The organism is Halorubrum sp. SD626R, from assembly GCF_001261915.1.
GTDB lineage: Archaea > Halobacteriota > Halobacteria > Halobacteriales > Haloferacaceae > Halorubrum.
The window spans coordinates 1-54,108 of record NZ_CVRT01000117.1; the positions used below are offsets into that span (position 1 = coordinate 1).

55 protein-coding genes, 1 tRNA gene and 1 pseudogene (1 of these 57 only partly in view) are annotated in these 54,108 nt (G+C 69.3%); 27 read left to right on the top strand and 30 right to left on the bottom strand.

The features are described from left to right. Positions 1-607, top strand: a pseudogene (locus SD626R_RS11935) (50S ribosomal protein L10); the annotation flags it as partial. 18 nt (positions 608-625) lie between these two features. Next, entirely contained in the window at positions 626-970 is a 345-nt protein-coding gene (gene rpl12p / locus SD626R_RS11940) for a 50S ribosomal protein P1 (RefSeq protein WP_092566577.1), read from the top strand. A gap of 128 nt (positions 971-1,098) precedes the next feature. Here rpl12p and SD626R_RS11945 read toward each other — a convergent pair whose 3' ends face one another. Together SD626R_RS11945 and SD626R_RS11950 are read right to left on the bottom strand one after the other, a co-directional pair. After that, complete coding sequence (locus SD626R_RS11945) at positions 1,099-1,368, bottom strand: hypothetical protein (protein ID WP_092566578.1); 270 nt, start codon at positions 1,366-1,368, stop codon at positions 1,099-1,101. 70 nt (positions 1,369-1,438) lie between these two features. Then, positions 1,439-1,909, bottom strand: coding sequence for a hypothetical protein (locus SD626R_RS11950; protein WP_137782531.1), 471 nt, complete (start codon positions 1,907-1,909; stop codon positions 1,439-1,441). A gap of 395 nt (positions 1,910-2,304) precedes the next feature. On the opposite strand from SD626R_RS11950, the gene SD626R_RS11955 reads away from it, so the two are divergent. Next, complete coding sequence (locus SD626R_RS11955) at positions 2,305-3,996, top strand: sensor histidine kinase (RefSeq protein WP_092566580.1); 1,692 nt, start codon at positions 2,305-2,307, stop codon at positions 3,994-3,996. Between the two features lie 92 nt (positions 3,997-4,088). Next, entirely contained in the window at positions 4,089-4,583 is a 495-nt protein-coding gene (locus tag SD626R_RS11960; protein ID WP_092566581.1) for a hypothetical protein, read from the top strand. Between the two features lie 75 nt (positions 4,584-4,658). Here SD626R_RS11960 and SD626R_RS11965 read toward each other — a convergent pair whose 3' ends face one another. Together SD626R_RS11965 and SD626R_RS11970 are read right to left on the bottom strand one after the other, a co-directional pair. After that, entirely contained in the window at positions 4,659-5,228 is a 570-nt protein-coding gene (locus SD626R_RS11965) for a hypothetical protein (RefSeq protein WP_092566582.1), read from the bottom strand. A 431-nt stretch (positions 5,229-5,659) separates the two neighbouring features. After that, on the bottom strand, positions 5,660-6,802 hold the full coding sequence (locus SD626R_RS11970; protein WP_092566583.1) for a hypothetical protein: 1,143 nt from the start codon (positions 6,800-6,802) through the stop codon (positions 5,660-5,662). A 219-nt stretch (positions 6,803-7,021) separates the two neighbouring features. On the opposite strand from SD626R_RS11970, the gene SD626R_RS11975 reads away from it, so the two are divergent. The 4 genes from SD626R_RS11975 to SD626R_RS11990 all read left to right on the top strand — a co-directional run bounded on the left by SD626R_RS11975 (position 7,022) and on the right by SD626R_RS11990 (position 10,524). Next, on the top strand, positions 7,022-8,560 hold the full coding sequence (locus SD626R_RS11975) for a bacterio-opsin activator domain-containing protein (protein ID WP_092566584.1): 1,539 nt from the start codon (positions 7,022-7,024) through the stop codon (positions 8,558-8,560). 158 nt (positions 8,561-8,718) lie between these two features. Then, entirely contained in the window at positions 8,719-9,063 is a 345-nt protein-coding gene (locus tag SD626R_RS11980) for a winged helix-turn-helix domain-containing protein (protein ID WP_092566585.1), read from the top strand. A gap of 123 nt (positions 9,064-9,186) precedes the next feature. After that, positions 9,187-9,381, top strand: a complete 195-nt coding sequence (locus tag SD626R_RS11985) for a hypothetical protein (RefSeq protein WP_092566586.1) — start codon at positions 9,187-9,189, stop codon at positions 9,379-9,381. Positions 9,382-9,555: 174 nt separating this feature from the next. After that, positions 9,556-10,524 carry a PAS domain-containing sensor histidine kinase gene (locus SD626R_RS11990; protein WP_092566587.1) on the top strand — a complete coding sequence of 323 codons (969 nt, stop codon included), beginning with the start codon at positions 9,556-9,558 and terminating at the stop codon, positions 10,522-10,524. Between the two features lie 36 nt (positions 10,525-10,560). Here the strand turns inward: SD626R_RS11990 and SD626R_RS11995 are convergent, their stop codons facing one another. Then, positions 10,561-11,133, bottom strand: a complete 573-nt coding sequence (locus tag SD626R_RS11995; RefSeq protein WP_092566685.1) for a response regulator — start codon at positions 11,131-11,133, stop codon at positions 10,561-10,563. A gap of 156 nt (positions 11,134-11,289) precedes the next feature. On the opposite strand from SD626R_RS11995, the gene SD626R_RS12000 reads away from it, so the two are divergent. Then, a complete protein-coding gene (locus tag SD626R_RS12000; protein ID WP_092566588.1) occupies positions 11,290-11,481 on the top strand; it encodes a hypothetical protein in 192 nt (63 codons plus the stop codon). Here the strand turns inward: SD626R_RS12000 and SD626R_RS12005 are convergent. Beyond that, positions 11,462-12,130, bottom strand: a complete 669-nt coding sequence (locus tag SD626R_RS12005) for an SWIM zinc finger family protein (protein WP_241996641.1) — start codon at positions 12,128-12,130, stop codon at positions 11,462-11,464. The genes SD626R_RS12000 and SD626R_RS12005 overlap by 20 nt on opposite strands. 170 nt (positions 12,131-12,300) lie before the next feature. Between SD626R_RS12005 and SD626R_RS12010 the strand changes: the two genes are divergently transcribed. Further along, positions 12,301-12,516 carry a DUF7472 family protein gene (locus SD626R_RS12010; protein ID WP_092566589.1) on the top strand — a complete coding sequence of 72 codons (216 nt, stop codon included), beginning with the start codon at positions 12,301-12,303 and terminating at the stop codon, positions 12,514-12,516. A gap of 12 nt (positions 12,517-12,528) precedes the next feature. Here the strand turns inward: SD626R_RS12010 and SD626R_RS12015 are convergent, their stop codons facing one another. From SD626R_RS12015 to SD626R_RS12025, 3 genes are read right to left on the bottom strand one after another with little or no spacing between them, the layout of a single operon-like run. Then, positions 12,529-13,728, bottom strand: coding sequence for a DNA primase (locus SD626R_RS12015; protein WP_092566590.1), 1,200 nt, complete (start codon positions 13,726-13,728; stop codon positions 12,529-12,531). Between the two features lie 54 nt (positions 13,729-13,782). Then, positions 13,783-14,280, bottom strand: coding sequence for a DUF5518 domain-containing protein (locus tag SD626R_RS12020; protein WP_158298339.1), 498 nt, complete (start codon positions 14,278-14,280; stop codon positions 13,783-13,785). A 7-nt stretch (positions 14,281-14,287) separates the two neighbouring features. Further along, entirely contained in the window at positions 14,288-14,965 is a 678-nt protein-coding gene (locus SD626R_RS12025) for an HVO_2922 family protein (protein WP_092566591.1), read from the bottom strand. A gap of 127 nt (positions 14,966-15,092) precedes the next feature. On the opposite strand from SD626R_RS12025, the gene SD626R_RS12030 reads away from it, so the two are divergent. Then, entirely contained in the window at positions 15,093-16,070 is a 978-nt protein-coding gene (locus SD626R_RS12030; protein WP_092566592.1) for an ArsR/SmtB family transcription factor, read from the top strand. Positions 16,071-16,180: 110 nt separating this feature from the next. On the opposite strand, the gene sod is transcribed toward SD626R_RS12030, so the two are convergent. After that, entirely contained in the window at positions 16,181-16,780 is a 600-nt protein-coding gene (sod, locus tag SD626R_RS12035) for a superoxide dismutase (RefSeq protein ID WP_092566687.1), read from the bottom strand. A 202-nt stretch (positions 16,781-16,982) separates the two neighbouring features. Between sod and SD626R_RS12040 the strand changes: the two genes are divergently transcribed. Continuing rightward, entirely contained in the window at positions 16,983-17,732 is a 750-nt protein-coding gene (locus tag SD626R_RS12040) for a pirin family protein (RefSeq protein WP_092566593.1), read from the top strand. Between the two features lie 25 nt (positions 17,733-17,757). Here the strand turns inward: SD626R_RS12040 and SD626R_RS12045 are convergent, their stop codons facing one another. Both SD626R_RS12045 and SD626R_RS12050 read right to left on the bottom strand, forming a co-directional pair. Beyond that, positions 17,758-18,390 carry a protein sorting system archaetidylserine decarboxylase gene (locus tag SD626R_RS12045; RefSeq protein WP_092566594.1) on the bottom strand — a complete coding sequence of 211 codons (633 nt, stop codon included), beginning with the start codon at positions 18,388-18,390 and terminating at the stop codon, positions 17,758-17,760. A 2-nt stretch (positions 18,391-18,392) separates the two neighbouring features. After that, entirely contained in the window at positions 18,393-19,442 is a 1,050-nt protein-coding gene (locus SD626R_RS12050) for an AAA family ATPase (protein ID WP_092566595.1), read from the bottom strand. Positions 19,443-20,230: 788 nt separating this feature from the next. On the opposite strand from SD626R_RS12050, the gene SD626R_RS12055 reads away from it, so the two are divergent. Next, positions 20,231-20,992, top strand: coding sequence for an HpcH/HpaI aldolase family protein (locus SD626R_RS12055; RefSeq protein WP_092566596.1), 762 nt, complete (start codon positions 20,231-20,233; stop codon positions 20,990-20,992). A 45-nt stretch (positions 20,993-21,037) separates the two neighbouring features. Here SD626R_RS12055 and gfo6 read toward each other — a convergent pair whose 3' ends face one another. Beyond that, entirely contained in the window at positions 21,038-22,111 is a 1,074-nt protein-coding gene (gene gfo6 / locus SD626R_RS12060; RefSeq protein WP_092566597.1) for a D-xylose 1-dehydrogenase Gfo6, read from the bottom strand. Positions 22,112-22,323: 212 nt separating this feature from the next. On the opposite strand from gfo6, the gene SD626R_RS12065 reads away from it, so the two are divergent. Further along, a complete protein-coding gene (locus SD626R_RS12065; protein ID WP_092566598.1) occupies positions 22,324-23,559 on the top strand; it encodes a mandelate racemase/muconate lactonizing enzyme family protein in 1,236 nt (411 codons plus the stop codon). Between the two features lie 70 nt (positions 23,560-23,629). On the opposite strand, the gene SD626R_RS12070 is transcribed toward SD626R_RS12065, so the two are convergent. After that, on the bottom strand, positions 23,630-24,094 hold the full coding sequence (locus SD626R_RS12070; protein WP_092566599.1) for a universal stress protein: 465 nt from the start codon (positions 24,092-24,094) through the stop codon (positions 23,630-23,632). A gap of 105 nt (positions 24,095-24,199) precedes the next feature. On the opposite strand from SD626R_RS12070, the gene SD626R_RS12075 reads away from it, so the two are divergent. Continuing rightward, positions 24,200-25,072 (top strand): DMT family transporter, encoded by an 873-nt coding sequence (locus tag SD626R_RS12075; RefSeq protein ID WP_092566600.1) that lies wholly within the window; start codon positions 24,200-24,202, stop codon positions 25,070-25,072. 20 nt (positions 25,073-25,092) lie between these two features. On the opposite strand, the gene SD626R_RS12080 is transcribed toward SD626R_RS12075, so the two are convergent. The 6 genes from SD626R_RS12080 to SD626R_RS12105 all read right to left on the bottom strand — a co-directional run bounded on the left by SD626R_RS12080 (position 25,093) and on the right by SD626R_RS12105 (position 31,302). Continuing rightward, positions 25,093-25,959 (bottom strand): fumarylacetoacetate hydrolase family protein, encoded by an 867-nt coding sequence (locus SD626R_RS12080; protein WP_092566601.1) that lies wholly within the window; start codon positions 25,957-25,959, stop codon positions 25,093-25,095. A gap of 222 nt (positions 25,960-26,181) precedes the next feature. Then, on the bottom strand, positions 26,182-26,592 hold the full coding sequence (locus tag SD626R_RS12085; protein ID WP_092566602.1) for a hypothetical protein: 411 nt from the start codon (positions 26,590-26,592) through the stop codon (positions 26,182-26,184). Between the two features lie 142 nt (positions 26,593-26,734). Further along, positions 26,735-27,667 carry a carbohydrate ABC transporter permease gene (locus tag SD626R_RS12090; RefSeq protein WP_092566603.1) on the bottom strand — a complete coding sequence of 311 codons (933 nt, stop codon included), beginning with the start codon at positions 27,665-27,667 and terminating at the stop codon, positions 26,735-26,737. Between the two features lies 1 nt (position 27,668). Continuing rightward, positions 27,669-28,634 carry a carbohydrate ABC transporter permease gene (locus SD626R_RS12095; RefSeq protein ID WP_092566604.1) on the bottom strand — a complete coding sequence of 322 codons (966 nt, stop codon included), beginning with the start codon at positions 28,632-28,634 and terminating at the stop codon, positions 27,669-27,671. A gap of 30 nt (positions 28,635-28,664) precedes the next feature. Continuing rightward, positions 28,665-30,026: an ABC transporter substrate-binding protein gene (locus tag SD626R_RS12100; protein ID WP_092566605.1), complete on the bottom strand. Its 1,362-nt coding sequence runs from the start codon at positions 30,024-30,026 to the stop codon at positions 28,665-28,667. Between the two features lie 127 nt (positions 30,027-30,153). Further along, positions 30,154-31,302 (bottom strand): ABC transporter ATP-binding protein, encoded by a 1,149-nt coding sequence (locus SD626R_RS12105; RefSeq protein WP_092566606.1) that lies wholly within the window; start codon positions 31,300-31,302, stop codon positions 30,154-30,156. 115 nt (positions 31,303-31,417) lie between these two features. Between SD626R_RS12105 and SD626R_RS12110 the strand changes: the two genes are divergently transcribed. Beyond that, positions 31,418-32,593 carry a mandelate racemase/muconate lactonizing enzyme family protein gene (locus SD626R_RS12110; protein ID WP_092566607.1) on the top strand — a complete coding sequence of 392 codons (1,176 nt, stop codon included), beginning with the start codon at positions 31,418-31,420 and terminating at the stop codon, positions 32,591-32,593. Positions 32,594-33,089: 496 nt separating this feature from the next. Here SD626R_RS12110 and xacR read toward each other — a convergent pair whose 3' ends face one another. Further along, positions 33,090-33,845 carry an HTH-type transcriptional regulator XacR gene (xacR, locus tag SD626R_RS12115; RefSeq protein WP_092566608.1) on the bottom strand — a complete coding sequence of 252 codons (756 nt, stop codon included), beginning with the start codon at positions 33,843-33,845 and terminating at the stop codon, positions 33,090-33,092. Between the two features lie 231 nt (positions 33,846-34,076). Between xacR and SD626R_RS12120 the strand changes: the two genes are divergently transcribed. Beyond that, on the top strand, positions 34,077-34,886 hold the full coding sequence (locus tag SD626R_RS12120; protein ID WP_092566609.1) for an aldo/keto reductase: 810 nt from the start codon (positions 34,077-34,079) through the stop codon (positions 34,884-34,886). 105 nt (positions 34,887-34,991) lie between these two features. Beyond that, entirely contained in the window at positions 34,992-35,972 is a 981-nt protein-coding gene (locus SD626R_RS12125) for a Gfo/Idh/MocA family protein (protein ID WP_092566610.1), read from the top strand. Between the two features lie 39 nt (positions 35,973-36,011). Here the strand turns inward: SD626R_RS12125 and SD626R_RS12130 are convergent, their stop codons facing one another. Beyond that, the gene (locus SD626R_RS12130; RefSeq protein ID WP_092566611.1) at positions 36,012-36,773 is read right to left on the bottom strand and encodes an SDR family oxidoreductase; all 762 of its coding nucleotides are present in this window, start codon (positions 36,771-36,773) and stop codon (positions 36,012-36,014) included. A gap of 191 nt (positions 36,774-36,964) precedes the next feature. On the opposite strand from SD626R_RS12130, the gene SD626R_RS12135 reads away from it, so the two are divergent. After that, positions 36,965-37,894, top strand: a complete 930-nt coding sequence (locus SD626R_RS12135; protein WP_092566612.1) for an NAD-dependent epimerase/dehydratase family protein — start codon at positions 36,965-36,967, stop codon at positions 37,892-37,894. Positions 37,895-37,947: 53 nt separating this feature from the next. On the opposite strand, the gene SD626R_RS12140 is transcribed toward SD626R_RS12135, so the two are convergent. Further along, positions 37,948-38,844, bottom strand: coding sequence for an SMP-30/gluconolactonase/LRE family protein (locus tag SD626R_RS12140; RefSeq protein WP_092566613.1), 897 nt, complete (start codon positions 38,842-38,844; stop codon positions 37,948-37,950). Between the two features lie 160 nt (positions 38,845-39,004). Here SD626R_RS12140 and SD626R_RS12145 point away from each other — a divergent pair, with 160 nt between their 5' ends. Next, the gene (locus tag SD626R_RS12145; RefSeq protein WP_092566614.1) at positions 39,005-39,265 is read left to right on the top strand and encodes a DUF7968 family protein; all 261 of its coding nucleotides are present in this window, start codon (positions 39,005-39,007) and stop codon (positions 39,263-39,265) included. Positions 39,266-39,452: 187 nt separating this feature from the next. Continuing rightward, positions 39,453-40,895, top strand: a complete 1,443-nt coding sequence (locus SD626R_RS12150) for a 2,5-dioxovalerate dehydrogenase (protein ID WP_092566615.1) — start codon at positions 39,453-39,455, stop codon at positions 40,893-40,895. 851 nt (positions 40,896-41,746) lie between these two features. Here SD626R_RS12150 and SD626R_RS12155 read toward each other — a convergent pair. Next, positions 41,747-42,157, bottom strand: a complete 411-nt coding sequence (locus tag SD626R_RS12155; RefSeq protein ID WP_092566616.1) for an SHOCT domain-containing protein — start codon at positions 42,155-42,157, stop codon at positions 41,747-41,749. A gap of 80 nt (positions 42,158-42,237) precedes the next feature. Beyond that, entirely contained in the window at positions 42,238-42,717 is a 480-nt protein-coding gene (locus tag SD626R_RS12160; protein ID WP_092566617.1) for a DUF192 domain-containing protein, read from the bottom strand. A gap of 61 nt (positions 42,718-42,778) precedes the next feature. On the opposite strand from SD626R_RS12160, the gene SD626R_RS12165 reads away from it, so the two are divergent. Then, positions 42,779-42,852: transfer RNA gene (locus SD626R_RS12165), tRNA-Val, on the top strand. Positions 42,853-43,021: 169 nt separating this feature from the next. Here SD626R_RS12165 and SD626R_RS12170 read toward each other — a convergent pair. Continuing rightward, the gene (locus SD626R_RS12170) at positions 43,022-43,705 is read right to left on the bottom strand and encodes a haloacid dehalogenase type II (protein ID WP_092566618.1); all 684 of its coding nucleotides are present in this window, start codon (positions 43,703-43,705) and stop codon (positions 43,022-43,024) included. 131 nt (positions 43,706-43,836) lie between these two features. Here SD626R_RS12170 and SD626R_RS12175 point away from each other — a divergent pair, with 131 nt between their 5' ends. After that, on the top strand, positions 43,837-44,925 hold the full coding sequence (locus tag SD626R_RS12175; RefSeq protein ID WP_092566619.1) for a sensor histidine kinase: 1,089 nt from the start codon (positions 43,837-43,839) through the stop codon (positions 44,923-44,925). An 85-nt stretch (positions 44,926-45,010) separates the two neighbouring features. Here SD626R_RS12175 and SD626R_RS17305 read toward each other — a convergent pair whose 3' ends face one another. Continuing rightward, positions 45,011-45,136 carry a hypothetical protein gene (locus SD626R_RS17305; protein ID WP_255310163.1) on the bottom strand — a complete coding sequence of 42 codons (126 nt, stop codon included), beginning with the start codon at positions 45,134-45,136 and terminating at the stop codon, positions 45,011-45,013. A gap of 214 nt (positions 45,137-45,350) precedes the next feature. Between SD626R_RS17305 and SD626R_RS12180 the strand changes: the two genes are divergently transcribed. After that, on the top strand, positions 45,351-46,100 hold the full coding sequence (locus SD626R_RS12180) for a CbiX/SirB N-terminal domain-containing protein (RefSeq protein ID WP_092566620.1): 750 nt from the start codon (positions 45,351-45,353) through the stop codon (positions 46,098-46,100). A gap of 33 nt (positions 46,101-46,133) precedes the next feature. Here the strand turns inward: SD626R_RS12180 and SD626R_RS12185 are convergent, their stop codons facing one another. The 3 genes from SD626R_RS12185 to cobN are packed head-to-tail and all read right to left on the bottom strand — an operon-like array spanning position 46,134 to position 51,569. Further along, positions 46,134-46,916, bottom strand: a complete 783-nt coding sequence (locus SD626R_RS12185; protein WP_092566621.1) for a cobalt-precorrin-7 (C(5))-methyltransferase — start codon at positions 46,914-46,916, stop codon at positions 46,134-46,136. Further along, entirely contained in the window at positions 46,913-47,635 is a 723-nt protein-coding gene (locus SD626R_RS12190; protein ID WP_092566622.1) for a precorrin-8X methylmutase, read from the bottom strand. Before SD626R_RS12190 ends, SD626R_RS12185 begins: the two co-directional genes overlap by 4 nt. After that, entirely contained in the window at positions 47,625-51,569 is a 3,945-nt protein-coding gene (gene cobN / locus SD626R_RS12195; RefSeq protein ID WP_092566623.1) for a cobaltochelatase subunit CobN, read from the bottom strand. Before cobN ends, SD626R_RS12190 begins: the two co-directional genes overlap by 11 nt. Positions 51,570-51,602: 33 nt before the next feature. Between cobN and SD626R_RS12200 the strand changes: the two genes are divergently transcribed. The 3 genes in view from SD626R_RS12200 to SD626R_RS12210 are tightly spaced (at most 56 nt apart) and all read left to right on the top strand, a layout consistent with a single transcriptional unit that may run on beyond the window. Next, positions 51,603-53,834, top strand: coding sequence for a VWA domain-containing protein (locus SD626R_RS12200; protein WP_092566624.1), 2,232 nt, complete (start codon positions 51,603-51,605; stop codon positions 53,832-53,834). Between the two features lie 56 nt (positions 53,835-53,890). Then, entirely contained in the window at positions 53,891-54,079 is a 189-nt protein-coding gene (locus SD626R_RS12205; protein WP_092566625.1) for a CbtB domain-containing protein, read from the top strand. Further along, positions 54,079-54,108: the start of a CbtA family protein gene (locus SD626R_RS12210; protein ID WP_092566626.1), read on the top strand. The gene runs 714 nt beyond the window's last position; 30 of the gene's 744 nt are visible here — the first part of the coding sequence; the start codon lies at positions 54,079-54,081; the stop codon falls past the right edge of the window. The genes SD626R_RS12205 and SD626R_RS12210 overlap by 1 nt, the downstream gene beginning before the upstream one ends.

Below are 54,108 nucleotides of genomic sequence, written 5' to 3' on the forward strand. Positions count from 1 at the left end.
GGCCGCGCGCATCCAGGACGGCTCGATCATGGTCACCGAGGACTCGAAGGTCCTCAGCGAGGGCGAGGTCGTCGACGACGACCTCGCGAACGTCCTGACCGAGCTCGGCATCGAGCCGAAGGAGGTCGGGCTCGACCTCAAGGGCGTCTACTCCGAGGGCGTCCTGTTCGAGCCGGACGAGCTCGCCATCGACGTCGACGAGTACGCGGCGGACGTCCGCTCGGCGGCCGCCGCCGCGCGGAACCTCTCGATCAACGCCGCCTACCCGACGGCCGCCACCGCCGGCAGCCTTCTCGCGAAGGCGTCCGGCGAGGCGAAGTCGGTCGGGCTGTTCGCGGAGATCGAGAGCCCGGACGTCGTGCCCGACCTCGTCGGGAAGGCCGACGCCCAGCTCCGCGCGCTCGCGGCCCAGATCGACGACGAGGAGGCGCTCCCCGAGGAGCTGCAGGGCGTCGAAGCCGCCCCGGCTCCGGAGACGGACGACGGCGACGAGGAGGAACAGGCGGAGGAAGAAGACGAGGCGGACGACGCCGAGACGACCGACGACGACGCCGACGAGGACGACGGCGACGACGGCGGCGAGGGTCTCGGTGCGATGTTCGGCTAACACTACGAGGACACACCAATGGAATACGTTTACGCTGCGCTCATCCTGAACGAGACTGGCGAAGAGATCAACGAAGACAACGTCACCGGCGTGCTGGAAGCCGCCGGCGTCGACGTCGAGGAGTCCCGCGTCAAGGCGCTCGTCGCCGCGCTGGAGGACGTCGACATCGAGGAGGAGATCGAGACGGCCGCCGCGGCCCCCGCCGCCGGCGCCGCCTCGGGCGGCTCCGCCGACGCCGCGGCCGCCGACGAGGCGGACGACGACGAGGACGAGGCCGACGAGGCCGAGGAGGCCGCCGACGAGGCGGACGACGACGAGGACGAGGGCGACGGCGGCGAAGGTCTCGGCGAGCTCTTCGGCTGACGCCGGACGACCGCCGAGACCTCGACCGCGTCGGTTCGATTTTCACCGTTTTTCGCCCGGACAGCGGCCGCTCTCTTAGTCGCGACGCCGACGTGGACACGGATCGGTCGCCGGGGAGCTCTCAGCGCTCAGTCGTCCGAGACCCTGCGGCGCTCGCTCCCGCCCCGGTGGTATCGCTCGGCCGGCGATCGCGCACCCAGATACACCCGCACATCCGAGAACAACAGGAGCAGTCCAAGCACCGTCCACGCGCTCCCGACGACCAGCGCCCATCCCCACCCGTCGAAGACGCCGAGCGTGAACTGGAGCGCCCACACGGCGGCGGCCACCGCGAGGACGGCGACGCCGAACGCCGCGCTCGCCTCGCTCGCCCCGCTCGCCCGCGATTCGACACTCATGACCCTCAACTCGTCGACGCCCGATAATAAACGCATCCCGTCAGTTATCAACGAAGAGAACGCGGGCGGTTCAGCCGTCGGTTTCGAGGGTGTCCGACGGGTCGACCGCGGTCGTGACCTCGTCGCTGTGCGTCGCGACGAGCCCGGCCGCCACGAGGGCGCCGTACGCGGCGATCGCGAGCCAGCCGTAGCCGACGACCGTCAGTCCGGCCGCGCTCATCCCGCCGAGCACCCATCCGAACGACACGCACGCCCACGCGGCGAGCGCGGCGGCGTAGAGGTTGAGCGGCGCCCCGGTGACCGTCGTCTCTTCGAACTCATCGATCCGGTCGTCGGTCGCGTCGGGCTCGATCACCTCCTCGGGCCGCGCGGCCATCCCGGCCGCGACGAGCGTCCCGATCGCCGCCACGGCGAACCACGCGTACCCCACGACGGGGATCGCCACCGAGATCACGTCGACCGCCCACAGTCCGGTGAACCCCGCGACGATCACCGCGACCGCGCAGTACCCCCGAAAGCTCTGTGTTACCAAGTGCCTCATTTCAGCTGAGATAAACTTGTGCTGATAGAAAAAATTTTCGGCCGGAGGGGGAGACGAGCGTCGGAGAGTTTCCCGTCGGCGACGGGCGCCTTTCCGTTATCCCACGATAGTGAGTACGTCCGCCGGCGTTTCGCCCGCCGAAACGCGTCGTCCGCGTCTCGGGACGCGCAACACGGACGCGGGGTTCACGACGGACCCCTCGGTAGCGAACGCGTGACCTCCGCTCTCGATCGGTCGTCCGGTTCCGCTGATCCGCCGTCACCGGCCGAGGTGTACCCCGTCAGGCGTCCGCCGCGCGGTGACGGGTTTGACCTGTATTTTTATTCCCCGAGACGCGTCCGATCGCATAGATCGGTTCGGCCCTCCCGAAACGGTCTCAGACGCCTTCCCAGACCATGGTGACCGTCTCGCTCCTCGCCTCGCTGGCCGTCGACGCCGTCGCCGTCGCGCTGTTGGCGTGGGTGACGTGGCGGGTCGCGAGCGACCGGTCGCCGCCGAACGCGGACGCCTTCGCCGCGCTGTCGGGCGGACTGCTCCTGTGGGCGGTCCTGTCGCTAATCTCCGAGTTCCCGCACGCGTGGTCCGTGGGCGCGAATCTCGCGGGGCTCGGGCAGTTCGTGCCGGCGGTGTTCGTCCCGGGGATCTGGCTCGTCTACGTGCTCGGGTACGCCGGCCGCGGGACGGGGCTCTCCCGTCCGCGGATCGCGGTGTTCGTGCTCCTCGCGCTCCCGTTCGTCGGCGCGGTCGCCGCGTTCGACGGCGATCCGACGGCGGAGGCGGTCACGCGGTCGCTCGCGTCGGTCATCGGGACGGCGCTGTTCCAGCTCTCGGTCGTCTACGTCTACGCGGCGGTCGTCTTCCTCAGGTACGGCTGGAACCACGACCGGATCTCGAAGGGCCAGTTGGCGGCGCAGCTCGGCGCCGTCTCGGCGCCGTACGTCGTCGGCGCGTGGCGCGACGGCAACGTCGTCGTGGACGGCGTGACCGGCGGCCTCCTCCTCTCCGGGGCGTTGCTGTTCGTCTCGCTGCGGCGGTACCCGGTGTTGACCGTCTTCCCCAAGGCGGACTACGTCGCCCGCTCCCGCGTCGTCGAGGCGCTTCAGGAGGCCGTGATCGTCGTCGACTGGGCCGGGGACGTCCTCGACGCGAACGCCGCGGCCGAGGAGCTCTTCGGGCGGTCGAGCCGGGCGATGATCGGGGAGCCGATCTCGTCGGTCGCCGAGGGGATCGGCGTCGCCGCGCTCTCGCCGGGCGCGACCGACTTCGCCACGCTCCGAACGACGAGGGGACGCCGGGAGTTCCGGGTCACGGTCTCCGGCGTCTCGGACGACGACCCGGACGCGGACCCGGTCGCCAGGGCGGTCGTGCTCCGGGACGTGACCGACCGCCGCACCCGCGAGCAGCGGCTCTCCGTCCTCAACCGCGTGCTGAGGCACAACGTCCGGAACAAGCTCGACGTGATCCTGGCACACGCCGATCGGATCGAAGACGAGGGCCACGGGGCGCCGATCCGGGACAGCGCCGCGGAGCTGGCGTCGGTGAGCCGGAAGGCCCGGGAGGCCGAAGCGGTGATGACCCACGGCAGCGACTCCCCGTCGACGATCGACCTCGCGGCCGTCGCCCGGGAGGTCGTCACTGACGCACGCCGGGAGTATCCGGAGAGCAGCATCTCGCTGGACGCGCCGGACGACGTGCGGTTCGTCTCCCATCGCACGATCGTCCGCCGGCTCGTCGCCGAGCTCGTCGAGAACGCGGTCGTCCACTCGGACGATCCCGCCCGGGCCGAGGTGATCGTCGACGCGACCGCCGACGGAACGCCGCTGCTGCGTGTCAGCGACGACGGGCCGGGGATCCCGGACCGGGAACGCGACCTCCTGACCGACGCGGGCGAGACGCAGCGCGAGCACGGGCTCGGCGTCGGCCTCTGGTTCGTCAACTGGGCGACCAGCCAGCTCGGCGCCGAACTCGAGTTCGAGCGCGAAGACCGCGGCACGACCGCGACCGTCCGGTTCCACGGTGCCCACCGATCCGGCGACACGCCGGCGGAGTCGGGTCAGTCCGAGACGCTCGAAACGAGACGGGACTGATTCGCGGCGGCTCCCGATCGGCGTTTCACGCCCCGAGACGGTGCGATCACGTTTAGATGGCCTCGGCCGATACGGCGGTACGTCCCCCGGCCATGAGTCAGCACACGAGTTCGACGCCCGACGCCGTCACGAGGCGCCGAGCCGTCGCGATCGGCGGGAGCGCCGTCCTCGCGTCCACCGCCGGCTGTTCGACGGTCCTCGACGCGGTCGGCAGCCGAGTCTTGGAGGAGGTGAACGTTCTCAATCAGCTCACTCACGAGGTCAGCGGGTCGATCGAAGTGACGGACCCGGCGGGCGAGACCGTCCTCGACGACTCGTTCGACGTGCCCTCGACCGAGTCGGACGGCGAGAGCAACGTCGTCGCGTACGCGGACGTCTGGACCACGCCGGGAGCGTATCGGGTCGAGATGGAGCTCACGGACACCGTGGTCGGCGGCGTCTCACGGGTTGACCGACGGGTGTCCATCGACGACACCGAAGACGAGCTGGTCGCCCTCTCCGTCGGCTCCGGCGACGAGAGCGAGCCGATCGCCGTCCGGGTCGGCGAGTCGTTCTCCGACCTCGGGCGGCCGAACGGCACCGGCTAGCCGACCGCGAGCGCGCCGTTCCGACGCGATGGCGGCGCGTCGCCTCAACACGCGCCGGGCGACCCCTCGGCCCCCCTATATCAGCTCGAAAACGGCGGTCACGAACTCGCCCGTCGCGCGCAACAGCACCAGCGCCGGGGTCGCGACCCCGCCGGCTCCGACGGCGAGGAGGATCGGCGACGGGACCCTCCCGATCGATGCGACGGACGCGAGCGACGCGACCAGCCCGACGAGGAACGTTCCGGCGGCGACCGCCTCCACGGTTCGAGCCGCGCCGTACAGCGTCACCGAAACGCCGGCGTCGTCGCCGCCGAACGGTACTCCCCGGTATCGGACCGCCAGGTAGCCGCGAACGAGCAGGAGGCCCGCCAAGGCGATCAGGAGGCCGACGCAGATTGCGGCGACGATCAGCCCGCCGGTGAGTATCGACGTCTCCCCGCCGATCGCGGTGAGCGCGCCGAAGGCGACGATCGGCAGCGCCACCGCTCCGGCGACAACCGCCGTCACGGCGACGCCGGCCTCGACGTAGGTCCCGTTCGACGAGAGCCAGGCGTCGGCCCGACCCGCGTACGAACCTTCCGGGGGCCGTGACTCGGCGCGAGCCGCCTCCGGATCGGATCTCCCTTCCGCGGTGTCGTCAGTCACACACGCTCGTCTCGCGTAACGAGTATATCCCTTGTCCGGCGTCTCACGGGCGGAAACGAGGCGCCCGGCGGCCGCGACAACCCAGAGGAAGAGTTACCGGCTTCGGGAGCGCTCTCTCGGATCGGTCCTCGTGTTTCGGGGCCCGAAACGCTGTTACAGCCTTCACATAGCGTTCGGCGTAACGGATGGATGCCGCCGGTCGGAGGCGGCCGACGAAGAAGTATCCGACCCCGAGCACGTCCCCTCTCCCCTCCCCACGGACGGAAGCGCTCACCCCTGTCACGACGCTTCGCCGATCGATCCCCCCCGCTGAAACGTCGGCCCTCCCTCCGCTCGGCGGCGTCGTCTCTTTGCGCGATAACCGCACGAGACCGATCGCTCAGTGCGACGAGCGCACCCGCTCCGTCTTGGAGTCTCCGACGGAATCGGTCTCAGGCGACCGGTATCTCGATCCGATCCCCGACGCGAACCCCGAACAGGGACGCCTGCGACGCGAACGGATCGGTCCCCGCATCGACGTCGACCGTCACGGCCCGCCCGTGTCGGGCGACGGTCGCGTCCGAGAGGGCGGCGTCCCCGTCCCGAGCGGCACGCGCTATCGTCCTCGCGGTCTCCCCGTCGAGTCGTCGGGGATCCGCGACCGCGCCGTACCGCAACTCGACGCCCCGTCCGCCGGCGTCGCCGTCGCGGGTCCGGTTCGCGTCCGCGGTCGGGCCCGCGCCGTCGCTCCGGGGCTCTCCGTCGGTCACGCGGAGGGACGCCCCGACGGCGCCGGAGGCCTCGACCGCGGCGCGGAGCGCCGCCGGCGCGTCCGCGAGCGCGCGCCGCAGGCGACCGCGGGTCTCCGGGCCGAGGTCGACGCACAGCACGGCGTCGCCGCCGAGCAACGCCGGGAGCGGTCCGTAGCTCGCGGTCGCCGCCGTCCGCCGCCGTTCCCGCCCGTCGACTCCGGCGTCGCGGTGCGCCGCGGCCCTGTCGGCGGTCGGGCCGCACGCGACGACGAGTTCGCCGGGCGCCACCGCGACGGCCGGACCGACGCGCTCGGACCTGAAGCGAGCGAACCCGGAATCGAAGCCGCTCTCGCGAACGAACTCGGCGTCCGCGTCGAGCTCCGCGCCGAGTCCGTCCGGACCGACGTCGCCGACGGCGACCGCACACCCCGCCGGTCCGTCCGCGGTGAGCGCGACGCTCCCAACCGCCGTCCGAAGGCCGCCGAGCGAGACGCTCTCGTACCGGCCGAGGAGCCGGCGGACGCGCGCTCCGATTCCGCTCGGCAGGCCGGTCGCCGTCAGCACCGACGGATCCATCCGGGCGGTCGCGACGGTATCGACGTCGACCGACGCCGTCGCGGCGGGGTCGTAGGTCCCGGCGGCGACCGCCGAGCGCGGCTCGTTCGACTCCGCACCGCTCCCGCTCTCGTCCCCGTTCGGCGGGGGTCCGTCGGCGCCTGCCGCCGCCGCGAGCGCGGGGTCTGGCGTAGCCTCGGCGGTGAGGTCGTCGATCGCTCCGCTCGTTCCGAGTCCGGTCGCCGCAAGCGCGGCTAAACGCTTCGCGAACGCTCGCTTGGAGGGCATCACCCTACCTGACCCGCGGCAGCTAATAATACTACTGGCGGCTCTCGCGACCGCTCCCCGTAACTGCGTCCCCCGTGAGGCCCGGTCCGCTCTCTCGGTGCCGTTCCGCTCGCCGGAACGCCGAGACGCCGTCCGATCGTGGACAGGGGTTAAATCGGACGAGGCTTCAATTGATACCCGATGGAACACCCCGCGGCGAGCGAGGCCCCGTGAACGACGATGGATCACCGACTTGAGGAGGCGCCGATCGGCGTTATCACCGTCCGAGACGGGACCGTGCGCGCGTGCAACGAGCCCGCGGCCGAGGTCCTCGCGGCCGACCCCCCGGACGGCGAGCCGATCGCCGACGCGTTCCCCCGGTCGGTCGAGCGGTCGCTCCCGCGGGCGTTCGACGGCCCGTCGGCGTCGGACGTCTCGTTCGAGGAGTACTACCCGTCGATCGACCGGTGGCTGTCGGTGTCCGTCGTCCCCGGCGACGACGCCGCGACCGTCTACGTGCGCGACGTCACTGCGGAGAAGGACCGCGAGCGGACGGTCGAACGGCTCCGCGCGGAGGTCGAACGGGCGGAGATGCTCGACGCCCTGATCGCCGACGTGCTCGAAGGGCTCGTCGGCGCCACGTCGCAGGAGGCGATCGCGGAGACGATCCGGAACCGGCTCGGAACCTCCGACCAGTACCGGTTCGCGTGGACCGGCGAGTACGTCGTCGACACCGACGATCTGGTCGTCAGCGGCGTCGCGGGTGAGCGCGGCGAGACGTTCCCGGCCGTCCGCGACGCGATCGAGGCGGGGGACGCGATCCCGGAACGGCGGGCCGTCGAGGAGCGGCGACCGGAGCTCGTTCGGTCGCTGAGCGAGGACGCGTCGGTGCCGGAGGCGCTGCGCGCCGCCGGGTTCGCCGACGGGGTCCAGTCGGTGTTCGCGCTCCCGCTGGTGTACGGCGCCAGCGTCTACGGCGTCGTCGGGGTCTACGCGGGGACCGAGGCGGCGTTCAGCGACCACGTGCAGTCGAGCTTCGAGACGCTCGGCGAGCTGGCCGGATACGCGGTCAACGCCACGCAGAACCGGAAGCTCCTCGCTTCCGACACGATCACCGAGGTCACGTTCGAGCTCGACGCGAGCTCGCCGCTGGTGCGGCTGAGCGAACGCTGCGACGCGGCGCTCGCGCTGGACGGGACCGTGACCGCGGACGACGCCGGCCTGACGTGCTTCCTGACGGTGTCCGGGGCCGACCCGGAGGCCGTCGTCGAGGCCGTCGAAGGCGTGGAGGCCGCCCGAGACGGTCGGATCGTCCGACGGACGGACGCGGAACACGGCCGGGTCCAGGTGACGCTCGGCGAGGCGGTCCCGCTCGTCTCGGCGGTCGACCGCGGCGCGACGGTCCGGACGGCGACGTTCGACGCCGGCGACGGTCGGCTCGTCGTCGAGCTGTCCCCGGACGCCAGCGTCCGCCGGCTCGCGGGCGTGCTCGGCGGTGACGGGCCCGCCCCCGTTCTCGCGCGGCGGGACAGCACCCGGTCGCCGACGACGACGCGGGAGTTCCGGAACGAGCTCGACGAGCGGCTCACCGACCGGCAGGCGACGGCCCTCCGGACCGCGTACCTCGCGGACTACTTCACGTCGCCGCGGGGGAGCACCGCCGAGGAGGTCGCGGCGTCGCTCGGGATCACCGGGTCGACCCTGCTCCATCACCTGCGCGCGAGCCAGCGGAAGCTGCTGGCGGCGTTCTACGACGAGCGCGACGAGAGCGGGTCGTAGCGCTCCTCGCTCCCGACCGCTCTCCCGCGGCGGCGTCTACATCGACGCGCCGACGCCGCGTCGCGCCGGCGGGAGTCTGCATAGTTAGATACGCATTCGCGGGCGACTCTGCATACTGAGCATCCCCTCCCAAGGGCGTTCCGCCGAGTGGGATCCCCATGGCAGTGCGACAGCAGTCGCGTCACGAGCGTACGGAGGACCCGGCCGGTCAGCTGTCGGCCGCGGAGCTACTCGACCTGTTCGGCGACGAGTACACGCGGCGGGTGTTCGAGGCCGTCTCGGAGCGACCCCGCGGCGGCCGCGCCGTGGCCCAGGCGGCCGACGTCTCCCGGGCCACGGCCTACCGGCGGCTCAACGAGCTCCGGGACGCCGGACTGGTCACGAGCGAGTACCAGTTCGCGTCCGACGGCCACCACCGCGAGCAGTTCACCGCCCGCGCCCGACACCTGTCGGTGTCGTTGGACGGCGGCGACATCGAAGCCGCGGTCAGCGTCGACGACTGACGCCGGAGCGGTCCCCCTCTGTGGTCGCGGAAACGCGGGGGTCGCGTCGCGCATCCGACCGGCACTGACTCCGGGCGAGAAACACGCCGGGACCGATATGTGCCCGCGTTCGAACGCTGTCACATGGCGCAATCGGCAAACCTGTTCCGTAACCCGCTCTTCCGCTGGGGAGTGCCCGGCATGACGACCGCCGTCATCGTGGCCATCGCCTTCCTCGTCGTCGAGGACCAAACGGTTCGATTAGCGATGCTGGCCGTCGGAGCCGTCGACCTCCTCGTCACGCCGCAGATACTGAAACGGGCGGCCCGGAACGCGTAGCGGGCTCCCGTCCGCGACGCGGTGTTTCCGAGCCGGAATCGAAACGCAGCGTTAAACACACGCCCGGGAGATGACGACGGTATGTATCGGAACCGGCGACTCGGTCGACCGCCGTCGCCGCGAGCCCCGGAGACCGAGCCGCTCGGCCGTCTCCGAGCGGCGCCGGGGTGACCGATGAGCGACGATCGTCGCGCGGCCATCCCGCTGACCGCGTTCCCGGATCCCGCGATCGCGTACGCGATTGCGGACGACGACGCTCGCGTGACCGCCGCGAACGACGCGTTCCGACGGCGATTCGACGAACCGTCGCCCGAACTGCGCGTCTCGACGGTGTTCGACCGGTTCGACGAGTGCGAGACGACCGGCGACCGGAGTCCGATGGCGCACGTCGTTCGGGGCGACCGGGTCGGGATCCGTCTCGACGGACACGGGGCTCCCGGTCCGTTCTTCGTCCGGGTGATCCCGTCGGACGGGGACGCCGGGTTCCTCACGTTCTCCGACCTCAGCGAGTGCCCCGACGAACGCGACGCTCCGGGCGTCGATCAGGTCAGCAGCGTGCTCAGTCACGACCTGCGGAACCCGTTGGACGTCGCGAAGGCGCACCTCCGAGCGGCCCGAGAGACCGGCGACCCCGAGCACTTCGACTCCGTCGCTGCGGCGCACGACCGGATGGAACGGATCGTCCGCGACGTGCTGACGCTGACGCGCGACGACCCCGTCGCTCGGCCGTCGGAGGAGGTGGCGGTCGAGACCGCCGCGAGGGACGCCTGGCGGTCGATCGACGCCGACCGGGCCGAGCTCACGGTCTCCGAGTCGCTCCCGACCGTCACCGCGGATCCCGACCGGCTCCGGCGGCTGTTCGAGAACCTGTTCCGGAACAGCGTCGAGCACGGCGCCCCCGACGACGGGGAGCGGACGGTCGTCGCCGTTGGCCCGTTCGAGAGCGGGTTCTACGTCGCCGACGACGGACCGGGCGTCCCGCCGGCGAAGCGCGGGCTCGTCTTCGATCCGGGATTCTCCACGCGCCCCGACGGAACCGGACTCGGACTCGCGATCGTCGAGCGGATCGCCGACGCCCACGGCTGGGACGTGACGCTCGCGACGGCCGACGGCGGCGGGGCTCGGTTCGAGATCGGCCTCTGACTCGGGCACCGAGCCGGGGCGCGTCGGGCGACCCGGCTAGTAGGCCTCCCGCTCGATGCCGGAGAACGCGCTCAACAGCTCGTCGGCGTCCGGGAGGAGCCGGCAGATCCGATCGCGCAACTCGGCGGCCCGCTCGTCGAGCGCGGCGAACCGCTCGTGCTCTTCGAGCCGCTCCGGCGGCAGCTCCGCCGCGATGACCGCCCGCTTCGACTCGATCCCGAAGTACTGGCCCAGGAGCTCGTACGCGAGCACCTGGCACTGCTGGTCGACGACGGCCCTGACGTCCTCGCGGTCGACCGGCTTACAGAGGTAGTCGTCGAACGGGAGTTCGAGGAGCTCCAACCCCGGATCGATGGCGGTCACCATAACGATCCGAGTTCGCATGTCGTACTCTCGCAGTTCCTCGAGGACCTCGTCGCCCGACCGCTCCGGCATGTGGCGATCCAACAGCACGACGTCCGGCGGTTCGGACTCGTCGACCGCCGACAGCGCCTCGGCGCCGCCGTACGTCACCGTCACGTCCGCGACAGCCTCTATCCGGAGGGCGTACGCGTCGGCGACCTCCTTCTCGTCGTCGACGAGCAGCACCCGCGGCCGGTCCACGTACATATCGGCCGTCACGTCGGGGCGTTACCGGCCGCAGCCGTTAATACCCGCGGCTTCCGCACGGCGACGCGCACGCGTCCGGGCGACGGTCCCGAGCGACGGTCGGTCCGAATGACCGCGAAACGGAGACTTAAGTTCCGCGGTCTCCCCGGTGTCGGCATGCGAATCGTCGACGGCGACAAGATCGAGTGCGACCGCTGCGAGTCGGTGCTCCCCATCGGGGACGCCTCGCTGCTCGAAAAGGAGACGAACCGCGACTACGAGCGGGTGCTGTGCGAGGCGTGTCTCGGCGCCGTCGGCGTCCCGCAGGGGTACACGCTGCGGCGCGACATCAGTCACCTCGCCGGGTGAGCCGCGAGGCCGGGAAGGCGTACCGCTCGCAGTCGCCCACGCCGCGCCCCGGCCGGACCGCGTCGGCGTACACGGCCTCGACGACGGGCTCGTGGGCGCCGTACGCGGCGTTCGTCGCGTATCCGTCGACGGTCCGGTCCTCCCCGGTCCGGTAGGCGTCGGCCCGCTCGGTCGTGACCGCGACGACGACGAGCCGCTCGTCGCTCTCGCGGTCGCGGACGACCTCGCCCGGCTCGAACGCGTGCCGGTCACAGAGGTGCGACCCCGGGTCGTCGAGCGGGACGAACGTCTCAGCGCCACAGACCGCGCAGGCGCCGACGCGCTCGTCCGGGGCCGGGACCGACCCGGCGGTCACCTCCATGGCGACGCGCCGGAGGTGCTTACACCGGAGGCCGCGGATCGCGTGGTCGGGACAGGTGCAGGTGCCGGCGTCGAGCGCGACGACGTAGGTGCCGCCGTCCGTCTCGACGACGTACCGCCGGTCGCGGAGGGGACGAACCGTCATCTCCTCCGCGGCGGCGCGCGTCGAGCGATCGTCGGTGTCGGCGCGATTTCCGGTGTCGGCGTCGCTCCCTGCGTCGGCGTGTGGATCGATGTCGCCGTCCGATTCGACGGCTGTTGACGCGGGTGGCGTTTCGGGGTGCGTCATGGGTGACCGCGAGGCGAGGCCTCGCTTCGCGGCGAATAGGTCCCGTGAACGGTTAAATTCGCCGCCGAAAGGGGTCGAGCGTCACGTATTCGGGGTTCGATCACGGGAGCCACCGACCCCCGGCCGCCCTCATCGAAGTCCTTTTTTAGCGGCGACGGAAAATCGCGGGCATGGAAATCGACGCGGAGCTTCGTCGGCAGATCACGGTCTCCCTGGCGGCGGCCGCCGTTTTCATCGTCGGGCTGGTCGGGATCGGGGTCACCTTCGGCGGGTCGTCCGAGCTTCCGGAGGCCGGCGCGATCGCGCTGGTCGGGCTACTTGCCGGGTTCGTCCTGTTGATGGCGCTCGTCGGCGCGTATCTCATCCGCGCGAACGATGAGGCGTAGCCGGCGGCTCGGTCACTCCGCCTCGTCCGTGGTCGCGGTCTCGCTCGTCTCCGCGGCCCCGTCCGCTTCCTCCTCGACCTCGTCTCCACCGCCCTCGCGGTCCCGCCAGTCGGCGATCTCGTCGGCGGCCGCGACCCGCTTCTCGTAGTACGCGAGCGGGTCGGCCGCGACCTGCATGTGGTCCTCCTCGTTGTGGCAGATCCCGTAGTTCGCCAGCGTCTCGCAGGTCGGCGGCGGGTACTGCGTGCCGCGGTCGTCCTGCAGGTACTCCGTCTGGTAGCGGATCCCCTCCGCGTCGAGGCTGGTGTCGGCGCAGAACGCGACCACCTCGTCCGGCGTCATTCCGATCCCGACGAGAAAGGCCATCAGCGCGAACGACTCCGGCGGCGAGAGGTCGGCGTCGCGATCGGCCTTCCCGATCAGGTTCGTCATGCAGGGCGGGAACAGTTCGGGAGCGACGACGTCGACCGGCCCCGCGTAGCTCCGGTCGGAGAGCAGGCGCTTCAGGTCGGCGACGCCCTCCTCCAGTTCCGCGGCGATCCCCTCCCCGGCCGCCAGTTCGAACGGGAGCCCCTCGCGCACCCGCTCCTCGACCGCGGCCTCCAGCGCGTCCAGCAGCTCCTCGCGGGAGACGCGGACCGCCCCGTCGGCGAGCGCGCGGTTGACGAGCCGCCACGACTCCCCCCACGACGGCGACGTGAGCCGGAGGTACGGTCCGACGTCGATCCGGTAGTGTGCGGGGTCGCGACCGGGGGATCCGCTTCCGGTCCCCGAACCCGATCGGGCGGACTCCGGGCGCACGGCGTCGGCGAGGTCGAACTCGGCGAGCACGTCGTCGAGGGCGACGGTCGGCGTCGACACCGAGCGCAGCTCGTCGTCGGTCGCGAGGTCCTCGCGGATCCGGTCGACGGCGGTCGCGGCCTCCGCGGCGGCGTACTTCTCGATGGCGGGCTCGGAGTCCAGTAGCGAGACGAGGATCCGCGCGATCGGGTACGAGAGCAGCTCCGCCTGCACGTCGTAGTCGGACTCCCCGGGGAACGCCCCGCTCTCGGACTCGACCGTCCCGTCCATGAGCGCGCGCTCGACGCGCTCGCGGCCCCGCTCGACGGCGGGCGCGTCGGCCGCGACGAGCTCCGGGAGCGACACCGCGGCGTCGGCGACGGCCTCGCGGGCGGCCGCGAAGAACGGGTACTTTGCGTCGAGCGCGTCCATGTCCGACCCGAGGTAGCGACGGGCGTCGAATAAGCGGTGCGGTCCGCGGCCGCGCTACAGCTCCCCCCGGAGGTAGTGCCCGAGGAGGCCGCCGATCACGCCCGAGCCGAGGGTGTAGGCGGCGCCGAGTCCGACGGCGAACAGCGCCAGCGCCCCGAACTCCGCCGGTGCCCCGGCGAACCCGAGCAGGAAGAGGAAGAAGGCGACGACGACGAGGAACGGGAGCGTCATCACGGCCCCGGCGACGCCCCCCGTCTTGAGCGCGTCGGCCGACGTGCCGCCGCAGAGATAGCCGGCGAGCGCGCCGCCGAGCACGGTGGCGAAGGGGACGAACGACAGCACCGAGCCGGCGACACCGCCCGCCAGCCCGTAGAGAACGATATCGCTCAGGTCCGCCGGCGCGTCGTCGCCGGGCGAGAGGAGCCCGCTCGGCGCGGAGTCCGGATCGTATCGGTCGTCGTCGACGCGACGGTCCGAGGCGTCTCGGCGCCGCGCGTCGCCGGCGGCGGGCTCTCCTCGCGCGTCGCCGGTGGAGGAATCGTCGGGGACCACGGCCGGCTCACTCCTCGTCGTCCTCGGCCGGGCCGTCGCCGTCGAGCTCCTCGACGGGCGCGCCCGGCGCGTTCGACTTCACGCTGTTGAGCCCCTGCTTCGCCTTCTGTTTGGAGGCGTACCCCTGTCCGCCGTCGGCGATGACGTTGCCGTTCTCGTGGCGGAGCCGCCAGCGGTGCTCGTCGGCCTTGTCCCGGAACAGCTCGAACGTCGCGCTGCTCCCGCCCTCCTCGGGCGGCTCCTCGTCGCGGCTCTCGTCGACCACGTGGGCCCCGGGCGCGTTCCGCTGGACGCTCTCGATCCCCGACCGCGCGTCGCGCTTGTCCGAATACCCCTCGCCGCCGTCGGCGATGATGTTCCCGTTGTCGTGGACGAGCCGCCAGCGCCACTGGCCGGCGTTGTCGGCGTACAGCTCGAATTCCGCCTTACTCGCGGCGGCGTCGACGTCGACCGCGCCCTCTTCCTCGTCGAACTCGACCTCCACCTCGAAGTGGACGGTGCCGTCCTCGCGATCCAGCTCGACCTCGACCTCGGACTCGGCGGCGGGGTCGACCGTCACCGTCCCGGCGTCGTCGACCGGGACCGGCTCCCCGCGGCCGAGCGCCCGCGCGATGCGGCGGAAGTAGGTAGCCAGCGCCTGTCGACTCCGCGACCCCTTCGACTCGTGGATCGTTTCTTCGGACATACACGTCTCACCTCACGGGCGGCACACAAAACGCTATGGCCGCCGACCTCCCGTCGGGGTCGGCCTCCGGCTCCCCGACGGAGACGACCCCGATACCCTTTAGCTGCTCCCGGCGCATAGTCGAGGCGTGAGTCAGTTCGACCGCAGCGCCGGGACGGACGCGGGCGGCGACCGGGAGGCCGACGGCGACGGGTCGGTCGCGGCCGGGGAGCCCGAGGCCGACCGCGACGGCCCGGCGACCCCCCGCACCGAGTCGCGCGTGCTCCCCGCCGAGGTGTTCGCGACGCTCGGCAACGACACCCGCGTCGCGATCCTCCGGGCGCTCTTGGAGTGCGGCGCCGACGAGGCGCCCGTGAGCTTCACCGACCTGTTCGACCGCGTCGACGTCGACGACAGCGCGAACTTCAGCTACCACCTCCGGCAGCTCACCGGCCACTTCGTCAGGCGGAGCGACGAGGGGTACGAGTTCCGCTCGCCGGGGCGAAAGGTCGTCAGCGCCATCTTCACCGGGAGCCTCACCGAGCGCGCGCAGCTCGGCTTCTTCCCCGCGGACGGCGCCTGTTACGACTGCGGCGGCGACCTCCACGGCTGGTACGTCGACGACGAGCTCACCGTGGGCTGTGCCGACTGCGGGACCGTCCAGGTGAGCTACCCGTTCCCCTCGGGCGGACTCGACGACCGGACCACCGACGAGCTGCTGCAGGCGTTCCACCACTACGTCCGCCACCACTACTGCCTGGCCGCCGACGGCGTCTGCCCCGAGTGCACGGGATCGATCGACACGACGCTCGTGCGCGACCCGGCCGACGAGGACCTCGACGTCGCCGTCGAACACGTCTGTCGGCGGTGCAGCTACCGACTGCGGTCGACGGTCGGCGTCACGCTCCTCGACCACGCCGAGACGCTCGTCTTCCACTCGGACCGCGGCGTCGACCTCAACACCGCCCCGTTCTGGCAGTTCGACTGGTGCGTGAGCGACCGGCTGACGGCGGTCGTCTCCGAGGACCCGCTCCGGGTCCGGGTGACGCTCCCGTGCGCGGGCGACGAGCTCCGCGTCCTGCTTGACGAGACCTGCGCCGTGATCGAGACGACGCTCGTCGAGTAGGCCAGCGGGCTCCGATACGCGTCCTCGCCGCTGGCGAGGAGAAACGCCCGCCGCGTTCGGCGGGTCCACAGTAGAATACCGGGGGAGGTCGAGCGCGTTCGGATAACCCGTTACTCGAACAGCTCGACGGCCTGCTCGTAGCGAGTGGACGGCTCCTCCCAGTCGACGACTTCGAAGAAGTTGTCGACGAACTCGCCGCGAGCGGGGCCGTAGTCGTGGTAGTAGGAGTGTTCCCAGACGTCGAGCGCGAGGATCGGGTGACCGCCCCAGACCGCGCCCTGGTCGTGCTTGTCGACCACGACGTTGCGGAGCTGGTTCGAGAACGTGTCGTACACCAGGAGCGCCCAGCCGGAGGCGTTGCCGGCGGCGGCCTCGAACTCGCCCTTCCAGGCCTCGTAGGAGCCGAAGTCCTCCGCGATGCGGTCGGCCAGCGCCCCCTCGGGCTCGTCGCCGCCCTCCGGCGACATGTTCTGCCAGAACAGGTCGTGGAGGATGTGCCCCGAGGAGTTGTGGGTCACGTTGCGGATGGCCCCGGCAGACGAAGAGAAGTCGTGGGACTCACGGTTCTCTTCGAGCGTCTCTTCGGCCGAGTTCCAGCCGTTGACGTACCCCTGATGGTGGGTGTCGTGATGCCATTCGAGCACCTGCTCGGAGATGTGCGGTTCCAGCGAGTCGTAATCGTACGGTAGCGGATCGAGTTCGTAGCTCATGTCGACGACCAGTGATACGCCGGCCGAACACATGAACGTTCTCTGTAGCGCGTTTTAGTAAGAATACGTGCTATTCTACTATTAGGTATTAGGTGCCCAAAGTCGGTTTGAACCGGTTTTGAGTGTTTTCTCACCAGAAAAATGGTACTTCTTGGCTACCGCCGACGAGACGCTTATCAGTCCCGGACCAATCAGATAGCATATGAAGACCGACGCGACGACCGACGGCGGCGACGGCGTCCTCTCCGGCGAGCGAGTCCGTCACGGGACGGGCGTGAACTCGAACCGCGCGTTTCCCACTGAGGGTCACCCGGCGAACCTCGACCCGTTCGTGCTGTTCGAGCGGTTCTACATCGACCCGGACGACGGGTTCCCGATGCACCCGCACAAGGGGTTCGAGATCGTCTCGTACATGATCGAGGGCGGCATGGAGCACGCCGACTCGCTCGGCGTCGAACACACCGCCCGCGAGGACGAGGCGATGCGGATCACGACCGGGAGCGGCATCCGCCACTCCGAGTTCCCCGCCGACGGCGAGGCCTGTAACGGGCTTCAGCTGTGGGTGAACCTCCCGCGCGAGGAGAAGGAGGCCGACCCGGACTACGTCGACGCGAGCGCGGACGAGCTCCCCACGCGAGAGACCGACGGCGCGACCGTCACGACGGTCGTCGGCGAGGGATCGCCGATCGAGCTCCGGACACAGATGGAGTACCTCGACGTCCGCGTCGAAGACGCGTGGACGTGGACGGTGCCCGAGGGGTGGGCCGGCTTCCTCTACGCGGTCGCGGGGAGCGGCTCCGTCGAGGGCGACGCGTTCGACGAGGGCGACGTCTTCACGACCCGCGAGGGCGGCGAGTTCGCGGTCGCGACCGACGGCGACCTCCGGCTCGTCGCCGTCGCGGGCTGGCCGCACGGCGAGCCGATCCGGCAGCAGGGGCCGTTCGTCCTGTAGGGAGCCCCCCCTTCGGGAGCGCGGCTCACTCCCGCTCGGCGACGATCGTCTCGCCCGCGCGGACGGCGTCGCCCTCGCGCACGAGGAGGTCGTCCTCGTCGACGTCGGCGGGGAGGACCACGTCGGCGCGGGAGCCGAAGGAGACGTGGCCGACGCGCTCGCCGCGGTCGACGGCGTCGCCGGCCTCCACGGCCGGGTGGATCCGCCGGGCGAACCAGCCGGCGATGACCAGCAGTTCGTACTCGCCGAAGTCGATCGCGACCTGCTCGTTGCGGTCGGACTCCTTGCTGAACGCGGGCCGGTTCGCGCCGGGGCGGTGGCGCACCTCGCGGACCTCGCCGGCGATCGGCGCGCGGTTCACGTGCACGTCGGTGACGTTCATGAACACGCCCACCCGCAGGCGGTCCCCCTCCTCGCGCACGACCGAGACGGTGCCGTCGGCGGGCGCGACGACGATCCCCTCCGCGTCCGGCGGCTCCCGGTCGGGGTCGCGGTGGAACCAGAGGACGCCGAACGCGAGCACGACCAAGACGGCGCCGACCGGCGGGAGGAGGGGGAGCGTCGCGGCCCCGACGAGGGCGGGGACGAGCGCGAGCCGCCACGCCTCGTCGACGACGGGGAACGGGAGGACGCGCGCGAGCGGCGGGCTCCGCGCCATCGTCAGGCCTCCACCGGATCGCGGAGGTCCGGTCGGAGCTCGGTGCGGCCGGCCGCCCACGCGGCGAGCAGGTGCGTGAGGTGGATCCGGTCGTCGAGGCCGTCGGTGAGGTCGAGGTCAGCTTCGCCGGCGAGCACGTGGAGCCGCGCGAGGTCGTCGCCGCCGTACTCGGAGCCGGCGCGGGCGACCCGCAGGACCTCGCGGAGGAGCTCGCCGCCGTCGTACCCGCCCTCGTCGAGGAGGTCGTCGAGGGCCGACCGCGCGTCCTTCAGCTCGCCGGCGCGGGCGTCGGCGAGCGCCTCGCGGATCGCGTCGTCGTCGCCGACCTCGCCGAGCGCCTCGTAGGCGGTCGACATGGTCACCTCGCCGCCCTCGACCGCGGTCGCCTGCGCCGAGAGGATCGCCTCGCGGAGGTCGCCGCCGGCCGCGCTGGCGACGAACTCCAGTCCGTCGCCGTCGTAGTCGACGCCCTCGCGGCTGCAGATCGTCTCCAACACGTCGATCGTCTCGTCCGTCGTCGGCGCTCTGACGCGGACCGGGAAGCAGCGCGACCGGATCGGAGCGATGAGCTTCGACGGCTGCCGGGTGGCGATCACGAACTGCGTGGTGCGGTGGTGCTGCTCCATCACCCGCCGGAGCGCCTGCTGGAAGTCCTCGCGGATCGACTCGGCGTTGTCGAGGAGGACCGTCTTGTACTCGCCGGACATCGGCGCGTACGACGCCGACTCCTTCAGGACCCGGTTGATCATGTCGCGTTTCGCCATTCGGCTCCGTCCCTGCAGGAACCCCTCGAAGCGGGGGTCCGTCCGGATCTCCTTTTTCCTCCGCCCGAAGAAGTCGGCGACGTTGATCTCGATCAGGTCGCTCTCGGGGTCCTCGTGCGCGGTTCGGGTCAGCGCCCGGGTCGCCGCCGTCTTCCCGACCCCCGGCGGCCCCTGCACGACGAGGTTCATCGGCTCGTCGACAGCGCGCTCCAGCCGCTCGCGGGCCTCGTCCTGTCGGATCTCGTCGAGCGCGGGAGCGTGCGCGTCGATCCACAGCGGTCCGTCCATACCGTGTGGCTCCGGGCCGGGCGCTCAAGAATCGGTCGGTCCAGCGACCGGGTGTTAAGATACCGCCGACGATCTGGGCCAATTGTATTCGGTGTGGAAGCTGAGCGGTTCGATCCAGTCGCGGCAGTTTCCCTTCGGCGTCATTTAATAGTTCGAAAGCTGTTCAATTCAATATTTAGTACTTATTTTGATATGTCTGACAGCGCTTCGATTTCCACCTTTCTCGCATCCGAAACCGAAGCCGTTGCGTCGATACGCATCCCGTATCAAATGCTATTCGTCAACGAGAGTCACGGTGTCGGAGCTGTCGTGCTTCTCGGTGGGTTCCGTCGGAAACGGACACGTGAGAACCCTCGTTGTCGTCGACTCAGCCGTCGCGTAGCGCAATTCGTTCGTCCCGGGACCGACAGAGCCAGACAGCGGTATCGCTCATCGTCGAGTCGGATCGCGGTCTCGTCGACCGCAGCGCGGTCCGGACGCTGGCCGGCTTCGGGCTGTCGATGGGCTCGTGAACACAACTGTAGACGGTCGATTGAGCGCAATTAGCGTCGAATAATCGGCTTCCAATACAATACTTGGAAATGATAGTTTGACGAGACAGGTCGAATATCGAACCTCATCGGCGGTTTTGTATCGCTTCTCTCACCACGAAACGCGACTCGATCCGATCGGACCGGTTCGCCATCGTCCGGCGTTCCCCTCGACCGCGACGGGGAACCGCGGAGAAGTCGATCCGCGCTGAGCGGGTCGACGACAAAAGCTTTGTACGGCCTCAAACATCCCCGAGTATGGCGAACACGACCTTCCGTACCCGTCTCTTGAACGGTGAGACCGTCGTCGGCACCTTCCAACTGCTCGACTCGGCGATGGTCTCCGAGATGATCGGCGTCGCCGGCATGGACTTCGTCGTCTACGATCAGGAACACGGACCGCTCGGCGCCGAGACCACCCTCGAACTCGCCGCCGCCGCACAGAACCGCGGCGTCGCCCCCATCGTCCGCGTCCGTTCGAACGAGGAGGCCGAGATCCAGCGGGCGCTCGACATCGGCTCGGCCGGCGTCCAGGTTCCGCAGGTCGAGACCGAAGCCGACGCTCGGGCCGCCGTCGACGCCGCCCGGTTCGACCCGCTCGGGAGCCGTGGCCTGTCGCAGTACGTCCGAGCCGGCGACTACTGGGGGAGCGACACGTACACCGAAGATCAGAACGAGGACGTCGTCCTCGTCGTCCAGGTCGAGGGGGAACGCGGCGTCGAGAACATCGAGGACATCCTCGCAATCGACGGAATCGACGCCGTCTTCCTCGGCCCCTACGACCTCTCGCAGTCGCTCGGAATCCCCGGCCAAGTGACCCACGAGCGGGTCGAGGCGCTGATGGAGGACGTCTGTGAGCGCGCCGCCGAGGCCGGCGTCGCGGTCGGCGCGTTCGCCGACACGCCAGAGATCGCGAACCGCTGGATCGACGCCGGCGTCCAGTACGTCACCCTCGGCGTCGAAGCCGGCCTGTTCACCGAACACCTGTCGTCGCTGGCCGCGGACGTCGACACGACGTAGCGGGACCGGTCGCCCCGTCTGGCTCGGCCCTCACCGGCTACCGATTCAAAGCGCGAGTCCGTCCCCCGCTGCCGCCTCGTGAATCGCCTCGATGATCTCCATGTCTCGGAGCCCGTGGCGACCGTCGGGACCGATCTCCGCCCCGGTGAGGAGGCGATCGGCGAAGTAGTCGAACTCCTCGCGCATCTCGTCGACCTCGTCCGCAGTCGCGTGTGCCATCTCGACCGAGAGATCGCCGGCCTCGACGCGTAGTTCCACCTCGCCGTGGAACGCCGGCCGCAACTCGATCTGCCCCTCGGTGCCCGTTATCTTCAACTGCGTGTCCTCGTGGGCCCGCTGTGACGCCGTCGAGACGAACTGGACGTCGTCCTCGAACGAGAGGAGGAACGACGACCGCTCGTCGTCGACCCCCTCGAACGCCGGATCCGTCGACGCCATACTCGCCAGCACCTCGGTCGGCTCTCGGTCGAGCAGGAACCGCGTCGTGTTGATGGAGTAGATCCCCAGATCCATCACCGAGGTGCCGTACCCCGTGAGCTCCGGGTCGAGCCGCCACTGGTCCTCGTCGGGGATCATCTCGAGTAACGGCTGCGTGTTGTCGCCGTACACCTGAACCGGCTCGCCGATGACGCCGTCGTCGAGGAGCGACTTCGCGATCCGCACGAACGGGTCCGTCTGCATCCGGTAGGCGACCATCAACGGGGCGTCGTGGCGCTCGCACGCCTCCACGAGCCGCTCGGCCCGTTCGACCGACTCCTCCATCGGCTTCTCGCAGAGGACGCCCTTGCCGAGCTCCGCGGCGGTCTCGACGTAGTCGAGGTGGTACGCGTTCGGCGTCGCCACGTACACCGCGTCGTACTCGTCGGCGGCGACCCCCTCGTGGTACTGCTCGTAGGTTATCCCGCGCCCGACGTCGTTCTCGTCGGCGAGACGCGTCGCCTTCTCGGCCGAACCGCTGACCAACACGGTGGTCTCACAGAACGTCGACTCCTCGATCGCCGGGACCGCGACGTCGGTCGTCCACCAGCCGAGGCCGACGAGCGCGTAGCGGACCGTCCCGTCGGTCGCCGTCTGCCAGTCGCGAGACTCGAACTCCCTGAACAGCGCGTTCGGAGACATGCCACTCCGATCGGCGCTTGAACACAAAAGCGTTCCCACCTCCGGGACGGCATCGGTAGGTCACGCACACCGTCTCTCCCGACGTTCGTTCGGTCGTCCGCTCCCCAACCGCCGCTGGCGACTGCGATGATCGCGGCTGCCCCGGAGAACCGACCTCGTCGCGTCCGGCGTCGGAACCATTTTATCAGTACTCTCCGACTTCCAACTGTTTCATGAGCTACGAGCATCTTCAGGACCCGAACGCGGAGTACACCATGCGCGACCTCTCGGCGGAGACGATGGGGCTGTCTCGCCCCCGCAGCGAGGGCCGCGACGTGGAGATCACGGACGTACAGACGGCCATCGTGGACGGCAACTACCCGTGGACGCTCGTCCGCGTGTACACGGACGACGGGCGCGTCGGCAACGGCGAGGCGTACTGGGGCGGTGCGATCCCCGAGATAATCGAACGGCTGAAGCCGTTCGTCGTCGGCGAAAACCCCCTCGACATCGACCGGCTCTACGAGCACATGGTCCAGAAGATGTCCGGGGAGGGATCGATCGCGGGGAAGGATATCGCCGCGATCTCCGGCGTCGAGCTGGCGCTCCACGACGTCGCCGGGAAGATCCTCGACGTCCCCGCCTACCAACTACTGGGCGGCAAGTACCGCGACGAGGTCCGGACGTACTGCGACTGTCACACCGAGGAGGAGGCCGACCCCGACGCCTGTGCGGACGAGGCGGAACGCGTCGTCGACGACCTCGGCTACGACGCGTTGAAGTTCGATCTCGACGTCCCCTCGGGCCACGAGAAGGACCGCGCGAACCGGCACCTCCGCGGGCCCGAGATCGAACACAAAGCCGAGATCGTCGAGAAGGTGACCGACCGCGTCGGAGACAAGGCCGACGTGGCCTTCGACTGTCACTGGGCGTTCACTGCCGGCAGCGCCAAGCGGCTGGCGCGTCGGCTCGAACGGTACGACGTCTGGTGGTTAGAGGACCCGGTTCCGCCGGAGAATCACGACGTCCAGCGCGAGGTCACCCAGTCGACCGGGACGCCCATCGCCGTCGGCGAGAACGTCTACCGAACTCACGGTCAGCGGCGACTGCTCACGGAACAGGCCGCCGACATCGTCGCCCCCGACGTTCCGAAGGTCGGCGGCATGCGCGAGACCGCGAAGATCGCGACGCTCGCGGACATGTTCTACGTCCCGGTGGCGATGCACAACGTCTCCTCGCCGATCGGGACGATGGCGTCCGCACACGTCGGCGCGGCGATCCCGAACTCGCTGGCCCTCGAGTACCACTCCTACGAGCTCGGTTGGTGGGAGGACCTCGTCGAAGAGGACGGGCTCATCCAGGACGGATACATGGCGATCCCCGAGGAGCCGGGACTCGGGCTGACGCTGGACCTCGACGCCGTCGAAGCCCACCTCGCAGACGGCGAGACGCTGTTCGACGAAGCGTAGCGCCGTCCCGTCCGGATCTCCGATCCGACTCCGGCGTCCGACGACGGGCGAGCCCCGTCGAAACGACCGATCAGCTGCGATCGTCCAGATCGCTTCGGACCAACGTTACGGGGCAGGGGGCGGCGAGGATGACCTGCTGCGCGGTCGAACCGAAAAGCGCCTTCCCCGTCGGCGAGCGCCCGCGTCCACCGACGATCACGAGGCCGGATTCGGTCTCCGTCGCGAGTCGGACGATCTCGTCGGCGTGCGTCCCGATGGCGCCCCGTATCTCGTAGTCGATCCCCTCCTCCTCGAACAGCCTCGATATCGATCGGATCGTCCCGTGCCGCCTCGCCACGTCGTCGACGGTCACCTCGGACGCGTCGCGGATACCGAGGTTGTCGATCGTGGACTCGTACTCTTCCTGGGTGAACGGGTGGAGGAGGACGACGGTCGCCCCGGACGGTCCCGCGATATCGACCGTCGTCCGAGCCAGCCGGTCGCTGCTGTCGCTCTCTTCCGGTCCGACCGCGAGTAGAAGGGTGTCAAGCGCCATGAATCGACTGTCATCCCGGAGAGGCTTAAGCGTACGTCCGATCGCCGCCCTCTGCAAACCGCAGTATCGAACTATTGATGTGTAGTGAACGGCCTCGTCCGTGTAATGGACCCCGGGATCTCGTTCGCGGTGCTCGCGGCCGTCGCCTGGGGCGTCTACATCTTCTCGCTCAAGCGGCTGTTCAGCGACGTCTCGCCGGCGGCGCTCACGGTGCTACTCAATTCGTGTGCGCTCGTCTGGTACGCCCCCGTCGCGGTCGCTCGAACCGACTTCTCCCGGGTACTCGCGAGGGGAATCGGTCCGCTCGAACTGGGCGTCGTGGCGCTGACCGTCCTCATGCACGCGATCGCGTTCGTGTTGTTCCTGTGGGCCATCGGCGACGGGGACCTCTCGTACGTCACGCCGATCAGCAAGATCGTTCCGGTGTTCGTCCTCCCGATCGAAGTCCTGTTGCTCGGTCAGGTGTTGACCGCCGCGCAGGTGCTCGGCGTCGTCGTGGCCACGGTCGCGGTGTACGTCGCGAACTACGAGCCGGGGCACCTGCTGGGACCGGTCGTCAACGTGTATCACTCCCGACCGGCACAGTTCGCGCTGCTGAGCGCGATGTGCTACGCGGTCGGCGACGTTGGAAAACGCGTCGTCCTCCAGGAGATCGGGATCCCGACGACGCTGTGGGTTCCGATACTCCTCGTCGGTATCACGCTCATCCTGCTGCCGAGCGCCGTGCGTAACCCGCCTTCGCTCACTCGCCGGAGCGTTCCCCGATTCGCCGGCGTCGGCGTGATCGTCGCGGTCGCCGAACACACGACGACGACAGCCTTCGCGATCCTCCCCGCGAGCATCGCGTCTCCCATCGTGAACACGCAGGCGGTCATCGCGGTGGTTCTCGGCGGTGTCCTGCTCGGTGAACGGTACTTCCGACTTCGACTCCTCGCGGCCGTCATGGCCGTGCTCGGAGTGACGCTCATCGCGCTCTGAGGGGAGCGTCGACCGCCCCGCTACACCTGCGTGACCGAGTTCGTGATCCGACCGAGTTCGTCGATGTCGATCGAGATGGTATCGCCTTCCGCCAGCGTGAAGTCGTCGTCCGGGACGAGCGAGGTACCGGTGAGGAGGACCGCGAGTTCGGGGACGGCGTTGTGACGGCAGAAGTACGAGACGAGTTCCTCACAGCTGCGCTTCATGTTCGCAGTCGTCGTGGCGTCCTCGTACAGTCGGTCGCCGTCCCGTTCGATAGACATCTCCATTCGGAGATCGTGCGGGTCTGCGACCGTCTCGGCAGTGGTGACGCCGGGGCCGATCGCACAACACCGGTCGTACACCTTCGCCTGCGGGAGGTACAGGGGGTTTTCGCCCTCGATCGACCGGCTACTCATGTCGTTGCCGACGGTGTATCCGACGATCTCTCCTCTGAACAGAACGATCCCCAGTTCGGGCTCCGGGACGTCCCACGTGGAGTCCCCGCGGATCCCGACGGCCGCCCCGTCCCCGACGGTGCGGCTGGCGGTCGCCTTGAAGAACAGCTCGGGGCGCTCCGAGTCGTACACGTCCATATAGACGTCCGGACGATCGCTTTCGGCCTCCCGGGCCGTTTCGCTTATCTCGTAGGTGACCCCGGCCGCCCACACTTCGTCGGGGGCGATCGGTCGGTCCAGATCCTCCTCCAGTACCCCGGGCGACAGTACCTCCGCGGACTCGCTCAGTCGCGCTCCGATCCGGTCGACGGACGTCCCGCTCACGGCCGCGACCCGCGCCAGTTCGCGGAAGGTGTCCACCGGGTCGTCGGCCGCTCCGAGGTCGTACACCGTCCCGTCGATTTCGACAACCAGTCCCGTGTCAGCGTCGTCGAGGTTGTAGTACTGCATGGTTTAGTTGGTCGTCTCATGCGGGAGTTCCGCATGCGTGAACCTACCCTATTACTGGAGACATCTGTAATAAATTCACGGATCGATAATCGCCGCGACGCGGTCGGCGTCCGGGCCGACGTCCGTCGCTCTCGGACGTGATCACTCGACCGACGGAAGGGTCAGTAGTCGGCTCCGGTCGCCCGCAACGCGTCGTCCGGAATCCACGGGGGAAGAGCCGCGTCACCACTCGATTTCGGTCCGATCGATCAGCTCCTCCCACGCCCGGTCGGCACCGCCGTAGAACGTCACCCACGTGGCGACGCCGAACGCCACCACCGCCGCGACCCATTCCGCGACCCGGCCGAGTGTCCCGGCGGAGCCGAAGACGAAGCCGGCGACTCGAACGAGAACGTACGCGGCGGGGAGCAGCGACAGCTGATAGACGGCGAACCGGATGTACGTGTTCGTCCGCCGCCAGTAGCTCCAGCGGCTCGTGATCGCCGCGTACAGGGCCGGCGTGAACACGAGGGTGAACCCCGCCATCTGTCTGACCTCCTGCGTGCCGGTTTCGGCGGGAACGATCGTCCCCACGAGCGCGCCGGTGAACAGTCCCAAGCCGATCGTCCACGAGATCGCTAGGCCCCGGCTCATCGCCCTTGCGGCCCGGTACCCCGGTGTCCCATCGGTCGGTCACGCCGGCTCGGATCGGTTCGCATGGTAACGGCACGGCAGGGCGTCCGTGTAACGCTTTCGGGAGCGCTCGGTCTCGGTCGCTAAAAAACGTGAGACGGTGTCACCTGTCCGAGGCGAGTCCCTCCGCGAACTGCTCCGCGAAGAGGACGTAGATGATGAGGGTCGGAAGCGCGGCGACGAACGCTCCCGCCATCCGGAGACCGAAGTCGACGCCCGTCAGGTCGCTCCCGAGCCCGGACAACACGAGCGTCACGGTCGCGGCCGGGCTGCTCGAGCTCCCGATGAGCGTCAACGAGAACAGGAACTCGTTCCAGATCATCGTGAACTGGTAGATGAAGACGACGCCGATCATCGGCTTCGACAGCGGGAGCACGATCCGACGGTAGATGCTGGTGATGCTCGCGCCGTCGATCTTGGCGGCCTCGATGAGCTCGTCGGAGAGCGACATGTAGTACCCCCGGAACAGCAGCATGCAGATCGGGATCGCGTAGACGACGTGCGTGACCGTCACCGCGAACAGCCGCGAGTGTCGGGCGGTGAAGAACGGCAGGTTCCCCAGCGGCTCCAGCAGGCCGTCGACTCCGACGATGTTGATCCAGAAGTCCGAGAGCGGGACTAGCACCGCCTGATACGGGATGAAGATCCCGACCAGGAACAACACGAGGATCGAGAACTGAAGGCGCTCGTTCCAGTCGACCAGCGTGAGTCCGTACGCCGCGATGCTCCCGAGGAAGACGCTGGCTATCGTCGACGGGACCGACATGACGAGGCTGTTTACCATCCCCCGCGAGAGGTAGTCGAACGCCGTGCTCCACTTCTCCAAGGTGAACCCGTCGAGCCCCGGCGGGATGAACGGCGTCGTCGACGTGACCGCGCCCGTGGTCTTGAACGCGGTCACGAACCCGGTCCAGATCGGCGAGATGAAGAAGGCGAAGAAGAACATGACCACGAACGCGAGCCCGATCTTCCTGTAGTTGAGGGCCGGCAGTATCCGCGCGATGCTTTCCGCACGGGAGTGAGTTGGTTTGCTCATATCAGAGGCTCCCCTGTTTGTGCTGGTAGTGGAGATACGGTGCGATGATGGCGAGCGACATGACGAGCAGTATCGTCGCGATCGCGGCCGAGTACGCCCAGTTCTGTAGCTGGAACGCCTCGCGAACCATCAGGGTCGCGAGGATGTCCGTGGCCTGCGGCACGCGGTACTGCCCGAACATCGAGTAGAGGAAGGTGAACGCCTTCAACGCGAAGATCAACAGGATGACCGCCGCGCTGACGGACGACGACTTCAGCTGTGGAATGATCACGCGCCAGTAGGTCTTGAACGTGCTCGCGCCGTCGACTCGCGCGGCCTCGAACTGGTCGTCCGGAAGAGACTGGAGTCCGGCGAGAAACACGACCATGGCGTAGCCGCTGAACTGCCAGATGAGCGCGAATATCACGGATCCCAAGACCAGGTCGGGGTTCCCGATCCAGTTGTACGGTCCCAACCCGAACACGCCGAGGAGGACGTTCACCAGTCCGTTGTTGACGTTGTACATCCAGAGCCAGAACTGCGCGGTGACGACGAACGACAGCGCCATCGGAAGCAGGTAGATCGTCTGTATCTTCTCTTTGAACCGGATCTCCCGGTCGAGCAGGATCGCGAGGAACAGCCCCAACAGCATGGTGACCGTCGTGAAGACGATCATCAGTATGAACGTGTTCTTCGTGGTGACGATCACCGCCGGGTCCTGTAGCGCCTGGGCGTACATCTCCAGGTCCGGGCTCGTGAAGTCCGGCCGTTCGCGGAACCCTTCGTAGTCGGTGAGGGAGATCAGCGTGTTCCAGCCGATCCCGCCGTAGACGCCGAGTCCCATGATGCTGAACGGGATGAACCAGTAGGGGAAGCTCCGAACGAAGTCGCTCTTCGAGAATCGGTGTAGCCGGTCTCGCCAGTCCTCGGAGGTTGTGCTCGCGGAGACCGGTGGCGATCCGGCGACCGTGTCTTCTGAACGTGCCATGAATATGTGGTGAAAAGGTGAGGGTCGTCGTTATTCGAACACGGCCATCAGGGCTTCCGCCGTGGCCTCCGCGTCGTAGGGGTCGCTGAAGTTGTTGGCCATCGCGTCCTTACACGCGTCGAGCTCCTCGGGCGTACACGCGAGTCCGTGTGCGAGCGTCCGCGGGAACTGGTCGTGGTTGTTCAGGTGTTCCACGTTCATCGTGAGGAAGTCGTCGAGCTGGCCGTCGTCGATGTCCGTCCGGAGCGGAATGGACCCCTTGAGGTTGTTGAACCTGACCTGAAGCTCCGGGTCGCCGATCAGCTGGGCGAAGGCCTCGGCCTTGACCGGGGCGTTTCCGTCCTGGGGGAACATGAACGAGTCGAGGTGGAACACGTACATGCCCTCGGTACCCGGGAACGGGAGCCATCCCCAGTCCTCCTCGAACTCGAAGTTCTCCGCGTTGCGGTACATCCCCGCGGCCCAGTTGCCCATCGTGAAGAAGCCCGCCTCGCCGTTGATGAGCTTGTCGTTGGCCTCGGGGAAGCTGAGCGTCGCCCGGTCCTCGTTGGTGTGGGTCTGGATGAAGTCCTGCGTCTTCTCGAGCGCACGGACGAGCGCCTCCATGTCGCCGTCGCCGGCGAGCCACGCCTCGTAGGCTTCCTGTCCCTCGGTGCCCAGCATGATCTGCGCCCAGTACTGGAGGACCGTCCACGGCGCGATCGTCGTCGTCGTCACCGGGATGTAGTCCGTCTCGTCGGCGATCGTCTGGCGCGCGGTCGTGAACGAGTCCCAGTCGGTGATGTCGTCGGGGTTGACGCCGGCCTCCTCCAGAACGCTGATATTGTAGAAGAGGTTGTTCAGTCGGTGGGACCCGAGGGGAACGGCGCGGTACTCGTCGTTCATCCGGCACGCCTCGAGCGCCTTCGGAACCATCACGTCCTCCCAGCCCTGCTCCTCGTAGATCGAGGTCAAGCTGTCCAGCGTCCCGCCGTACTGGCTCATGTTGAGGCCGGGCCAGCCGGCGAACGCGTCCGGCGGGTTGCGGTTCGCCAGCCGTCGAGCGACCGTCGCGTTGAGGTTGACGTTCGCGTCGCCGCCGACCGGCTCGATCTGGTGTTCGTAGTCGGGATACCGCTCCTCGTACATCGCGACGATCTCCGCGGCCGCCTCGGCGCCGTCGCCGCCGGTCCATCCGTGGAGCGCTTCCATCGGGTTGTCCGTCACTTCCCCTCCGGAACCGTCGCCGCCGTTACCGCCGTCGCCGCCGTTACCCCCGTCGCCGCCGTCGCCGGACCCGCTGTTCCCGCTACAACCGGCGAGCATCACCCCGACGCCGGCCGCTCCGGTACCGATCACTTTCCGCCGTGTCAGGTAGTCACCGTCTCCGTCCGAGTTACCTTGTTCAGGCATACCATTGATTCTTGTATTCCTCATATATAATCATTTTGTTGTCCACGCTGACTTATGTCGCGAGTAACCGACCTACCCGAACCTACGTACCGCCGTCTTACGCTCTGTCGCCGCCGATCCGTCGCTCTTACTTCGTCCCGATCTCCTGTACTTGCTCGACCTCCTCGACGATACGGTTCCGGAGCGCCTCGCCGGTCGTGCCGTCGAACAGGTGGATCGCGTCTTCGGGGAACGACACGCCGACGCTCTGGCCGCCGGTGAGGTGTCGCATCCCGTCGACGGTCGACGTGAACGTCTCGTCCGTCGCGGCCTCGGTGAATCGTAGGTGGACGGCGTTCTCGTTGCCGTGGGGTTCGATCACGTCGATGACTCCGGAGAACTCCTTCGGGCCGGAGAGATCGTCGCCGATTTCGACGTTCTCCGGGCGAATCCCCAACACCAACTCGGTCGTTCCCTCGACGCTCGCGAGCGCCTCCTCGGAGAGCGGGTACTCGAACCCGTCGCCGACGAGGACGCCGTCCTCCAGCGTCACGTCGAAGAAGTTCATCGACGGCTCCCCGATGAATCCGGCGACGAACACGTTCGCGGGCTCGTGATAACACTGCATCGGCGTTCCGACCTGCTGGAGCGTCCCGCCGTCCAGGATCGCGATCCGATCGGACATCGTCATCGCCTCGGTCTGGTCGTGAGTGACGTAGATCGTGGTGGTTCCGAGGTCCTCCTGGAGCTGCTGGAGCTCCGTCCGCATCTCCGCCCGCAGCTTCGCGTCGAGGTTCGCGAGCGGTTCGTCGAGCAGGAACACCTTCGGATCGCGGACGATAGCGCGCCCCAGCGCGACGCGCTGCTGTTGCCCGCCCGAGAGCTCGCCCGGTTTCCGATCGAGGAGGTCGGTGATCCCGAGCATTTCGGCGGCCGTGTGGACCCGCTCTTCGATCTCGTCGTCCGGGAGGTCGCTCGACTCCTCCAGGCCGAACGCCATGTTCTCGTAGACGGTCATATGCGGGTACAGCGCGTACGACTGGAACACCATCGCGATATCGCGCTCCTGGGGCGTCTGCCGGTGGATGGGTTCGCCGTCGATGTTGATCGACCCGCCGGTCGGCGTCTCCAGTCCGGCGACCATTCGGAGCGTCGTCGACTTCCCGCAGCCCGACGGACCGACGAGAACGAGGAACTCGCCGTCTTCGATCTCCAGGTTCAGGTTGTCCACCGCCACGATCTCGTCGCCGTCGTCGTTGAATGTCTTCGTCGCGTCTCGTAATGAGAGGTTTGCCATGATATCTCATGATTGTTCGCCCTGATATATTTATTTGATTCGGTTCGGGGAGTCGGGACGCCGCGACGGTGAGTTCCGATAAGTTTAATATTGTTGTATCGGCGATGTAGGCCGTATGACCGACGCAACAATCACTGGTGTAGACACATACCTGGTCGCGAATCCGTGGAAGCCGTGGGTATTCGTCGAACTGGAGACCGACGCCGGCGTGACCGGGCTCGCGGAGGCCACCACGCACGACAAACCGCGGACCGTCGCGGCCGCGATCGAGGAGATGTCCGACTTCTTCATCGGCAAGGACCCCTTCGACACCGAGCAGATCTGGCTCGAGATGTACCGCGACGAGTGGTTCTCGAAGAACGTCATCAACACCACCGTCTGCTCGGCCGTCGACATGGCGTGTTGGGACATCAAGGGGAAGCTCCTCGATAAGCCCGTGTACGACCTCCTCGGCGGACAGGTCCACGGCGACGAGCTCCGCGCGTACGCCAACGGCTGGTACACCGACACGGGAGGCGAGCCCGAGGGGTTCGCCCGCGCCGCCGAACGCGTCGTCGACGACGGCTACGACGCGATGAAGTTCGACCCGTTCGGCACCGCCTGGCAGTCCATGACCCGCAAGGAGCAGAACAAGGCGGTCGACATCGTGCGTGCGGTCCGCGAGGCCGTCGGCCCCGACGTCGACCTGCTCATCGAGTGTCACGGCCGCTTCTCCGCCGGACAGGCCGTCGAGATCGCGCGCGAGCTGGACGAGTTCGATCCGACGTGGTTCGAGGAGCCGTGCCCGCCCGACTCGATCAACAGCCTCGCGGAGGTCGCCCGGAAGTCCCCGATCCCGGTCGCGACCGGCGAGCGCCACATGAGCAAACACGACTTCTTCGAACTGGTCACTCGGACGGACATCGACGTGTTCCAGCCCGACCTCATGAACACGGGCGGAATCACCGAGGGGAAGAAGATCGCCGGCCTCGCGGAGGCCGACCACGTCGACATCGCCCCGCACAATCCGCAGGGTCCCGTCGCAGGCGCGATCTACTCCCACTTCTGTACGTCCATCCCGAACTTCCGGATCCAGGAGATGTTCCAGACGTACGACGTCGACTGGGTCGACGACCTGCTGGTGGATCCCCTGAAAGTCGAAGACGGCTACGTCCAGATGCCCGAGGGGCCGGGATACGGTATCGAACTGAATCACGACGTCGTCAGAGAGCACGAGTACACCGAAGACAGCGTCCACACGATCAACCTCTTCGAGAAGGACTGGGAGAAACGAGAGGTCCAGCGCCGGTAACGCACGGCGTTTCGCCCCCACGGCCGGTTCCGCGTTCTCCTACTCCTCCTCCGGATCCTCGGGGTTTCGGCTTCGGTCGAGCTCCGGATTCCTCCGTTTTCCGCATGTTCACCGCTAAAACTATTCGGAGACGACGGTCTCCGGCGACCCACGACGGCCCCGTCGTACCCATCTTTGGTGTCCGTCCCACGGGAGTCGCGGCCCGCGGCTCCCGCTTCGATCCGCCGATCGACGCGGGTGTCGCCCTCGATCGGCATCTTGTTCTGTTTTAGGGAACAACATCTGTACCGCGGTTGCGAGGAATTACAATTGTATAATTGTAATACGAATCGGGAAATTAGAACGATATCCGCGGTAAAGGAGTCATTAGCGTACTATATAATGAACGTTTGCCGGGGTTAGCCGGCGCAAGAGACGATCCGACGAGCTATCAGGTCGAACCGAACTGAGCGTGTCTGTGATTACGAACGGTCGTTCTGGAAAACAGAACCCGATGCTAGTAGTTGATGTTGAGTTCGATGACGTTGGCCGCGCTGAGGACCCGCTCGGAGAGCTCTCCGTGAAGCTCCTCGTCGCTGACGCGGCTCATGGGAGCGGAAACGCTCACGGCGCCGAGCACCTCGTCGGAGGAGGACTTCACCGGAGCCCCGATACACCGCAGCCCTTCGAGGCGTTCGCCGTCATCGATCGCGTATCCCCGCTCCCGGACCGATTCCAACGCGTCGAACAGCTCCTCCCGGGATCCGATGCTGCGGGGCGTCTCCGGTTCGATCCCGTGCCGCTCGATGATCTCTTCGACGCGGGATTCGGGGAGATACGCGAGGACCGCCTTCCCCAGCGCGGTCGTGTGGAGGTTGGTTCTGAGGCCGGCGTACGTGTCGAGGTCGACCGCGTCTTCCCCCTTCGAACGCATCAGGTACACGCCGGTTCCCTGCTCTTCGACGAGGAGGTTGGCGAGTTCGCCCGTCTCGTCCGCGAGCGACTTGATTTCCGGTTCGGCCACCTGATAGAACTCCATCGACTTGCGGATCGATCCGCCGACCTCTAAGAACTTCAGTCCGAGCTGGTACCGGTCCCCCGTCTTCAGGACGTAGCCGTGGTCCCGAAGCGTGGTCAAGTGGTTGTGAACCGCGCTCTTCCCCATGTCGACGCCCTCAGCCAACTCCGTAACGCCGGCGGGGCCCCGCCGCATGAGCTCCTCGACCAGCGTGAGCGTCTTCTCCGTCGTTCGGACGGGGTGTTTGGCATCCATACGAACATCTTCTGTTCGTCCCCGTAATAAGCGTTCTGTGAATCAGAACGGTAGCGCCCGGAGATCGCGATTCACGCAGCGGCGGAGGGTCCGCGCCGTTCGCTCGTCGTTTCCACAATTCCGCCGCCAACGCGGCCGTAAGCCGTTCCCTCCCGACGGCGTCGCCCCCGGAGTCGACGCGTGCCGTCCGGGATCGAATGAACTACGACGGGCTAGCCGGTAGGGATCGGTATGACGTTCGAGTCGCTACCCCCGATCGGACTCGGTACCTGGCAGAACGACGACCCCGAACAGTGCGCCGAAACCGTCGCGACGGCCCTCGAAACGGGATACCGACACGTCGACACGGCGCGCTTCTACGAGAACGAGGCGGCCGTCGGCGACGGGATCGCCGCCGCGGACGTGCCTCGCGAGGAGGTCTTCCTCGCGTCGAAGCTCCATCCGATGGCCGAGGGACTCGCCCACGACGAGGTGTACGACGGCATCGAGGAGAGCCTCTCGCTCCTCGGCGTGGACGCGCTCGACCTCGTCTACGTCCACTGGCCGGTCGGTAACTACGACGCGGCGGAGACGCTGTCGGCGTTCGACGACCTCGTCGACGACGGCCTCGCCCGCCACGTCGGCGTTTCGAACTTCGATATCGAGCTGCTCGACGAGGCCACCGACGCGCTCGACGCGCCGCTCTTCGCGAACCAGGTCGAGCGTCACCCGATGTTGCCGCGAGACGACCTCGTCGCTCACGCACGAGAACACGGCTACTACCTCGTCGCGTACTCGCCGCTCGCTCGCGGCGAGGCGCTCGATCTGCCCGCGGTCGAGGCCGTGGCGGAAAAACACGGCGTCTCGCCGGCGCAGGCCTGCCTCGCGTGGGTCACGCACCCCGAGAACGTCGTCGCCGTACCGAAGGCGACCGGGAGCGCGCACTTATCGGACAACCTCGGCGCCGCCGATCTGGAACTCGATCCGGAAGACGTCGAACGCATCGACGACGTCGACGCGCGAAAGCGGTTCGTCGACCGCGAGGGCGCGCCCTGGCAGTGAGGGAACGAACGCCCCCATTAATCCGTGCGCCGGTCTGTAACCTCCCTCGGAATTCCCTTCGGGCCGACCGGGGTTTTTATATGGTTTCCAGATATCCGCCTGAGTATGCGATTCGGAATTGTCAGCACCGCGAACATCGGCGTCGAATCGGTCATCCCGGCCATCGCTGCGAGCGACCACGAGGTGGGGGCTATCGCGTCGCGCGACGGTGCGGCCGCGACCGCGCTGGCCGAGCGGTTCGATGTCGACGACGCATACGAGGGGTACGACTCGATGCTCGACGACGGCGAAATCGACGCCGTGTACGTCCCGCTCCCGAACGGCCTTCACGCGGAGTGGATCCGCGCGGCCGCCGACGCGGGTCTCCACGTCCTCTGTGAGAAGCCGCTGACGGGGAGCGCCGAGGAGACCGAGGCGGTCTTCGACTACTGCGAGGAGCGCGGCGTCACGCTCATGGAAGCGTTCATGTACCGCTTCCACCCGCTCACGGAGCGCGCGGCCGAAGTGGTCGACGAGGAGCTGGGAGACGTCCGCGCGGTCACGTCGGCGTTCACCTTCCGAATGCCCGACGGCGCCGAGGACATCCGCCTCGATCCCGACCTCGACGGCGGGTCGGTGTACGACGTCGGGACCTACGCCGTCGGCGCCGCGCGCATGTTCCTCGGCGAACCCGACCGCGTCTACGCCCGCACCCACGACGGCCGCGACTGCGGCGTCGACACCGAGATGGCGGGCGTCCTCGAATACGAGTCCGGTGCCAGCGCCCGCGTCCAGTCGGGCTTCGAGACGCCGCTCACCCAGTACTACCGAGTCGAGACGACCGACGGCTGGCTGACGGCCGAGCCGACCTTCGACGTCGACGTCGAGGGGGAAACCTCCCTGACCTACGGCGTCGACGGGCGAGAGGTCACGGAGACGTTCGACCCCGCCGACCACTACCGACTGGAGGTCGAACACTTCGCGGACTGCATCGAGCGCGGCGAGACGCCCCGAATCGACCGCGAGGAGAGCGTGAACCACGCTCGGGTCCTCGATGCCGTCTTCCGCAGCGCCGCGGACGGGGAGCCCGTTTCGCTCGACGACTGACGGCCGCGGGACCCCTCGAACCGGATCTCCGCCGCCGACTCAGAAGTGCGAGATCTTGTCGCGCCGATAGAGGTCCAGCGACGTGATCGAGTTCGGCGACTCCTGACGCACGGCGTAGGCCACGGCGTCGGCCACCTCGACGGCTTCGGTGACCTCGCCGGGTTCGAACGCCTCCTTCGAGGGCGTCCCGCTTTCGGAGCCGAACTCCGTGCGGACTTCGGTCGGGTTGATCGCGGAGACCGCGACGTCGTCCTCGCCGAGGCTCGCTTGGAGACTGATCGCGAAGCCCCGGGTCCACCACTTCGTCGCGGCGTAGACCGGGTTGGCCGGTCGCGGGTGGTTCCCCGACATACTCCCCATGAACACGAGGTGTCCGGCCGTCTCCTTCAGGTGGGGGATCGCCTCGCGCGCGGTGTAGAACATCCCGTCGATGTTGACGCCGCGCATCAGCCCGTACTCGTCGTCGGTCAGTTCGGCGACCGGCTCGTCGACCGCGAGGCCGGCGTTACACACCGCGACGTCGAGTCGGCCGAAGCGTTCGACCGCGGCCTCGACGAGCGCCGCGACGGCGTCGGAGTCGGTCACGTCGGTCGTGACGACCTCGACCGCGGCGCCCGTCTCCGACCGGATGTCCGCGGCGACCGACTCCAGTCTCTCCGTGCGTCGAGCCGCGATGGCCACGTCCGCGCCGTCCTCGGCGAGGACGCGCGCGATCTCGGCGCCGATGCCGGAGCTCGCGCCGGTCACGACTGCCGCCTGTCCGTCCAGTGGGTCCACTCGTTGACTCGGTCGTTCCGTCATACCCTCCCTGCGGACCGCGTGATGGTATGCGTTTCCCCTGATCGTCGGTGGACGCTCGCACGGGTGCCGTTCCGCTCCGTCCGAGCGTCGGCCGGCGACCGGTCGCACCGGAGCGGTCGTTCGTGGCCCCGCTCCCGCTCGGTTCCCAGCAACAGAACATATATACTCGGTGCCTCCGTGCGTCCGGACGAATGTCACGAGCAGTCGTTACCGGCGGTCTCGGCGGTGCGGCGAGTTGGGTCGTCTCGTCGCTCGCGGACCGGGGCTGGGACGTGCGGAGCATCGACTTCCGACGGCCGAGCGACCCGGGCGCCGGGCCCGCGAACGTCGACTTCCGCGCGGCGGACCTGACGGACCAGGGACAGACGTGGGAACTGATATCCGAGTTCGACCCCGACTACGTCGTCCACTTCGCGGCTTACCCGAACCCCCTGGGACACGGGGGCGCACGCGTCTACGAGAACAACACCATCAGCACGTACAACGTCCTCTCGGCCGCGGGAAGCGCCGGCGCAGATGTCGTCTGGGCCTCCAGCGAGACGGTGTACGGAACCGTCTTCGCGGAGCCGTCCTTCCTCCCGGACTACTTCCCCATCGACACCGACCACCCGATGCGGCCCGAGGACCCGTACGGGACCTCCAAGGTCGCCGGCGAGGAGATCGCGAAGATGGTGACGCGGCGGTACGACGTGTCCGTCGCCTCGGTCCGCCCGTCGTGGATCAACTACCCTGGGGACTACGACGCGACGACGATCCGCGAGCACTTCGACCCGGAGACCGCGAGCCTCGACGACGACTTCGGCGTCACCTTCCACAACGCGGTCGGCAACTTCTTCTCGTACGTCGACATCCGCGACGTGGTCTCGCTGACCGAGCGCGCGATGGAGGCCGACTTCGACGGCCACGAGCCGTTCATGGCCGTCGCGAAGGAGAACCTGCTCGGCGTGGACACCGCCGACGCCGTCGAAGCCACGTACGGCGACCTCCCGCCCGAGGTCGACCTGGCGGGCGACCAGTCGGCGATCGATTACAGGAACGCCCGCGAGGTCCTCGACTGGGAGCCCGAACACTCCTGGCGCGAGGCCGAAGACGAGTCCGTCGACGGCCCGAGTTTCGTCTGAGACCCACGAGACCCGCGGTAGCCGAACCCCCGCGACGGCGCGTACGACGACGGTCAGGGGTCGACGGCGGACCGGAACTCGGGCCGCCCGGTCACGCCGAGGTCCACGCGATAGAGGCTCCCCGCGCCGCTGCCTTCGGTTTCGCGGGTCTCGACGCAGGCCGTCGTCACGTAGGCGGCGTCGTAGTCGTCGCCGGCGAATGTCAGCGACGACACCTTTCGGGGGTCGAACGAGACGGTCCGCTCGTGGGTCCCGTCGGGCGCGAACCGGTGGAGCGCGCCCCCGTTCCAGAACGCCGACCAGACGTGACCCTCGCTGTCGACGGTCAGCCCGTCGGGGTAGCCCTCGATGTCACTCGCGTCGACGAACACCTCCGGATCGGAGAGTCCCCCGCTCGCGCGGTCGTAGTCGTACCGATAGATGTACCCCGGTTCCGCCGGGTCGACCTCGCAGGTGTCGGTGAAGTACAGCCCCGACAGGTCGGGCGTGAATCCCATCCCGTTCGGGAGCACGCAGGACTCCCGGACGAGTGAGAACGTCCCGTCGGTGTCCAGCCGGTAGAGCTGCCCGGGCAGGTCCCGTTCGGTGTCCGGCATGACGCCGGCGAAGACCCGTCCTTCGGGGTCCGCGATGACGTCGTTGAACCGCTCGTGGAAGCGGTCGGGGTCCGGTGCGACGACGGTCTCTGTCGTCCAGTCGCCTCGGGAGAGTCGTCGGACCGCCCCGGCCTCTTGGAACAGCAGTAACGACCCGTCCCGCTGGATAGTGAAGCCGCCGATCCGTTCGGTCTCGTCCCGATAGACGCATTCGTAGTCGTCGTCCGCCGGGTCGTAGCGGTAGAGTCGTCCGTTCGGGATATCGCTCCAGTAGAGGCGTTCGTCTCCGGGATGCCACAGCGGTCCCTCGCCGGTCTCACACTCGATGTCGACGACCCGTTCGGGCGTGCTCATACCGCCGACAACGACGGGTGGGGTTGAAAAGCACGGGGGCGACTCCGTCCGGCTCCCGGGTCGCGTCCCTCCCCGGTCACGGTAGCCGGAGGCGCGACCGTCGGTGGCCGAGGGCCGGAGCGGGCGAAAGGGATATTCTCACCCGGCGGCTACGGCTCGCATGACCGCCGACGCTGATCGCGTGCTGCTCGCCCACGCCGACGCCGTCTCCGAGGAGTTACACACGACCGTCTACACCCGGTACCTCCGGCGGTCGAAGGCCGGTCCGGTCGCGGTCGGTGACGAGTGGTCTGAAACGGTCTCGCGCGGGTGCGGTCGGACGACGCCGGTCACGCTCACCGTGCGCGCGGTCGAGGGGGGCCGGCGGATCGGTCCGGAGACGGCGATCGACTACGAGCCCGTCGAGGGCGCGCCCCCGTAGACCGCCGTCCCGTCACGTTCGGCCGGGCGGCGGTCACGTCGGAGGGGTTCACCTCGTCTCAGCGGCGTGGCGGGGATCGTCACCCCCGTCCGATCGTGTCCCGTCTCGTCGGCTCCGGCGGGCAACGAGTCGCGGTTCCGACGGCCGTCCCAAAGCTTCTCATACGTCGACTGTGTCCGTACGGCTGATGACGGAGACCAATCACAACTATGTCGATGGCGAATGGATCGCCAGCGACACCGGAGAGACGTTCACCGTACGTAACCCCGCCGACAGATCGGACGTCGTCGGCGAGTTCCAGCAGTCGGGAACCGCCGACGCCGAGGCGGCCGTCGAGGCGGCCGGCGAGGCCAGCGAGCCGTGGGCCGACACGCCCGCTCCGGAGCGGGGACGCGTCCTGCGAGCGGCCGGACAGAACCTCGCGGACCGCAAGGACGAACTCACAGAGACGCTCGTCCGCGAGGAGGGGAAGGCCCGACCCGAGGCGGCCGGCGAGGTCCAGCGCGCCGTCGACATCTTCGCGTACTACGCCGCGAAGGCGAGCGATCTCGGGGGGACGGTGAAATCGTCGAGCAGCGAGGACACGCGGCTGTACACGGTGAACGAACCGGTCGGTGTGGCGGGCCTTATCACGCCGTGGAACTACCCGATCGCCATCCCGGCCTGGAAGATCGCGCCGGCGCTGGCGACTGGCAATGCGATCGTCTTCAAGCCGGCCTCGCAGGCCCCCGCCGTCTCGCGGAAGCTCGTGGAGTGTCTGGACGAGGCCGGACTGCCCGACGGCGTCCTCAACTACGTCAGCGGCCCCGGCAGTAAGGTCGGGAAGGTCTTCTCGACGCACGAGGCCGTCGACGCCGTCTCGTTCACGGGCAGTTCGGCGGTCGGCGACACCGTCGGCCAGCAGGCCAACGAGACCGGCAAGCGGGTCCAGCTCGAGATGGGCGGCAAGAACCCCGCCGTCGTGATGCCCAGCGCCGACGTCGACGAGGCCGTCGACATCGCCGTAAGCGGCGCCTTCGGCGTCACCGGACAGGCCTGTACGGCGACCTCGCGGGCCATCGTCCACGAGGACGTCTACGACGAGTTCGTCGAGGGCGCCGTCGCGGCGGCCGAAGCCATCGAGGTCGGTCCCGGTCTCGACGGGGCCGAGATGGGACCGCAGGTCAGCGAGAGCGAGCTCGACAGCACCCTCGAATACGTCGATATCGGCGTCAACGAGGGGGCGACGCTCGAAACCGGCGGCGGCGAGGTCGACGCCGGTGACGGCTTCTTCGTCGAACCGGCGGTGTTCTCGGACGTCGAGCCCGGGATGCGGATCGCACAGGAGGAGGTCTTCGGCCCGGTGCTGGCCGTCATCCCGGTCGGAAGCTACGAGGAGGCCGTCGAGGTCGCCAACGGCGTTCGCTACGGCCTCTCGGCCAGCATCGTCACGCAGGACCTCTCCGAGGCGAACCGATTCGTCGAGGACTCGGAGTCCGGCGTCATAAAAGTCAACGAGAAGACGACCGGACTGGAGTTACACGTCCCCTTCGGCGGGATGAAAGACTCCTCCAGCGAGACCTACCGCGAGCAGGGCGACGCCGGACTCGACTTCTACACCATCTCGAAGACGGTGTACATGAACTACTGAGCGGTCGCGCCCGCAGCGGGTCGTCTCGTCGAACGCGGCGACGACCGCCGTCCGACCGATACCGGGTCGCCGTCACCCCGTCGTACGGATCCGTGACAGCCCGTCTGCAACCTGCCGCTGGAACGCTCCGATAGGGCTGTACGATTACGCACACTCCGTGCGAACGCGAACGATCTGAGCCGCCCAGTCGGAGCGTCCGCGTCGGTGTGTTTAGTAGTTAAAATTTGAGTATTCCGAAAAAGTATAATAATACAGTTATTTCTAGTTCGGTTTTCACACCGTTCATCTCCAAATCCGGGGACGCGGCTGCGACACGTCCGCTGAAGCGGGATCGCAGTGTCCACGGGAGCGATCGCGTTAGATTCGCAATGACGTTACTGTTCCGATGAAACGGCTTGTAATTGTGTTTGATAGTAATTTAGGGTTATGAAATTGATTAATCAAACCACAAGAGGGGTAATCTATCGACAGATCGAACAGCGGGCTCATCAGCTGTAACGCGATCCGATTTCGGCCTCCTTCGGCTGCCAATCGGCTTGTGACCTCGGGCATAGACGTAGATCGACTCCTGACCTGCTAGATATATCATAAAAGGTTGTATATGAGAAATAAAGAATAGTAGAGATTCTGAGGCGAACGTTCAGTGCGATCGGCCGACCGGTATCGGCGTTCGCGTGTCGAACCCGGACTCGCTACTGACGGCCGATCTCAAATCGACCGAACGGCGGGCGGCGAACGACCGGCACCGCGGTCCCCGTCGCGGCGAACCGGCCGACCCGATCGACGGGGTGTTCGACTACTGTCCCTCCCCGCTTGCCCGACAGTTCGACGGCGAGAACGGCGCCGATCGGTCACTCCCGGATCCGTTCGACCTCGCGCCGGATCCCCTCGCGGACCCGGTCGGCGGCGCCGTCGCCGGGGCGGTCGACGGTCTCGGCGTCCTCGGTCTCCAGCAGGCGATCGAGCTTCCGCTCGAACTCCCGCTCGTCGATCTCGCCGCGCGCGTAACGCTCCCGGAGGGCGTCGAGCGCGGGGTCGGCGTCGCGCTCCTCGTCGCCGTCGTCCCGGTCGGGAAGCGGCCGCGTCAGCGTGTGGAGGACGGGGAGGGCGACGAACAGCCCGAGGAACCAGACCAGCGGGAGGGTCCACCAGAGTCCGGTGGCGAGCGGGGCGGCGACGCCGCCGCCCACGACGAGGAGCGCGAACACCCGCCGCCAGCGGTGGCGGAGGTTCCACGCGATCCGTGCGGGGAGTCCGGTCATGCTCGGGGCGACGACTGCGAGGGGGAAATCGGTTTCGTCGCGGGCGACGCCGCCCCGGGAATCGCCGCCCGATCGGCGTCTCACTCGCGATCGACGACGATCCGGTCGCCCGGCTCGATCCCGTGGCGCTCGCTCCAGCCTCGCGGCACTTCGAGGACGTACCGACCGATCCCGCGATACCGGGTGTAGGGCGGCGACCCCGGCGTCGCCTCGTGGACCGTCGTGACCGTCCCGTTCGGAGCGACGAAGACGATGTCGAGCGGGAACGCCATCTCCCGCATCACGTAGGCGCGCTCGGTGGCGTCGCCGTGGACGAACAGCATCCCCTCGCCCTCGCCGAGCTCGTCGGTCGCGGAGAGCCCGACGTACCGCTTCACGAACCCGTCGGCGACGCGGACCTCGACGGTCGTGATCGCCTCGCCGGTCTCGCCGTCGACGGCCTCGACGGTCGCCGTCTCGTAGCCGGTGATAAGGAGGGCCGGGTTCGCCGCGGCGACGCCGAGCGCGACGAGGGCGATCAGCGCGAGGCCGGCGGCGATCCCGACGAGGCGGCGGTTCACGGTCGACGTTCGCGGCACGGAAGGAAATCGTTTTCCGCTCTCGGCGGGTTCGGACGGGTGCGGGCTCGTGGTCTAGCTGGTTATGACGCGGCCTTTACAAGGCTGAGATCGGCGGTTCGAACCCGCCCGAGCCCACTTGTCGGCGCCGCGAACACATCGTGAGCGGCGCCGCCGTGACTGTTCGAGGGCGGGTTCGAACCAGGGAGCGGGAGGTGAGCGAGCGCAGCGAGCGAACGGGAGCGACTGAGGTTCGAACCCGCCCGAGCCCTCCACGCCGCTCACCGTCGCCCTCGGCCGTCCCGACTCAGACGCCAAGCGCGTCCGCCAGCTCGTGGATCGACTCCACCGTGCGGTCTGGCTCCCCGTCGAACGGCTCCCACGGGGCCCCCTTCCGGTCGAGTCGGATCGCCTGCATCCCGGCGTGGGCGGCGCCCATCACGTCGAACCAGCCGGCGGTGACGTGAACGACCTCGTCGATCGGCGTCCCGGTCCGGGCGGCGCCGTGGCGGTACAGCTCCGCGGCCGGCTTGAACGTCTCCACCTCGTCGGCGCTTATGGCGTCTTCGACGAGGTCCTCAATCTCGGCGTGTTCGACCATCGAGTCGAGCATCTCGGGGTTCCCGTTCGAGAGCACGTACGTCTCGTAGCCGCCCTCGCGCAGCCGCTCGATCCCCGACCGGACGTCGTCGAACACCTCCAGCTCGTGGTACACCGCGAGGATCTCGTCGCGCTCGGCCGCCGGGAGGTCGACGCCGTGCGCTTCGAGGGCGTGCGTCAGCGCGTCCCGGTTCATCTCGTAGAACGGCTGGTAGGCGTCGATCGCGTTCGCGACGAACGTGTACGCCAGCGACCGCGACCGCCACAGCCGCGACACCGGCTCGGGGTCGGGGACGCGGTCGGCCAGCGCGGCCTCGGCCGCCTCGACGTCGACGAGCGTGCTGTACGAGTCGAACGTCACCGTCCGGACGCGGTCGGGGTCGAAGGACATTCGCGTGGTCCTTCGACCGCCCGCGGCATTACTTCGGGTGGTCGTCGCCGTCCGGCGATGGGCTCCGGTTCGACCGGGCCCTCACGAATCTTTATGAACGGTGGGACTCTCGGTCCGGCAACGCGTCGCGTATGAGTCCATCAGACGACCCTATCCGCGTCCTCCTCGCCGCGGCCCCCGCCGACGGCGACGCCTCGTCGACGCCCGCGGCCCGGTCGCTCGAACGGCGGGACGACCGCCTCGTCGTCGAGACCGTCCGAGACCGGGACGACGCGGCGGCGCTGTCCGGGACCGACCGGTTCGACTGCGTCGTCGCCGAGACCGGCTTCGCCGACGGCGACGGGCTCGGGTTCCTCGTCGACGGCGCCGACGGATGCGGCGCCCCGCGCCTCCTCGCGATCGACGCGGCCCGCGTCGCCGACCCGTCGGCGGCTCTCGCGGAGGCGCTCGCGGCGGGCGTCACCGACGTCGTTCGCTGCTTCGAGGGCGACCCGGCGGCCCGGTTGCTCGCGCACCGGATCGGTAACGCGGTGGCGTCGGACCGCGCCGCGGCCGAAGCGGACCGCCAGCGCGAGCGCCTCAACCGGTTCGTGAGCGGTGTGTCGCACGACCTCCGCAACCCCCTCAACGTCGCGCAGGGGCGGCTGGCGATGGCCCGGGACGACCCCGAGGGCGACAACCTCGACACCGCGGCGACCGCGGTGGACCGCACCCTCGAACTGATCGCGGACCTGCTCGCCCTCGCGAAACAGGGGGAGGCCCCGCGCGAGCTGGAGTCGATCGGACTCCGCGAGACCGTCGAGGCGTGCTGGACCACCGTCGCCACCGGCGACGCGACGCTCGTCGTCGAGGGCGACGCCCGCGTGCGCGCCGACCCGAGCCGGCTGAAACAGCTCATAGAGAACCTCATCGGCAACGCGGTCGCGCACGGCGGTGACGGCGTCACCGTCACGGTAGGTACGCTCCAGCCGATGTACACCTCGACGCGCGCCGAGGCGCTCCCGGCCGGGTTCTACGTGGCCGACGACGGCCCGGGGATCTCCGAGGCGGAGCGGGACCGCGTCTTCGAGGTCGGCTACACGACCGCCACCGGCGGCACCGGCTTCGGGCTCAACATCGTTCGGGAGGTCGCCGCCGCCCACGGCTGGGACGTCGACGTCACCGAGAGCGCCGACGGCGGCGCCCGGTTCGAGGTCACCGGCGTCGACGTCGAGGACTGACCGAGTCGCGGCGAACGCGCTCCGGTGTCCTCCCGGTCGAAAAATCAAAAAAATGCGGCGATCGCGGCGCGCGGGTCGACCGCCCTCACGGCGCCCGCGTCCCGATCGCGATCGGTCGCGCGTCCAATTCCTCGGTCGCGTCTCCCGGCGGGACCCGGGTGCGCGTCCCGATCGGCGATTCCTCGGTCGTCGCGGCGTCGTCGTTCGTCATCGCGAGTGGAGTCGGCTCGCACGCGCTAATGAACGTTCCGTGTTAACAGTTCTAATCGGCTTCCAGACGGGGAAGTGTAATAGGGGATTGAGAGGCGGGCCGGTCCGGGGCGGTCCTCGACGGCTCGCGCCGAGACCCGTGGATAAACTATTTACCCGAAGCCCGATATCCCCGTAACAAGCTCGATTGCAGTAGAACAAAACTAATTGTACTCATGTCACGAGAAACGGTAGTCCTCGTCGGACGGAGTGAGGTCCGATCGGTCGCGGAGCGGCACGCCGACCGATTGCGGAACGCCGGCATCGCCGACGCGGTCACGACCGCGACGTACGAGACGGAGCCGGAGGCGGAGCTCAGGGAGCCGCTCTCGGCCGTCACCGGAGATCGGACGTACGCGGTGCCGCTGTGTTTCGCGCACACCCACGAGACGCTGAAAGGCGTCCCGAGGGCGCTCGCTCGGCTCTCGGGCGATGTCCGGTACTGCGACCCCATCGGGAAGAGCCCGGCCGTGACGGACGCGATCCGCGACCGGGCGAGGGCGGCGAGCGACGCCGACTCGCTCCTGCTCGTCGCCTTCGGCAACAGCCGCGACGACCACGCGCGGACGTCGGCGAGTTTCCACGCGGCCCGCCTGCGGGACGAGTTCGACGAGGTCCGCGCGGCGTTCCTCCTCCAGAGTCCGGCGGTCGAGTGCGCGCGCTACACGCTGCGGGCCGACAGCGCGGTCGCGTGTCCCCTGTTCGTCGCCGACTGCGAGGCGACCCGGGACCGGATCCCGGAGCGGCTCGAACTGGGCCGCGGGGGGATCGACTACGCCGAGCCGTTCGGGACGGACGACGCCGTCACCGACGCCATCGCCGTCGCCGTCGAGCGCGCCCGCGCCAACGCGGAGGTCTCGGCCCCGAGCCCCGACCTCGTCGCCGACGTCGAGCCCGTCGCCACGGACGGCAGCGGGCGCGACTGACGCGCCGCGCCCCGGCGTCGCGTCTCGGTCCCGCTACCGCCGAACGACCAGCACCGACAGGTCGGAGAACGGCGAGTCGTCGGGGTCGTCGCCGCCCCCGCCCTCGGCGAGCTCGCCGAGCGTCGCCCGGGTGATCCGCTCGTCGTCGCGGGTGAGCCGCTCGCAGACGAGCGCTTCCGCCGCCGGGTCGCCGCCGTGTTCGAGCAGGTCGGCGGCGATGTCCCCCGGCATCCAGTCGTAAGGACGTGGGAGCACGAGCAGGTGTCGCTTCCCGACCGCGTCCCGGAGCCGGTCCAGGCCGTCGGTGAGGTCGCCGCTCTTGTGGAGCGTGACGAAGGCCGCGTCCTCCATCGGCGTGCGCGCCCGACTCGCCGCCACCTGTATCGAGGAGATCCCCGGGACGACGCGGAGGTCGACCGTGCCGCCCGCCGCCTCGTCGACCGCGCGCTCGACCTTCCCGACGAACTGGTAGCCGGAGTGGTTCGGGTCGCCCATCAGGACCGCCACCCCGCGCTCCCCGCCGGCGACCCGGTCGGCGAACGCCGCCAGCGCGTCCGCCTCGTCGCGGTACCCGCACGTCAGGCAGTCGGCGTCCGTCCGGTCGCGGACGAGGTCGACGACCGTCTCGAAGCCGACGACGACGTCCGCCTCCCGGAGCGCGCGCTCGGCCCGCGGCACGAGGTACTCGGGGTTCCCGGGGCCGATACCGACCGCGTGGACGGTCGCGTCCGAGTCGCCGCCTCGCGGGGCCTCCGGGCGGTCCGCGGCGTACGCTGCCGGGTCCGGGCCCGAGTCGAGGTCGTACGCGTCGGTCACGACTCCTCCTCGCGGAGCGCGTCGAGCGTCGTCTCGCCGTTCCGGACGTCGCTGGCGGCGTGGACGAGCTCGTTGGTGAGGCCGGCCGCCACTCCCGACCCCCCGCGTCGGCCGACGTTCGTCACCGCCGGGACGCCGTGCGCGGCGGCGACCTCGCGGACGCGCTCCCGGCTCTGAGCGGCCTTCACGAACCCGACCGGCGTCGCGACGACGACCGCCGGCCGCGTCCCCTGTTCGACGCAGTCGGCGAGCGCGAGCGCGGCGGTCGGCGCGTTGCCGACGACGGCGATCGCGCCGTCGTAGACGCCGCGCTCGTCGAGTTCGAGCACGCTCGCCGCGGTGCGGGTCATCCCGGTCTCGGCGGCGAGCTCCGCGCCGTTGCCGATCGCCTTCCTGACCTCGCAGTCGTGGCCGCGGCCCGTCACCCCCGACTTCACCATCGTGATGTCGGTCACGATCGGCCGCTCGTCAAGCACGGCCTCGGCGCCGGCCGCGACCGGGTCGTTCGCGAACCGCATCAGGTGCGCGAACTCGGGGTCGCCGGTGGCGTGGACGGCCTTCGCACGCAGGCGGTCGGTCGGCGTCTCCTGCGGGACGAGCTCGTGGACGCGGTCCATGCTCGTCTCGGCGATCTCCATCGCGTCCGCGGTCGTCGCGCCGAGGTCGGTGTAGGCGGCGGTCCCGTTACCGCCCCCCTCCGCTCCGCCGTCAGTCGTCATCGGCGGTCACCTCCGTCGGGTCGCGCGAGGCGCGCTCCTCGATGTCGCCGTCGACGCTGAGGTTGCGGTCCCGCAGCTCGTCGACCGTCTCCTCGTCCGCGTCCCAGAGCCCGCGCTCGACCGCCTCCAGGAGCGTGTCCGTGATCGACTCCAGCGCCCACGGGTTGACGTCGCGCATCCAGTCGGCCCGGTCGTCGTCGAGCGCGTACTTCTCGGCCACGTCCCGCCAGAGGCGGTCGGAGACGACGCCGGTCGTCGCGTCCCAGCCGAGCGCCACGTCGACCGTCTTCGAGAGGTCGCCGGCGCCCTTGTAGCCGTGCTCCTCCATCGAGTCGAGCCAGTCGGGGTTGAGGACGCGCGCCCGCATCGCCTTCCGGACCTTCTCCTCGTTCGTGTAGACGTCGACGTTGTCGGGGTCCGAGGAGTCGCCGACGTACGACGCCGGCTCCGCGCCCGAGACCTCGGTGACCGCGGTGATGAACCCGCCGTGGAACGCGTACCAGTCGGAGGAGTCGAACTCGTCCTGCTCCATCGTGTCCTCGATCTTCACCGTCGCCTCGACATTCCCGAGCCGGCGCTCGAACGCGTCGTGCGCCGCCGAGGCGGTGCCGCGGGAGCCGAGCGCGTAGCCGCCCCACTGGACGTACACCTCGGCCAGGTCCGCGGCGTCGTCCCAGTTCCCCTCGTCGACGGCCTTGTTCGTCCCCGCGCCGTAGCCGCCGGGCCGCGTCGTGAACACGCGGTGTCTCGCGGCCGCCTCGGGGTCGTCGTGGCCGTCTGCGGCCAGCTCCTCGGCCTCCTCCTCGACGTGTTTCTTGACGTAGTTCATCTCGTGGGGCTCGTCGAGGTCGACCACCGCGTCGACCGCGTCGTGGATCACGCTCGCGGCCTGCGGGAACGCGTCCCGGAACAGCCCGGAGACGCGGGTCGTGGCGTCGACGCGGGGGCGGTCCAGCTCGTCGAGCGGGATCGGCTCCACGTCGTCGATCCGCCCCGCGTCGGTCCAGACCGGTTCGACGCCCATCGTCGCGAGCACCTGCGCGATCGTCTCGCCGCGGGTCCGGACGGTCGGCGTCCCCCACGCGACGACGCCGATCTCCTCGGGGTACTCGCCCTGCTCGTCGCGGTGGCGGGCCAGCGTGTCGGCGGCGATCTCGCTCCCGACCTCCCACGCCGCCTTGGCGGGCACCTTCCGCGGGTCGAGGGTGTAGAAGTTCCGCCCGGTCGGGAGCAGGTCGACGCCCCCGCGGGTGGGCGCGCCGGAGCCGCCCGGCGGGACGTACTCCCCGGCCAGCGCGTCGGCCGTGCGCGGGATCTCCGCCTCGGCGCCGCGGACGCGCGGGGCCGCCTCCTCGGAGACGAACCGCAGCGCGTCACGCAGGTCGTCGTGGGCGCCCCCGCGGACGCGGGCGTCGCCGAGCGGGTCGACGTCGACGACGAGCAGGTTGATCGTCGTCTCGTCGCCCGGCCCGGCGTCGGACTCGGACTCGGGCACGTCGAAGCCGTGGGCGGCCAGCGTCCGGACGAGCTCCCTGCTCGTCTCGTACACCTCGTCGGCGGCCTCGCCGTAGGTCATCCCCAGCGTCTCGTCGTACTCGCCCGGCGCGTCGAGCATCCGGTCGTAGTCGACGCCGAGCACCCCGGCGACCGACTCGCGGAGGCTCGGGCCGCCCGGGTTCTCCAGCCGGGTGAGCGCGACGAGGTACTCCACGAGGCGGTCGTCGACCGGCGGCTCGCCCATCGTGTGGAGGCCCAGTCGGATCTGGGTGTTCTTCACGTCTGTCAGGTACGCGTGGATCCGCTCGACGAGGTCCTCGGTCGAGAGCTCGTCGCCCTCGATTGCCCCCTCCGCGAGCGTCGTCCCGGCCTCGTCGGGGCCGCGGACGTCGGCCTTCTCGTCCACCTCGCCGCCGATCCCGAGCTCGACGGCGAGGTCGAGCTCGTCGACCGTCTCGCGGATGAGCTCGCCGAGCCGCGCGCCCTCGTCGGTGCGGACCTCGGTGCCGCCGGCCTCGCGGTACCGCCGCGCGAGGTCCTCCAGCTCGGCCAGCTCGTCGTAGGCCCCGGCGCGGCGCATCACCGGCGTGAGGTAGTCGACGACGGCGGCGTACGAGCGGCGCTTCGCCTGGGTCCCCTCGCCGGGGTTGTTGACGATGTAGGGGTAGACGTTCGGCAGGTCGTCGATCAGGCCGTCCGGCGCCGAGCCGGAGCCGAGCCCGACCGTCTTGCCCGGCAGCCACTCCAGCGAGCCGTGGGTGCCGAGGTGGACGACGGCGTCGGCGTCGAACGCGTTCCGGAGCCACCCGTAGAAGGCGACGTAGTCGTGCGGCGGCCAGAGGTCGGAGTCGTGGTACACCTTCTCCGGGTCCATCCCGAACCCGCGCGGGGGCTGGACCGTGACGAGGACGTTGCCGAACTCGACGCCCGGTATCGCGAACGGTCTGTCGGGCGGGTCGCCCCACTCGTCGAGCACGCCGTCGCGGAACCGGTCGCCCTTCGCGTCGAACCACTCGGCGTACCGCGCCGGCGACACGGTGTCGACGCTGCGGTCGCGCACGTCGCCCGGCGCGACCCACCGGTCGTCGAGGGTGAGCTGGCTCGTCAGCGCGTCGATGAGCTCCGCGCCGTCGGCGATCGGGCCGGCGCCCGTCGGGCCGGCTCCCGAACCGCCGGAGCCCGCGTCGCCGCCGGTCTCCGAACCGAGGTCGTACCCGCGAGCGTCGAGCTCGTCGAGCAGGTTGACCGTCGACTCCGGGGAGTCGAGGCCGAACGCGGTCCCGATCCCGTCATCGCTCGGCGGGTAGTTGTGGAGGACGACGGCGACGTTCTTCTCCTCGTTCGGCGTGTGCCGGAGCTCGGCCCAGTTGACCGCCAGCCGCGCGGCGTGGTCGACGCGGTCCTCGATGGGGAAGTGCTGTTTCGGCGCCGAGCCGATGCCCGCGGCGTCGTCGGTGCGCTCCTTCCCCGAGATCGGGTGCGTGATCACGTTGCCGTCGAACTCCGGGAGCGCGACCGAGAGCGCGAGTTCGAACCCCATCACGCCGGTGTCGCTCGATTCGTACCGGGAGCGCGACCGCATCGTCGTCACGGTCTGGATCACCGGCACGCCGAGCTCGTCGAGGAAGGCTTCCTCGGCGTCGGCGCCCTCGTCGTCGGCGTCGCGGCCGCGCTCGCTCATCGACAGCGAGAACATGAACGACGAGAGGACGGCGTCGACGACCGGCTCGCCCCGGTCGTCGGTGAAGTAGCGCTCGACCGTCCACTCCGCGTCCTCCTGTCCCGGCTCGTCGCTGACGGGGTTACAGAACACGGGCAGCGCGTTCGCGCCGAGCGCCTCCAGCCGCCGGACCTGCGCGTCGACGTACCGGACGTTCTCGTGGGTCCAGTGCGACTCGTAGAACCAGACGCCGACCGTCGGCGCGTCCGCGTCGAAGGTCTCGACTAACTCGTCGTACCCCGCGCCGGGGTGATCGGGGTGGTAGACGCCCTCGGTCGGCAGCTCGATCGGGTCGTCGATGTCGCCCGCGACCGCGCCGTCGCCGTACTCCCGCGCGAGGAACCGCATCCCGTTCGCGATGTTGACCACGCCGCCGCGGTCGAGGTACTCGGAGACCGCCTCCCGGTCGCCCGACGCGACCGTGGTGTCCTCCGACGCGAAGGCGTCGCCGGTCGCCTTCACGACGAGGGGGACGCCGGCGTCCCGGAGCTCGTCGACCGCGAACTCGTACCCCGGCATGCTGTCTTTCCCCCCGTGGAGCCAGAGGACGACCGCTTCCGCGTCCCCGAGCTCGTCGACGAACGAGGCCACGTCGCGCTGCTCTCCGAGGTCGCCGTCGGACCGGACGACGAGGTCGATCTCGGCGAGGTTCCCCGCGGCGGTCTGGACCGCTCCGAGCTCGTTCTCCGTCGCCGTGTAGAGGCCGATCGTTGTCACAAATTATTAAACCTCCTCTGTAGTAACACAAGTATGGTTGATTTGGGGACAAACAAAAAAGTTTCCACCCCCCTACCCGCGGTCGTCGGCCAGTCCGACCTCAAGCGGGTCCTCCTCGCGCTGGCGGTCGAACCGGGCCTGAGCGGCGCCCTGCTCAGGGGCGAGAAGGGGACCGCCAAGTCGACGTCCGTCAGGGCGCTCGCGGACCTGCTGCCCGAGCAGGCGGTCGTCGCCGACTGCCCGTACGGCTGCCCGCCGCCGGAGACGGTCGAGGCAGCGGGGGAGACGGGAGGGGCCGCCGCCGCCGCGGAGCGGTGCGAGTCGTGTCGCGATCGCGACGACCCCCCGGTAGAGACGCGGCCGGCCCCGCTCGTGACGCTCCCGCTCGGCGCGACCCGCGACCGCGTGGTCGGGACGCTCTCCGTCGCCGACGCGCTCGACGGCGAGGCCGAGTTCGACCCCGGGCTCCTCGCCCGCGCCAACCGCGGGATCCTCTACGTCGACGAGGTGAACCTGCTCCCGGACCACCTCGTCGACGTGCTACTCGACGCCGCCGCGGCCGGCACGAACCGCGTCGAGCGCGACGGCGTCAGCGTCGCGCACCCCGCCGACTTCACCCTCGTCGGGACGATGAACCCGGAGGAGGGCGAGCTCCGCCCCCAACTGCGCGACCGCTTCGACCTCTGCGTCGACGTCGCGGGCAGCGACGAGATCGACGAGCGCGTCGAGATCCTGGACCGCGTCGTCGACGGCGCCGACGACGGCGATCGGGACCTCCGCGCGGAGTTCGCCGAGGAGACGGCGGCGCTCCGGGAGCGGGTCCGGGAGGCGCGCGAGCGCCGCCCCGCGATCCCCGAGGCGTTCAAGCGAGACATCGCCGAGTGCTGCCGCGACGCGGGCGTCGACGGCCACCGCGCCGACTTCGCCGTCGCGCGGGCCGCCCGGGCGTTCGCCGCCCTCGACGGGCGCCCGAAGCTCCTCGAATCGGACGTGGCGGCCGCCGCCGAGCACGCGCTGGCGCACCGCCTGCGGTCGGCCCCCTTCGACGAGGCGACCGACCCCGAGGCGATCGTGGACGAGCACTTCGACGACGCCGCCGAGGGCGACGCCGAGCCGGAGTCCGACGGCGAGGAGCCGGCTTCCGAGGGCGCCGACGCGGACGAGAACGACGGGGCCGGGAGCGACGGAGGCGAGGCCGGCTTCGACGGCGACGAGAAGGACGCGGGCGAGGGGGGAGCGTCCGGGGACGGCGACGGGAGCGACCGGGAGCGCGACGGAGCCGACGGCGACGGGGACGAGAGCGACGGGGCCGATCGCCCTCCGGCCGACGCCTCCCGCGATTCCGGACCGCGGGACGGCGACGCGGGCGATCCGGATGACCCCGACCGGTCGCCGGGCGGCGCGACGGCCGCGGACCGCGACGACGGGGCGGACGAGGAGGCGCCCGGTGCCGACGACGAGGCGCCCGCGCCGATCGCGCCCGGCGCGGCTCGGGCGGAAATCGGCGACGCGACGGCACCGGATGTCCCGGCGCCCGGCGACGGCGGCGACGAGGCGGACGCGGGCGACGAGACGGGCGGCAGGCACGCGGCGGCGCCCGCCGCGGAGGGCCGCGGGCCGACGGTCCGGACGGAGCGCGCGGACGGGAGCGACGCCGCGGACCCGGCCGCGACCGTCCGGGCGGCGGCGCGGAACGGCCGGACGACCCCCACCGACACCGACCTCCGGCGGGCGGTCCGCGACGACGACGCCCGCGCGCTCACGGTGTTCGTCGCCGACGCCAGCGCGTCGATGGCCCCGGCGATGCGCGCCGCGAAGGGCGTGGCGCTGGAGCTGCTGCGCGACGCGTACGCCGAGCGGGACGAGGTGGCGCTGGTCTCGTTCGGCGGCGACGAGGCCGAGGTCCTCCTCCCGCCGACGGCGAGCGTGTCGCTGGCCGCGCGCCAGCTGAAGGAGCTCCCGACGGCGGACCGGACGCCGCTCCCGGACGGGCTCCGCACGGCGGCGGCGCTCGTCGAGCGCGAGGACCCGGCCGCGGCGACGGTCGTGCTCGTCTCCGACGGCCGCGCGAACGTCACGGACGGCAGCCCGACGGCGGCGACCCGCCGAGCGGCGGACCGGCTCGCGGCGACGGACGCGTCCGTCCTCGTCGTCGACGCGGGCGAGCCGCGGGCGGGCGTCCTCGACGTCGTCTGCGAGGCGACGGGCGCGAGGCGGACCGACCTCGCCGCGCTCTCGCCGGAGTCCGTGCTCGGAGACCACTGAGTTTTCCGCGTAGCGAAAGTTTTACAATCTAACTTTACCTTTTCCAACTCGGATTTATGTCGACGCACACCGACACCGTCGCCGACCGGTTCGCCGCGGCCGGCGCACAGATCGACCCGCTCACCGCGCTCACCGCGGCCGCGCTCGTCGCGGCGCTGGGCTTCGCCCTCCTGTTCATGCAGGAACCCATGGCCCACGAGGCGCTCCACGACTTCCGGCACGGTGCGGGGATCACCTGCCACTGATGATCGACCGCATCCGACGCGGGATCGCG

What these genes read in the sequence shown, in the direction of transcription:
- SD626R_RS12045 (WP_092566594.1), bottom strand. Translation starts at nt 18,390, where the DNA reads ATGGCGCGGAGCCCGCCGCTCGCGCGCGTCCTCCCGTTCCCCGTCGTC.
- SD626R_RS12055 (WP_092566596.1), top strand. Translation starts at nt 20,231, where the DNA reads ATGGCGAACACGACCTTCCGTACCCGTCTCTTGAACGGTGAGACCGTC.
- SD626R_RS11970 (WP_092566583.1), bottom strand. Translation starts at nt 6,802, where the DNA reads ATGCCCTCCAAGCGAGCGTTCGCGAAGCGTTTAGCCGCGCTTGCGGCG.
- SD626R_RS11960 (WP_092566581.1), top strand. Translation starts at nt 4,089, where the DNA reads ATGAGTCAGCACACGAGTTCGACGCCCGACGCCGTCACGAGGCGCCGA.
- SD626R_RS11950 (WP_137782531.1), bottom strand. Translation starts at nt 1,909, where the DNA reads ATGAGGCACTTGGTAACACAGAGCTTTCGGGGGTACTGCGCGGTCGCG.
- SD626R_RS11975 (WP_092566584.1), top strand. Translation starts at nt 7,022, where the DNA reads ATGGATCACCGACTTGAGGAGGCGCCGATCGGCGTTATCACCGTCCGA.
- SD626R_RS12090 (WP_092566603.1), bottom strand. Translation starts at nt 27,667, where the DNA reads ATGAGCAAACCAACTCACTCCCGTGCGGAAAGCATCGCGCGGATACTG.
- SD626R_RS12150 (WP_092566615.1), top strand. Translation starts at nt 39,453, where the DNA reads ATGACGGAGACCAATCACAACTATGTCGATGGCGAATGGATCGCCAGC.
- SD626R_RS11990 (WP_092566587.1), top strand. Translation starts at nt 9,556, where the DNA reads ATGAGCGACGATCGTCGCGCGGCCATCCCGCTGACCGCGTTCCCGGAT.
- SD626R_RS17305 (WP_255310163.1), bottom strand. Translation starts at nt 45,136, where the DNA reads ATGACGAACGACGACGCCGCGACGACCGAGGAATCGCCGATCGGGACG.
- SD626R_RS12075 (WP_092566600.1), top strand. Translation starts at nt 24,200, where the DNA reads ATGGACCCCGGGATCTCGTTCGCGGTGCTCGCGGCCGTCGCCTGGGGC.
- SD626R_RS12100 (WP_092566605.1), bottom strand. Translation starts at nt 30,026, where the DNA reads ATGCCTGAACAAGGTAACTCGGACGGAGACGGTGACTACCTGACACGG.
- SD626R_RS12120 (WP_092566609.1), top strand. Translation starts at nt 34,077, where the DNA reads ATGACGTTCGAGTCGCTACCCCCGATCGGACTCGGTACCTGGCAGAAC.
- SD626R_RS12015 (WP_092566590.1), bottom strand. Translation starts at nt 13,728, where the DNA reads ATGGACGCGCTCGACGCAAAGTACCCGTTCTTCGCGGCCGCCCGCGAG.
- SD626R_RS12070 (WP_092566599.1), bottom strand. Translation starts at nt 24,094, where the DNA reads ATGGCGCTTGACACCCTTCTACTCGCGGTCGGACCGGAAGAGAGCGAC.
- SD626R_RS12005 (WP_241996641.1), bottom strand. Translation starts at nt 12,130, where the DNA reads ATGACGCACCCCGAAACGCCACCCGCGTCAACAGCCGTCGAATCGGAC.
- SD626R_RS12200 (WP_092566624.1), top strand. Translation starts at nt 51,603, where the DNA reads ATGGTTGATTTGGGGACAAACAAAAAAGTTTCCACCCCCCTACCCGCG.
- SD626R_RS12125 (WP_092566610.1), top strand. Translation starts at nt 34,992, where the DNA reads ATGCGATTCGGAATTGTCAGCACCGCGAACATCGGCGTCGAATCGGTC.
- SD626R_RS12140 (WP_092566613.1), bottom strand. Translation starts at nt 38,844, where the DNA reads ATGAGCACGCCCGAACGGGTCGTCGACATCGAGTGTGAGACCGGCGAG.
- SD626R_RS12040 (WP_092566593.1), top strand. Translation starts at nt 16,983, where the DNA reads ATGAAGACCGACGCGACGACCGACGGCGGCGACGGCGTCCTCTCCGGC.
- SD626R_RS12000 (WP_092566588.1), top strand. Translation starts at nt 11,290, where the DNA reads ATGCGAATCGTCGACGGCGACAAGATCGAGTGCGACCGCTGCGAGTCG.
- xacR (WP_092566608.1), bottom strand. Translation starts at nt 33,845, where the DNA reads ATGGATGCCAAACACCCCGTCCGAACGACGGAGAAGACGCTCACGCTG.
- SD626R_RS11955 (WP_092566580.1), top strand. Translation starts at nt 2,305, where the DNA reads ATGGTGACCGTCTCGCTCCTCGCCTCGCTGGCCGTCGACGCCGTCGCC.
- SD626R_RS12175 (WP_092566619.1), top strand. Translation starts at nt 43,837, where the DNA reads ATGAGTCCATCAGACGACCCTATCCGCGTCCTCCTCGCCGCGGCCCCC.
- SD626R_RS12105 (WP_092566606.1), bottom strand. Translation starts at nt 31,302, where the DNA reads ATGGCAAACCTCTCATTACGAGACGCGACGAAGACATTCAACGACGAC.
- SD626R_RS12130 (WP_092566611.1), bottom strand. Translation starts at nt 36,773, where the DNA reads ATGACGGAACGACCGAGTCAACGAGTGGACCCACTGGACGGACAGGCG.
- SD626R_RS12025 (WP_092566591.1), bottom strand. Translation starts at nt 14,965, where the DNA reads ATGTCCGAAGAAACGATCCACGAGTCGAAGGGGTCGCGGAGTCGACAG.
- gfo6 (WP_092566597.1), bottom strand. Translation starts at nt 22,111, where the DNA reads ATGTCTCCGAACGCGCTGTTCAGGGAGTTCGAGTCTCGCGACTGGCAG.
- SD626R_RS11980 (WP_092566585.1), top strand. Translation starts at nt 8,719, where the DNA reads ATGGCAGTGCGACAGCAGTCGCGTCACGAGCGTACGGAGGACCCGGCC.
- SD626R_RS12065 (WP_092566598.1), top strand. Translation starts at nt 22,324, where the DNA reads ATGAGCTACGAGCATCTTCAGGACCCGAACGCGGAGTACACCATGCGC.
- SD626R_RS12095 (WP_092566604.1), bottom strand. Translation starts at nt 28,634, where the DNA reads ATGGCACGTTCAGAAGACACGGTCGCCGGATCGCCACCGGTCTCCGCG.
- rpl12p (WP_092566577.1), top strand. Translation starts at nt 626, where the DNA reads ATGGAATACGTTTACGCTGCGCTCATCCTGAACGAGACTGGCGAAGAG.
- SD626R_RS11985 (WP_092566586.1), top strand. Translation starts at nt 9,187, where the DNA reads ATGGCGCAATCGGCAAACCTGTTCCGTAACCCGCTCTTCCGCTGGGGA.
- SD626R_RS12050 (WP_092566595.1), bottom strand. Translation starts at nt 19,442, where the DNA reads ATGGACGGACCGCTGTGGATCGACGCGCACGCTCCCGCGCTCGACGAG.
- SD626R_RS12085 (WP_092566602.1), bottom strand. Translation starts at nt 26,592, where the DNA reads ATGAGCCGGGGCCTAGCGATCTCGTGGACGATCGGCTTGGGACTGTTC.
- SD626R_RS12010 (WP_092566589.1), top strand. Translation starts at nt 12,301, where the DNA reads ATGGAAATCGACGCGGAGCTTCGTCGGCAGATCACGGTCTCCCTGGCG.
- SD626R_RS11945 (WP_092566578.1), bottom strand. Translation starts at nt 1,368, where the DNA reads ATGAGTGTCGAATCGCGGGCGAGCGGGGCGAGCGAGGCGAGCGCGGCG.
- SD626R_RS12190 (WP_092566622.1), bottom strand. Translation starts at nt 47,635, where the DNA reads ATGACGACTGACGGCGGAGCGGAGGGGGGCGGTAACGGGACCGCCGCC.
- SD626R_RS12080 (WP_092566601.1), bottom strand. Translation starts at nt 25,959, where the DNA reads ATGCAGTACTACAACCTCGACGACGCTGACACGGGACTGGTTGTCGAA.
- SD626R_RS12170 (WP_092566618.1), bottom strand. Translation starts at nt 43,705, where the DNA reads ATGTCCTTCGACCCCGACCGCGTCCGGACGGTGACGTTCGACTCGTAC.
- SD626R_RS11995 (WP_092566685.1), bottom strand. Translation starts at nt 11,133, where the DNA reads ATGTACGTGGACCGGCCGCGGGTGCTGCTCGTCGACGACGAGAAGGAG.
- SD626R_RS12180 (WP_092566620.1), top strand. Translation starts at nt 45,351, where the DNA reads ATGTCACGAGAAACGGTAGTCCTCGTCGGACGGAGTGAGGTCCGATCG.
- sod (WP_092566687.1), bottom strand. Translation starts at nt 16,780, where the DNA reads ATGAGCTACGAACTCGATCCGCTACCGTACGATTACGACTCGCTGGAA.
- SD626R_RS12110 (WP_092566607.1), top strand. Translation starts at nt 31,418, where the DNA reads ATGACCGACGCAACAATCACTGGTGTAGACACATACCTGGTCGCGAAT.
- SD626R_RS12145 (WP_092566614.1), top strand. Translation starts at nt 39,005, where the DNA reads ATGACCGCCGACGCTGATCGCGTGCTGCTCGCCCACGCCGACGCCGTC.
- SD626R_RS12135 (WP_092566612.1), top strand. Translation starts at nt 36,965, where the DNA reads ATGTCACGAGCAGTCGTTACCGGCGGTCTCGGCGGTGCGGCGAGTTGG.
- SD626R_RS12205 (WP_092566625.1), top strand. Translation starts at nt 53,891, where the DNA reads ATGTCGACGCACACCGACACCGTCGCCGACCGGTTCGCCGCGGCCGGC.
- SD626R_RS12155 (WP_092566616.1), bottom strand. Translation starts at nt 42,157, where the DNA reads ATGACCGGACTCCCCGCACGGATCGCGTGGAACCTCCGCCACCGCTGG.